The organism is Haoranjiania flava (assembly GCF_025631005.1).
Classification (GTDB): domain Bacteria; phylum Bacteroidota; class Bacteroidia; order Chitinophagales; family Chitinophagaceae; genus Haoranjiania; species Haoranjiania flava.
Genome location: NZ_JAOTPL010000012.1, coordinates 1 through 57,671 on the forward strand (window position 1 = coordinate 1; position 57,671 = coordinate 57,671).

General features: G+C 40.8%; 41 protein-coding genes and 1 pseudogene (1 of these 42 running past the window's edge). 29 read left to right on the plus strand and 13 right to left on the minus strand.

The genetic code is table 11. The annotated features are described in order from the left end of the window. Positions 1-57: 57 nt before the first annotated feature. Positions 58-1,332, minus strand: a complete 1,275-nt coding sequence (locus OD355_RS09095) for a hypothetical protein (protein WP_263038155.1) — start codon at positions 1,330-1,332, stop codon at positions 58-60. Positions 1,333-1,674: 342 nt separating this feature from the next. On the opposite strand from OD355_RS09095, the gene gyrA reads away from it, so the two are divergent. The 5 genes from gyrA (at position 1,675) to OD355_RS09120 (ending at position 8,018) form a co-directional block, all read left to right on the plus strand. After that, complete coding sequence (gene gyrA / locus OD355_RS09100) at positions 1,675-4,395, plus strand: DNA gyrase subunit A (protein WP_263038156.1); 2,721 nt, start codon at positions 1,675-1,677, stop codon at positions 4,393-4,395. A 268-nt stretch (positions 4,396-4,663) separates the two neighbouring features. Beyond that, positions 4,664-6,016, plus strand: a complete 1,353-nt coding sequence (locus OD355_RS09105) for a hypothetical protein (protein WP_263038157.1) — start codon at positions 4,664-4,666, stop codon at positions 6,014-6,016. A 137-nt stretch (positions 6,017-6,153) separates the two neighbouring features. Beyond that, on the plus strand, positions 6,154-6,750 hold the full coding sequence (gene coaE / locus OD355_RS09110; RefSeq protein WP_263038158.1) for a dephospho-CoA kinase: 597 nt from the start codon (positions 6,154-6,156) through the stop codon (positions 6,748-6,750). Positions 6,751-6,841: 91 nt separating this feature from the next. Further along, the gene (locus OD355_RS09115) at positions 6,842-7,462 is read left to right on the plus strand and encodes a DUF4136 domain-containing protein (RefSeq protein WP_263038159.1); all 621 of its coding nucleotides are present in this window, start codon (positions 6,842-6,844) and stop codon (positions 7,460-7,462) included. Between the two features lie 280 nt (positions 7,463-7,742). Continuing rightward, positions 7,743-8,018, plus strand: coding sequence for a hypothetical protein (locus OD355_RS09120; RefSeq protein WP_263038160.1), 276 nt, complete (start codon positions 7,743-7,745; stop codon positions 8,016-8,018). A 441-nt stretch (positions 8,019-8,459) separates the two neighbouring features. On the opposite strand, the gene OD355_RS09125 is transcribed toward OD355_RS09120, so the two are convergent. From OD355_RS09125 to OD355_RS09145, 5 genes and pseudogenes are all read right to left on the minus strand, one after another. Continuing rightward, complete coding sequence (locus OD355_RS09125; protein WP_263038161.1) at positions 8,460-11,549, minus strand: efflux RND transporter permease subunit; 3,090 nt, start codon at positions 11,547-11,549, stop codon at positions 8,460-8,462. Positions 11,550-11,744: 195 nt separating this feature from the next. Beyond that, positions 11,745-12,827, minus strand: a complete 1,083-nt coding sequence (locus OD355_RS09130; protein WP_263038162.1) for an efflux RND transporter periplasmic adaptor subunit — start codon at positions 12,825-12,827, stop codon at positions 11,745-11,747. 113 nt (positions 12,828-12,940) lie between these two features. Continuing rightward, the gene (locus OD355_RS09135; protein ID WP_263038163.1) at positions 12,941-14,140 is read right to left on the minus strand and encodes a TolC family protein; all 1,200 of its coding nucleotides are present in this window, start codon (positions 14,138-14,140) and stop codon (positions 12,941-12,943) included. A 365-nt stretch (positions 14,141-14,505) separates the two neighbouring features. Next, positions 14,506-15,531 (minus strand): annotated as a pseudogene (locus OD355_RS09140) (IS481 family transposase); the annotation flags it as partial. 184 nt (positions 15,532-15,715) lie between these two features. After that, complete coding sequence (locus OD355_RS09145) at positions 15,716-16,801, minus strand: Fic family protein (protein WP_263038164.1); 1,086 nt, start codon at positions 16,799-16,801, stop codon at positions 15,716-15,718. Positions 16,802-17,302: 501 nt separating this feature from the next. Between OD355_RS09145 and OD355_RS09150 the strand changes: the two genes are divergently transcribed. Both OD355_RS09150 and OD355_RS09155 read left to right on the plus strand, forming a co-directional pair. Beyond that, positions 17,303-17,680, plus strand: coding sequence for a hypothetical protein (locus tag OD355_RS09150; protein ID WP_263038165.1), 378 nt, complete (start codon positions 17,303-17,305; stop codon positions 17,678-17,680). Positions 17,681-17,734: 54 nt separating this feature from the next. Beyond that, a complete protein-coding gene (locus OD355_RS09155; RefSeq protein WP_263038166.1) occupies positions 17,735-18,745 on the plus strand; it encodes a TQO small subunit DoxD in 1,011 nt (336 codons plus the stop codon). Positions 18,746-19,287: 542 nt separating this feature from the next. Here the strand turns inward: OD355_RS09155 and OD355_RS09160 are convergent. The 3 genes from OD355_RS09160 to OD355_RS09165 form a co-directional block, all read right to left on the minus strand. Continuing rightward, complete coding sequence (locus OD355_RS09160; protein WP_263038167.1) at positions 19,288-20,679, minus strand: sensor histidine kinase; 1,392 nt, start codon at positions 20,677-20,679, stop codon at positions 19,288-19,290. Between the two features lie 456 nt (positions 20,680-21,135). Beyond that, positions 21,136-21,306: a four helix bundle protein gene (locus OD355_RS13950; protein ID WP_382303535.1), complete on the minus strand. Its 171-nt coding sequence runs from the start codon at positions 21,304-21,306 to the stop codon at positions 21,136-21,138. A gap of 122 nt (positions 21,307-21,428) precedes the next feature. Next, positions 21,429-22,106 (minus strand): response regulator transcription factor, encoded by a 678-nt coding sequence (locus OD355_RS09165; protein WP_263038168.1) that lies wholly within the window; start codon positions 22,104-22,106, stop codon positions 21,429-21,431. Between the two features lie 173 nt (positions 22,107-22,279). On the opposite strand from OD355_RS09165, the gene OD355_RS09170 reads away from it, so the two are divergent. The 13 genes from OD355_RS09170 (at position 22,280) to OD355_RS09230 (ending at position 43,103) form a co-directional block, all read left to right on the plus strand. Continuing rightward, positions 22,280-23,944, plus strand: coding sequence for a DNA polymerase/3'-5' exonuclease PolX (locus OD355_RS09170; protein ID WP_263038169.1), 1,665 nt, complete (start codon positions 22,280-22,282; stop codon positions 23,942-23,944). 50 nt (positions 23,945-23,994) lie between these two features. After that, complete coding sequence (locus OD355_RS09175) at positions 23,995-25,011, plus strand: TerC/Alx family metal homeostasis membrane protein (RefSeq protein WP_263038170.1); 1,017 nt, start codon at positions 23,995-23,997, stop codon at positions 25,009-25,011. 17 nt (positions 25,012-25,028) lie between these two features. After that, positions 25,029-26,648, plus strand: a complete 1,620-nt coding sequence (gene nadB / locus OD355_RS09180) for an L-aspartate oxidase (protein WP_263038171.1) — start codon at positions 25,029-25,031, stop codon at positions 26,646-26,648. A 33-nt stretch (positions 26,649-26,681) separates the two neighbouring features. After that, entirely contained in the window at positions 26,682-27,581 is a 900-nt protein-coding gene (locus OD355_RS09185) for a lysophospholipid acyltransferase family protein (RefSeq protein WP_263038172.1), read from the plus strand. Between the two features lie 71 nt (positions 27,582-27,652). Further along, a complete protein-coding gene (locus tag OD355_RS09190) occupies positions 27,653-28,663 on the plus strand; it encodes a D-alanine--D-alanine ligase (RefSeq protein ID WP_263038173.1) in 1,011 nt (336 codons plus the stop codon). Between the two features lie 4 nt (positions 28,664-28,667). Continuing rightward, the gene (locus tag OD355_RS09195) at positions 28,668-29,516 is read left to right on the plus strand and encodes a PASTA domain-containing protein (protein WP_263038174.1); all 849 of its coding nucleotides are present in this window, start codon (positions 28,668-28,670) and stop codon (positions 29,514-29,516) included. Positions 29,517-29,534: 18 nt separating this feature from the next. Next, positions 29,535-29,831: a rhodanese-like domain-containing protein gene (locus tag OD355_RS09200; protein WP_263038175.1), complete on the plus strand. Its 297-nt coding sequence runs from the start codon at positions 29,535-29,537 to the stop codon at positions 29,829-29,831. A 332-nt stretch (positions 29,832-30,163) separates the two neighbouring features. Continuing rightward, complete coding sequence (locus tag OD355_RS09205; RefSeq protein ID WP_263038176.1) at positions 30,164-33,583, plus strand: SusC/RagA family TonB-linked outer membrane protein; 3,420 nt, start codon at positions 30,164-30,166, stop codon at positions 33,581-33,583. 38 nt (positions 33,584-33,621) lie between these two features. Then, the gene (locus OD355_RS09210) at positions 33,622-35,514 is read left to right on the plus strand and encodes a RagB/SusD family nutrient uptake outer membrane protein (protein ID WP_263038177.1); all 1,893 of its coding nucleotides are present in this window, start codon (positions 33,622-33,624) and stop codon (positions 35,512-35,514) included. A 129-nt stretch (positions 35,515-35,643) separates the two neighbouring features. Beyond that, positions 35,644-37,062, plus strand: coding sequence for a glycoside hydrolase family 10 protein (locus OD355_RS09215; protein WP_263038178.1), 1,419 nt, complete (start codon positions 35,644-35,646; stop codon positions 37,060-37,062). A 293-nt stretch (positions 37,063-37,355) separates the two neighbouring features. Continuing rightward, a complete protein-coding gene (locus OD355_RS09220) occupies positions 37,356-40,463 on the plus strand; it encodes a SusC/RagA family TonB-linked outer membrane protein (protein WP_263038224.1) in 3,108 nt (1,035 codons plus the stop codon). Positions 40,464-40,668: 205 nt separating this feature from the next. Continuing rightward, on the plus strand, positions 40,669-42,297 hold the full coding sequence (locus tag OD355_RS09225; protein ID WP_263038179.1) for a SusD/RagB family nutrient-binding outer membrane lipoprotein: 1,629 nt from the start codon (positions 40,669-40,671) through the stop codon (positions 42,295-42,297). A 20-nt stretch (positions 42,298-42,317) separates the two neighbouring features. Beyond that, entirely contained in the window at positions 42,318-43,103 is a 786-nt protein-coding gene (locus OD355_RS09230; protein WP_263038180.1) for a DUF4397 domain-containing protein, read from the plus strand. 834 nt (positions 43,104-43,937) lie between these two features. On the opposite strand, the gene OD355_RS09235 is transcribed toward OD355_RS09230, so the two are convergent. After that, a complete protein-coding gene (locus OD355_RS09235; RefSeq protein ID WP_263038181.1) occupies positions 43,938-44,153 on the minus strand; it encodes a hypothetical protein in 216 nt (71 codons plus the stop codon). 132 nt (positions 44,154-44,285) lie between these two features. Then, on the minus strand, positions 44,286-45,056 hold the full coding sequence (locus OD355_RS09240) for an AMP nucleosidase (RefSeq protein ID WP_263038182.1): 771 nt from the start codon (positions 45,054-45,056) through the stop codon (positions 44,286-44,288). Between the two features lie 54 nt (positions 45,057-45,110). On the opposite strand from OD355_RS09240, the gene OD355_RS09245 reads away from it, so the two are divergent. The 7 genes from OD355_RS09245 (at position 45,111) to OD355_RS09270 (ending at position 49,249) form a co-directional block, all read left to right on the plus strand. Beyond that, positions 45,111-45,539, plus strand: a complete 429-nt coding sequence (locus tag OD355_RS09245; RefSeq protein WP_263038183.1) for a type I restriction enzyme HsdR N-terminal domain-containing protein — start codon at positions 45,111-45,113, stop codon at positions 45,537-45,539. A gap of 102 nt (positions 45,540-45,641) precedes the next feature. Continuing rightward, entirely contained in the window at positions 45,642-46,316 is a 675-nt protein-coding gene (locus OD355_RS09250; RefSeq protein WP_263038184.1) for a cytochrome c biogenesis protein, read from the plus strand. Position 46,317: 1 nt separating this feature from the next. Continuing rightward, positions 46,318-46,554 carry a CcmD family protein gene (locus OD355_RS09255; protein ID WP_263038185.1) on the plus strand — a complete coding sequence of 79 codons (237 nt, stop codon included), beginning with the start codon at positions 46,318-46,320 and terminating at the stop codon, positions 46,552-46,554. A gap of 25 nt (positions 46,555-46,579) precedes the next feature. Further along, the gene (locus tag OD355_RS09260) at positions 46,580-47,995 is read left to right on the plus strand and encodes a Glu/Leu/Phe/Val family dehydrogenase (protein ID WP_263038186.1); all 1,416 of its coding nucleotides are present in this window, start codon (positions 46,580-46,582) and stop codon (positions 47,993-47,995) included. A 351-nt stretch (positions 47,996-48,346) separates the two neighbouring features. Next, positions 48,347-48,508: a type II toxin-antitoxin system RelE/ParE family toxin gene (locus tag OD355_RS13955; protein WP_382303537.1), complete on the plus strand. Its 162-nt coding sequence runs from the start codon at positions 48,347-48,349 to the stop codon at positions 48,506-48,508. Between the two features lie 12 nt (positions 48,509-48,520). After that, entirely contained in the window at positions 48,521-48,823 is a 303-nt protein-coding gene (locus OD355_RS09265) for a helix-turn-helix domain-containing protein (RefSeq protein WP_263038187.1), read from the plus strand. Between the two features lie 162 nt (positions 48,824-48,985). Then, positions 48,986-49,249 (plus strand): helix-turn-helix domain-containing protein, encoded by a 264-nt coding sequence (locus tag OD355_RS09270; protein ID WP_263038188.1) that lies wholly within the window; start codon positions 48,986-48,988, stop codon positions 49,247-49,249. Positions 49,250-49,531: 282 nt separating this feature from the next. Here OD355_RS09270 and carB read toward each other — a convergent pair whose 3' ends face one another. Then, a complete protein-coding gene (gene carB / locus OD355_RS09275) occupies positions 49,532-51,178 on the minus strand; it encodes a carbamoyl-phosphate synthase large subunit (RefSeq protein ID WP_263038189.1) in 1,647 nt (548 codons plus the stop codon). Positions 51,179-51,539: 361 nt separating this feature from the next. Further along, complete coding sequence (locus OD355_RS09280) at positions 51,540-52,283, minus strand: NYN domain-containing protein (RefSeq protein WP_263038190.1); 744 nt, start codon at positions 52,281-52,283, stop codon at positions 51,540-51,542. A 1,101-nt stretch (positions 52,284-53,384) separates the two neighbouring features. Between OD355_RS09280 and smc the strand changes: the two genes are divergently transcribed. Beyond that, positions 53,385-56,906, plus strand: a complete 3,522-nt coding sequence (smc, locus tag OD355_RS09285) for a chromosome segregation protein SMC (RefSeq protein ID WP_263038191.1) — start codon at positions 53,385-53,387, stop codon at positions 56,904-56,906. 94 nt (positions 56,907-57,000) lie between these two features. Next, positions 57,001-57,671: the 5' portion of an SDR family oxidoreductase gene (locus OD355_RS09290; RefSeq protein WP_263038192.1), read on the plus strand. The gene runs 271 nt beyond the window's last position; 671 of the gene's 942 nt are visible here — the first part of the coding sequence; the start codon lies at positions 57,001-57,003; its stop codon lies off the right edge, out of view.

A 57,671-nucleotide genomic window follows, 5' to 3' on the forward strand; every position in this document is an offset into this window, starting at 1 on the left:
TGATTCCACTCTCCATTCTCAATTATCCATTCTCAATTTGTCCATTATCCAACTCTCTTATTTCCTCATGATATAAACGTCGTCGCCGCTGAGCATAGTAACGCCGTAGGAGATTTTGGCTGCGGATTTGTTGTCTGGTATGCCTACGATCACGCTTCTGCCTGCAGGGATGTTTTCTACCTGTAATGTTTCATTCTTTATTACATTGCTTTTCTCGTCAAGGTAGCGCACGCGTACTACCGCAACGTTCAGGTTTATTTTACTGATGTTGTTTACCCTGATCTTTGCATTCACAAAGCCTTCTGTAGACGGCTTATTCAGGTCCAGTCTTACGTAGTCTCGTACAGAGCCGCCTTTTTTGGCTGTTTCAGTAGCTTTAGGAGTTTCTTTGGCAGGTGTTGCAGCTTTCGGAGTATCTTCCTTTGTTACTGTTTTGGGAGCAGGTGCAGGCTTGGTGTCTTCCTTAGGCTTGGTTTCAGTTGCGGCGATCTTCTCTTCAGGTTTCGGTTGTTTTGCTTCAGCAGCTTTTCTGGCTGCCGTGGCAGAATCCCTGGCTGCCGCCAGTTTTTTTGCTAAAGCTATGGAGTCCGTATTTTTTTTGGGAGGAACTACAGCAACCTTTACGCTGTCAAAATTCGGTACTGCCACTTCTGTAACAGGTGTTGTTGCGGTTGCCAGATCGTTCGGATTTACTGATTTAATGCTGTCTTGTTTAAAATCAGAAACCATATCGTTAATCGTCTCTCTTGTTTCTTTGGTGCCGTTGCCGGTCCTTGAGTTGTAATAGCTCCATCCTGCAAACAGGCCGCCCAGGATAGCCAGCGGAATGATAAATTCTTTTAAAACGCTGCCGGACCTTTTAACCGGTTTCTCTTTTTTCTGTTTGGGTTTTATGGGTTCCGTTTTGCTTCCGGAGAAGGCAGTGTTGCTTGTCTTAGCATGGTTGCCTGTTGTATCCTTAGCCTGGTAGTCAAATGCCTTATCCTTGTTTTCTTCAGCTTCGCTCTTTTTTTTAGGAAGGGGTGAAGGCGTTCTTTTAAAAGGTGCATTATCTGTAGCAGGTTGTCCTGTGTTTTCTGATGCAGCTGCATTGTGCGGGTTAGTGGTATTGCTGATCTCTACCAGCTTACCGTCGGCTGTGATCTTGTATTTAGGTTTAGGTGCATTCTCTACAATCTTATCTTTAAGCTCAGCAAACTTATTGGCAAGTATCCAGTTGCTTCCCTCAACGTCAGGGCGAATAAAGTCTGAAGAATGCAGGTTCATGCCCATCAGCTCGCTTTTGGTATATGGACCGGTTTCTACATTATCTCTTAAAAGTTTATAAAGCACGCTTACTCAGGTTGTTTTCTGTGTTAGAATATATTGATTACAATATACAACAAATATGCCGAAGAATTTTGGAATTAAACTTTTAAAAATGGTTAAAATTCCAATTGTTCTGCTTGCCTGTAAACCGAATTTATAAAGATCGACCATTTATCCTGGCTGCAGCCTGAACTGTGCCCGGGTAAACAGTTTATATACAAATGAATAGGAAATTATACCATGTTTAAACACGTAATCTGCACGTTTTTGTACGCTGATTTTTGTTGAGTTTATCATCTTTTTTCTTTATTTTTGAGGATTAAAAAAAGCTTGGTAAGCTTATAGAAAGAACGATTAAAAATTAGTATGTCAGAAGAAAATAAATTACCGGACCAGACCGAGGATTTCGACAGGATAATTCCGGTAAATATTGAAGAAGAGATGAAAAGCGCATACATTGATTATTCAATGAGCGTAATTGTAGGGAGGGCATTACCGGATGTGAGAGATGGCTTTAAGCCGGTACACCGTCGTGTATTGTTCGGTATGCACGAACTGGGAAACAACAGCAATAAACCTTATAAGAAGTCTGCCCGTATTGTGGGCGAGGTTATGGGTAAATATCATCCCCATGGCGACTCTTCTATTTACGATACGCTGGTAAGAATGGCGCAGGAATTTACGATGCGCTATCCGCTGGCAGACGGACAGGGTAACTTTGGCACACAGGACGGAGATCCCCCGGCGGCAATGCGTTATACAGAGGTGCGCCTTCAGAAGTTATCTGAGTTTATCCTGAATGATATTGAGAAAGATACTGTAGATTTTCAGCTGAACTTTGACGATTCCCTGCAGGAGCCTACTGTGCTCCCTTCCAGGGTACCGCAATTATTGGTAAACGGTTCCAGCGGTATTGCTGTGGGTATGGCTACCAACATGATGCCGCACAACCTGTCAGAATCTATTGATGGATGTATTGCTTATATAGACGCTGTTTCAGAGGGTAACGATATTGAGGTAGATGAGCTGATGAAGCACGTAAAAGCCCCGGATTTTCCCACCGGCGGTATTATTTACGGCATGGAAGGCGTAGTGCAGGCGATGAAGACGGGCAGAGGCAGGGTAGTAGTACGCGGCAAATGCCATGTGGAAACCAAAGAAAGCGGCAGGGAGAAAATAGTGATTACAGAAGTGCCCTACCAGGTGAGCCTGGATGCACTTACCGATAAGATAGGCCAGCTGGCTACCAATAAAGTTATTGAAGGCATTGCGTATGTCAACAATGAAACAAGTAAGCGCGGCGGTATCCGTATTGTGGTGGAATTGAAGCGCGACGCGGTTGCCAACGTTATCATCAACCAGCTATACAAGTATTCCGAATTGCAGACAAGCTTTGGCATCAACAACGTAGCCATTGTACGCGGAAGGCCAAAGACGCTGAATCTCAAAGACCTGATCTCTGAGTTTATAGCATTCAGGATGGAGGTGATCATACGCCGTTCGCAATTCGAACTGAGAAAAGCCCGCGAAAGAGCACATTTGCTGAGAGGTTTTTTAATTGCGCTTGATAATCTGGACCAGGTAATTTCCATCATCAGGAATTCGCCTAACCCGGAAATTGCCAAAGAAAACCTCATCAATGCAAACCTTACCTTAAAAACAGATCATATTATCCAGCTGCTGGGACCGGAAGAAGCCGGGCATCCCATAGATGAAGTACAGGCAAAAGCTATACTGGAATTGCGCTTGCAGCGGCTGACCGGCCTGGAAAGAGATAAGATCAGGGATGAGTTTGCAGACATTATGAAAACCATTGCCTACCTGAACGACCTTCTCACCGATGAAAAGAAACGCTATGGTGTCATCAGGCATGAACTTCAGGAAGCGAAAGACCGGTTTGGCGATGAGCGCAAAAGCTCGATTGAATACCTTGCAGACGAGATCAGCATTGAAGATTTGATAGAAGATGAAGACGTGGTGATCACTATCTCCAACCTGGGTTATATAAAAAGAACATCAGCCACGGAATACCGTCAGCAGAAACGCGGCGGCAGAGGGGGCAAGGGCGCAGCTACACGCCAGGAAGACTATGTGGATAAGCTGTTTGTGGCTTCCAACCATGACATGATGTTGTTCTTTACCGAGAAAGGACGTTGCTACTGGCTGAAAGTGTACGAAATACCGCAGGGTGAAAAGAATACTAAAGGCCGTGCCATTCAGAACCTGATACAAATACCGGGCGATGATAAAATCAGGGCTATTGTAAACATTAAGAAAGTAAACAGGCAGGAATATCTTCAGAATCATTTTATACTGCTTTGCACTAAGAAAGGCATTATTAAAAAGACCAGGCTGGAAGACTTCAGCCGCCCGAGGGCAAACGGCGTAAATGCCATAACCATCAATGATGGCGATGAATTGCTCGATGCAAAAATCACGGATGGCAACAACGAGATAATGCTTGCAGTAAGATCCGGAAGGGCTATCCGGTTCCATGAATCCAAAGTACGTCCGACAGGAAGGGGAGCCATCGGTGTTGCCGGTATTGAGGTAGACGATAAGGACGATGCAGTGGTAGGGATGATATGTGTACCTTTTGAAAATAAAGAGATTACGGTGCTGGTGGTAAGTGAGAGAGGATATGGCAAGCGCACCAAGATCACAGACGAAGAAGGCAACGATATTTACAGGGTTACCAACCGGGGCGGCAAGGGTGTAAAAACAATTAACGTGACCGATAAAGTAGGTAAACTTGTAGGAATTTTAGATGTCAAACAAACCGAAGATTTGATCATCACCTGCAAATCGGGTATAACTATAAGAACAGCAGTTTCCAGCATTAAAGAATCAGGTAGGAATACGCAGGGCGTAATATTGATTAAGCTGAATGAAAACGATGAAATAGCAGCCATCTCCAAAATTGATGAGCAGGAAGAAGCAATGAACGAAGATGAGATCAATATAGAGCCAACAGAGGAGATATCTGTTGAAACAGTTGAAGGCTTGGCTGATGTAAGCTCCGAAGATGCACCAGACGAGGATATGGATGAAGACACGGGCGGAGAGGAAGAAATGCAGGAGGATTAAAAGAGCATTTTCTCAGAGATCAATCTTACAAATAATTAACTGGGTTCCCGATAGCTTGGGAACCATTAAGAAAAATAAAAAATACACACATGAAATAGCTATAAGCAAGGTTGCATACCAACCGCGAATGAATAAAGGGCTATTCCATGTGACCATTAAGAAAAATAAAAAATATACACATGAAATAGCTATAAGCAAGGTTGCATACCAACCGTGAATGAATAAAGGCTATTCCATGTGACCATTAAGAAAAATAAAATAAATACACATGAAAAAAGTACTATTTACCATCACCTTGTTAGCAAGTGGTATAGGTGTTTTTGCACAAAAATTCAACGACAACGAAATGAATAAGTTGCAATTGCTTGTACTCTCGCAAAATAAACTCGAAGATGGAAAAACTGCAGTAGACAAATTTGCCGCAGATCCTGCCAATGCCAGCAACCAGGCACTGGATATGGCCAGGTTATTGACTTACGGAAGATTGTATCTCGACTCCGCTCTACATGCCAAATATCCCAACGCGGGAGATGTAGCTTATGGGATTTTCAAAAATTACCAGAACCAGTTCGGTGCAGATACAGCTAAATTCAACAAACTATTAAACGACCACAACAGGATCGGCCTGGATGGTGTCAGCAATATTTACGTGCGTTCTTTCAACCTGGCATTAAGGGAATTCAACAGCCAGAACTATACAGGCGCATTAAAACATTTCAGAACAGCTGAAGAGATTTCTGAGTTCCTGCTTCGCAACGGTTTCTCTCAAAACCCGGACAGGAATGCGGTAGATACTGCAACGGTTTTGTATGCAGGTTTTGCAGCGCAGAATGCTTCCGTGAACAATCCTGCATTGGCAGATTCTGCAGCTTACTATTATACAAAATTATTAAATCGCAATATTATAACTCCTGAAATGGCTCCAGCCTACCAGTTCATGCTGGAAAGAGCTATCAAAAACAAGGATAAAGCATCTGTTGAAAAATGGCTTCCTTTAGCTAAAAAAACATTCCCGGATTATGCCGCATTGTGGTCAAAACTGGAAATGGATAATATGTCTGCCGGCGCTGCCCTAACAGACCTGCTCGCCAAATTCAATGAAGCAGACGCTGCCGGTACACTGGATGAAAATGGCTATCTTAACTTCGCTGAAACCCTTTCAGGCAAAGGTTCTGACAGCGCAGCCATTGATCAGATGATAGCATTAAAATCCGCAGGCGCAAAAGCTTACGGCAAGCTGTTTGAAAAAACAAAAGACCCGTTATACGGGCTGAATGCAGCTATCGTAAACTACCAGATATACCAGCACCTGGAAGATGAGTTCCGCGCTAATGCAGGCCAGGGAGCTGCCTTAAAAGCAAAACGTGATGAAATCCTTAAGCAGCAACATGCGATTGTAGAAAAAAGCATAGAGTGGTACCAGAAAGCTATTCCCGTACTGGAAGGCAAGACTGACAGAGACAGGAGGGAAACAAGCTACCTGAGAAATGCTTACCGCAACATGACAAACCTGTTTGAGTGGAAAGCTTCCAAAGCAAGGGGCGTGCAGCCACAACTGGTTGACAAGTACGAAGCTGAATTCAACAAGTACAATAAACTGTTCGACAGCCTTTCTAAATAATTTTTTATACAAGTAAGAAAAGTGTGGTATATTGTATCACACTTTTTTTATGTAATGACTTTGTTGAGCCTGTTGTCAAAGAAAAGCGACAGGTGGTATTTGTATTTAAAATTTACTGATTAACTTGGAATTAATTTATGATAAAAGCAGGCATAACAGGTGGTATAGGCAGCGGCAAGTCACTGGTTTCAAAGATCTTTGAAACCCTTGGTATTCCTGTTTTTGATGCCGACAGCCGTTCTAAAGATCTATTGAATGAAGATGACGTTTTGAAGCGGCAGGTAATAAAAAATTTCGGCAACGTGTACGGCAATAACGGCATGCTGCAGAGAAAAATGCTTGCAGAAAAAGTTTTTAGCGACAATGAGCAATTAACACTGCTCAACAGTATTGTGCACCCTGCTGCTATGCGTGCATTTGACACGTGGGTAAGCCGGCAAAAGGCGCCTTATATTATCAAGGAAGCAGCCATACTTTTTGAAGCAGGTACCGCCGGCGGCCTTGACATTGTGATAGGTGTATATGCCCCCAAGGCATTAAGGATTCAGCGGGCAATGAACCGCAGCAACAGCAGCAGGCAGGAGGTGCTTAGCCGTATGGAAAGGCAAATAGATGAAGAAATAAAAATGCGGCTTTGCGACTACGTGATTTTTAACGATGAAAGCAGGCTCCTGATACCTCAGGTTCTAGAAATTCACCATGCAATAATAAGTTCAAAAAGTTTAAACTTTTAAGATAATTATTGTCTAATTTGTAGTAATTTTAAATCACAACACTATATATAAATTTAAACCATGCCGCAAGCGGCGATAAAAAAATATGCAAATGAAAAAAATATTATTACTTGCCATACCTGCATTGTTGTTACTTGCAGGTTGCTCCACTTCCCGCGTTACAACCAGTTGGGTTTCTAAAGATGCCAATCTGAGCAGGACGAGCCTCAACAAGATTCTCGTGATGGGTTTATTGAGCAACAAAAACCGTTCTTCCAATGTCAGCATGGAGAACCACCTGGTACAGGAATTAAGAAACAGGGGTTTCAATGCCGTAACATCTACAGACACTTACGGCCCGCGCGCATTTGATAAAATGAATGAAGAGCAGGCACTGAGCCAGATGAATCAAAACGGTATTGACGGCGTTATCACAATCACCATGATTGACAAGAATAAAAAGCAACAGTATGTAAACAACTACTGGGGCGGCCCGTATTCCTGGTGGGGATATTATTCTTACTGGTATCCTTTTGCATGGGGCCCTACAGGATATGTGAGAAATTATTCTTCTTATACTTTTGAGACCAACCTGTACGATCTTAAGAGAAGTAAACAAATGATTTACTCTGCGCATTCAGAAACCAGTGATCCTTCTTCTGCTGCTTCATTGGGTAAGGACTATGCAAAATCAATTGTAGATGACCTGATGAAGAAAGGATTGTTTCATTAAAAATCTCAATAAAATATTTTAAGAATGGAAATCAGCTCAATGGTTTCCATTTTTTTTATGTGTATGTCAGGCTTTATTATGGTGTAGCCGTTATTGCTGTATAGCTGATGAATAAATAGTTTCAGGGCTTGTGAAGATATTATGAAATATTTCGGCATTTAATTTGTTTATGATTAATCATGTAAAAATTAAAAAAACAATGCTATTTTTTTATTTGTTATTTTATTTGTTTATAATTTTACAATATTATTTACTAACCATTAAATTTTAAACTATGGCTATGGCTACAAAAAAGGCCGCTCCTAAAAAAGCTGCTGCAAAGAAAGCTGCTGCCCCAAAGAAGGCTGCTGCAAAACAAGCTGCTCCTAAAAAAGCTGCTGTAAAAAAAGCTGCTGCTGCTCCTAAGAAAGCCGCTGCAAAAAAAGCTGCTGTTGCTCCTAAGAAAGCTGCTGCAAAACAAGCTGCTCCTAAAAAGGCAGCTGTAAAAAAAGCTGCTGCTCCTAAAAAGGCTGCTGCTAAAAAAGCTTCACCAAAGAAAGCTGCTGCAAAAAAATAATTCAATATATTTTTTTGATCAGGCCCCAACAAATTGATGGGGCTTTTTAATTTCTGTTATTGCATTAAAGCTCTTTTTTGTTGCAGGGATTATATTTTAGATTTTCTTACAGGACACTTTTAAGCGCGCTTTCGATCTTGTTATGGTTGCGGACTCAACTATACTATTGCTTTATCACACACACGCATAGGTACAGCAATCTTTAGCCTCGCTTAATATCTTTTCAAACTCATTTCTGCTCTTATGTTGTAGGTAATTGGAAGATTCCTTAAAACAGACAGGTGATCTTGTTTATACTCCGCTTCAGACTTTTCACATCCTACAGCATGTTTCTTTTTTTATCAGTTTATAATCACCAAAACAAATATTAAAGGTATTTCTGTATTGCCGTTATAAAAATATGGAGGTCAAAAGAGCGCTTTTTAAATTTCCGGAACAACATCAGGACTCTTCTCTTTGCTGATAAGCGCGGTGAAAAACCTGGGGAAGAACTGTAAGTGAAAGTATCATACAAATTAGTAATCCGCCTACGATCATAATGGCAAGCGGTTTTTGAATTTCGGAGCCCATTCCGGTTGAAAGTGATGCAGGAAGCAGTCCTGAAGAGCCCATAAGAGCAATCATTACAATCGGACGGATCCGATCATAGACGCCTGTTGAAATCGCATCTTTAAGGTTCATTGTACGTAAATTGTCTTTCATTACCGCAATGAGAATAATACTGTTTATGGTATTTACTCCGAAGAGAATGATAAACCCGATTCCTGCAGAAATTCCGAAAACTGTTCCCGTAAGCCAAAGCGAGATAAATCCTCCTATAAAAGCAAACGGAATGGTACTTGCAGCGATAAGTGTATCTTTAATTGTCCTAAAATTGAAATACAACAGGAATAAAATAAGCAACAGTACCGCCGGAACGATCACAGCCAACTGTGCCGTTGCTCTTTCCTTACTTTCAAATTCTCCTGCCCAAACCATTTTGTTTTCTTTCGGGATTTGAACTTTTTGGGCTACTTTGGTTTTTGCTTCTGCAATAGTACTTCCCAAATCCCTTCCTTCTATGCTAAATCCGACAGCAATATACCGGCTGCTTCCTTCCCGGTATATAAATGTTGGCCCTGTGATATGGCTGATAGTTGAAATCTCACGTAATGGTATTTTGGCGCCGGATTCAGTAGGGATTAAAATATCACCTATCTTTTCATCGTCATCGCGGTATTCTTTGGCAAAACGAATACGCACGTCAAACATTCTGTCTTCTTCATAGAAGGTTGTGGCTGCGCTTCCGCCGATGGCCATTTCAACCACAGCTTGTGCGTTAGCCATATCTACTCCATAGCGAGCCATTTTGTGATCGTGAAGCTGAATACGGAGTTCGGGGAGCCCAATATTCCGGTAAACATTTAAATCTTCGATCCCTGCTACGCCTCGGATAGCTTCAGCTACCTGATGAGCATATTCTTCGAGCTTGAACAAATCATTTCCGAAAATTTTCACCACCAATGAGCTCTTTACCCCTGCTACATATTCTTCCACATTATCCTGGATGGGTTGACTGAACCCGAATACAATGCCGGGATAGGTCTGTAATTCTTTTCGCATTTCTTCAATAAGCTCGTCTTTGGACAATTTGTTTTTCCACTGTTTTTCAGGGTGTAGCTGGATGTGAAATTCAATATTGAAAAATCCTGTCGGGTCTGTACCATCATTGGGCCTGCCTACTTGGTTTAAAACGAATTTTACTTCTTCAAACCCTCTGATTCTGTCTTTCATTTCTTTAGCCAAGCGGGTAGCTTCCTGGAGATTTACACTGTTCGGTAATGTGGCTCTTACATACAAAGCTCCCTCGTTCAACTTCGGAATAAACTCCGTACCGTAATTCAGGAAACGAACGCTGCAAACAGACAATAAAACGATAAACGCGCAAATAGTTGCTTTTTTATGTTTTGCACTCCACTGGAATAATTTGTACATCAAATTTTTTAAAAACTTCGAGATGAAATTCTCTTTTTCAATTATATTCTTACGCAGTAATACCTTGCACATTACGGGGATATAGGTAATGCTTAAAATAAGTGAACCTAAAAGTGCGTATCCCAACGTAAAGGCCAAAGGCGAAAACATTTTTCCTTCCACTTTCTGGAATGAGAAAATCGGGATAAGAGCCACAATCAGTATAATTTGAGCAAAAACAATATATCCAGCCACTTTCCCTGCACTTTTTTTTATCAACCCCGATTTCGACATTTTGTTGAAAACAGGCATTCCAACTTTACGGGCTGTTTTTTCCATTGCAACAAAAACGGTTTCAACGATCACAAGCGTTCCTTCCAACAGCAATCCGAAGTCGATCGCTCCCATTGAAATCAGATTGGCGGGAAGGCCCTGAATCCGCAACATGATAATAGCAAATAGGAAAGAAAGTGGAATAACGGAAGCTACAATTACCGTTGTCCGCCAATTATACAGAAAGATAAATACGATAACCGATACGAGGAAAATTCCCTCAACAATATTTTTGGCAACCGTGCTCACGGTTGCATTTACCAATTCTGTCCGGTCTATAAAAGATTCTATTTTTACATCTTTCGGGAGAATGATATTGTTCAGTTCTTCAATTTTATTCTTTAATGCCGGTATCACTTCGTCGGGGTTTTCGCCACGAAGCATAATCACAACACCCTGCACCAAATCATCTTCGTCCTGAAGCCCGACCTGTCCTAATCTTGGTTTGGCTGAAATTTCAACCTGCGCCACGTGCTTTACCAAAATCGGGGTGCTCCCCCGGACTTCAATCAATATGTTTTCTATGTCCTCTGTACTTTCCAAGAGGCCGACACCACGAACCACATACGCCTGCGCACCTCTTTCTATTACATCGCCACCTACATTAAGGTTACTTTTTGCAACGGCTTCATACACATCTAAAGGAGATAAATCGTAGTTGGCGAGCTCTGTCGGATTGATCTTGATTTCGTAAATCTTTTCTTCCCCGCCAAAGCTCACGATATCGGCTACTCCCGGAACTGCAACCAATTCCCTTTCAATTACCCAATCCTGGATGGCAGTAATCTCTTTGACGGGCCTGGTGCTCCGGATTACATAACGGAAAATCTCCCCTGTGGCCCCGTAAGGCGGTTCAATTTTAGCTTCTGCACCATCGGGAAGGTCTATTCCCTGAAGGCGGTTTGAGGCATATTGCTGGGCGTAAAAATCATCCGCATCATCATCAAAAATCACCGTAACCACAGACAATCCGAATAAGGAAATGGAACGCACATCTGTCTTTTTGGGAATGGTGTTCATTTGCTTCATTATCGGAAGCGTTACGAATTTCTCAATTTCTTCCGCACTTCTTCCCGACCATTGCGTGATAATTCTTGCTCTTGTATTGGTAACATCGGGAAAGGCTTCAATAGGCGTATGCTTCAGGCTGATGACTCCAATTATCACCAATAATCCGGTAAGAAAAAAAATGATAACCGGGTTTTTCAATGAAAAGGCAACTATATTTTTAATGAATTTTTGCATCTATATTATTGTTTTTACCGTTGATTTCATGAAGCGCTTAATGGTAAGTGTGACATAATCTCCAACCTCACTCCGGGTAATTTACGCAGAGAAACGAAAAGAAATTTTTCTGATAATTATTCTTGGTACCTCTTGTTGTATGCATTTCACCAACACTGCTATAACCGATGTGTAGAGAGAGACCTATGAAAGTTATTAGTTAGTAATTATTTCCTCAAAAATCAAAAGCTGGTTTTGGGTAATGATCTTTTCGTTTTCGTGCAATCCGCTTTCAATATAGGTTATACCATTGTTTTTGGCGAGCAGCGTAACTTCCCTTGCTTCAATATCACAATCATTTTTGTAAACCAAAATGTAATTTTTCCCGTTGAAAAACACCAGAGATGAAGTTGGGACTGCCAGTTTTTGCTTGTCTGTTTTTTTGAGAGCTATAATGTCGGCAATCATTCCGGGCTTTAACTTAAAGCTCTCATTATTCAATATGATCCGTGCTTTCAGAACTTTTGCATTTTCGTCTAAAACCTGTGAAATCACATCAATTTTTCCTTTAAATATTTCGTCAGGATATGAAAGTGTTTTGATTTCAACTTCCATTCCTTTGCTTATATGAGCGATATCCGTAGAATAGATGTTGGCCATAGCCCAGACATTATTCAGATTCGAAATGGAAAACAGCGGTTCACCGTCATTGGTTACGGTTGACCCGGAATTAATATTTTTAGCTGTAATGATTCCCGAAGCCGGGGCTTTGAGCTGAAATACGTTTTTGGTACTGCTTGCACTGTACAAGTTCAGATTGCTTTCTATTTTTTGTTTTTCGGATTCTAAAACATGAAGATTATTGCGCGCCTCAATCAAATCCCTGTTTGAGGAAATCCCGTCTTTAAACATTTGTTCTTTGGCATTCAAATCCACTTTTGCAATTTCAATCTGAGCTTTCAGGGACCGTAATTCTGCCTTAAGTGAACTCAATTCCGTACTCTGCATTTCTGCCAAAACCTGCCCTTTAACTACGGCAGTTCCTAATGAAAAATAAGTATTGGAGATAATCCCGTCAACAAGGCTCACAAAATGAACAACCTTGTCGGCATTGGGCTCTATACTACCTGTTAAATGGATTCTTTCTGTAACGGCTTGTTTTTCGACAGTTTTGATTTCGGTAATGCTTTTGTTCTTGTCGTTCAGACAGAATTTTTCTTTTTGAGCTTTAAATCCTTCTCCATTCCCACAGCCGGTAAGAAGTAGAAGAAATGATGCGGGTATAATGTATTTTTTCACGTAGGTAATTTTAGTGCGCTGCTTCGCAGCTGTTTTCAATAGCCATATGCAATAGCCTTCACTCATCAACAGTTGGTATGCAACTTTGCTTATGGCTATTTCATTATTGTTCGTTAAAAGTCTTTTCCTAAAGAATAATTGAGTTCTTCTACTTTCTGATTCACTTCTTTTCGAGCTTCGAGTATGATCTTTTTGTTGTTCAGATAAGCGTCCATAAAATCGAAATACTCCAGCATACGCACATTTCGGGAAGTGAAGTTTCTGGTATAGTTTTCCAGAAGCAAATCCAAATCTGCTTCATAACCAATTTCGATTTTATTCAGAAACTCAATAGCCTGTTGCAGGGACTTATAGGATAGCAAGATTTCGTTTTCGATGGCAAGCGTGATTTGCTCTTTTTGCACTTTGGCATTTTCAATGCTGATTTGAGCCTTCTTTATACCTGCTTTGTTACGGTTGAAAAACGGCAAATCAAAGGAAACCCCGATACCAACAAAATCGAGCATTACGCTTCCGTTCCGGTCATAATTCACGCTGAATTTTAAATCTGGTACACGCTGTGCTTTTTGGTAAGACAATAATTTATTGGAATAGTCTTCTTCCAACATAGCCAATTTGTAATCCGGGCGGTTTTCTTTAGCATTTTCTGCAACGAGCTCAATAAAAGCAGCCTGATAATGCGTAGGATTTTTAGCAAAACCGTCATCGGTGATTTCGATAGCAACAGCAGGGTCAATGCGAAGTAACAACTTAAGTTTTTTCTGGACTTCGTTGGATTGCCGGATAAGCTCTAAAATCTGTTTATTGATTTCGAGTTCCTGTGCTTTTAATCTAATATACTCTGCTTTTGAAATATTGCCTTGGCCCAGTTGATTATTGTAGGCATTGATAAGTATGGAAATGTTTTCAATCAGTTTCTGATGAACTTTTACAGACTGCTGAACATATTGTAATTCGGTAAGCTGATTCCTGAGTTCGAGTTTTAAGCCCCTTAATAAATCTTCAAGATACTGCTCTGCTTTTGAAACATTCACTTCCTCCAAAGCAATAAGTTTTTTGCGTTTGCCCGCTGTCTGAATCAATTGGTTTAGCTCAAAAGCAATTTGCTGGTTTCGTCCGAAATGTCCAAAAAATGGCGGCGACGTTTCTACTCCGCTGGCTTTCCGGAGATTCACCTCACTGATTGAAAATTCAGGATTATGCCACGTTTTAGCCTGAATAACCTCCGCTTGCTGAATTTCGATATTGAGTTTCCCGGAAATTAAAAGAAGATTGTTCTGCAAAAAGGTTGCTTCTGCCTGTTCACGCGACAATTTAAGTGTTTTCTGTGCGCTTAGCTGCAAGCAGAAGTTTATAAAAACACAGCATAAAATGATTGGTTTCATTTGCAACATTTAGTGTCGCAAAAGTGATAGTATCGAACTTAAAAAGAGCTTAAAGGATATAAAATTTAGCTTAAAGGCGTGGAATTAGTGGAATGGTTTAATGTGTAATCGTTATTACTTAATCTGACAGGTTAGGCATTGCTCGGAAAATAATTTGTAGAAAGCGGTTGGATATTTTCAACCGCTTTATTATTCTCGTCGGTCAGACTATCCCTGACAGGTTGCTCCTCAGCAGAGCCTGCTTCCGTTTTGTCTGACAGTTTAAAGATAGCGTTTTGTCTGAAAAAATCATTAATGTCTTTGCCTCGGGCTAAATCTTTACTATCAGCAAATGTTTTCATGGGCGTTTTACCAAAACAATAACGGCCACTATGGGGGCGCTCACTATTGTAGAAATCTATCCATTGATCAATATCTGATTGAAGTGCTTCCAGTGTGTTGTAGAGTTTTTTTCTAAAAGCAATTGCGTAAAATTCTTCCTGCATGGTGCGATGGAATCGCTCACAAATACCGTTTGTTTGTGGGCTCTTTGCCTTGGTTTTAGTATGGTCAATATCCTCAATATTAAGGTAAAGCTGGTACTCGTGATGCTCTCTTGCGCCGCAATATTCAGTTCCTCTGTCGGTTAAAATACGCAACAGATCTACCTGCTGTTCCTGATAAAATGGCAGCACTTTATCATTGAGCATCTCGGCTGCAACCAAAGCATTTTTGCGATCATAAACTTTAGCGAAAGCCACGCGGGTATAGGTGTCTATGAACGTTTGCTGGTATATTTTACCAACGCCTTTAATATATCCAACATAGTAGGTGTCTTGTGCTCCAAGGTAACCGGGGTGGTGCGTTTCAATTTCACCTCTACTTTGCTGCTCTTCTTTTTTCTTTTCCAATGCCGCTACCTGTGCGTCAGTAAGAACCAGCCTATCTTGTTGCACTTTGGCTTCCAGGGCTTTTAAACGCTTTTGGAAAGTCTCCAGGTCATGACGTAACCAAACACTCCTGACTGTCGAAGGAGCCACTATATGCCCCCTTTTAACTAACTCGTTACTCACACGTTGCTGGCCATGAGCCGGTTGCTCTGTGGCATAAGCCACAACTATGTCTTCCAACTCCTTGTCGATACGGTTCTTTAACAAGGGCTTACTACGGCTTATCTCCTTTAAAGCCATCTCGCCTCCTTCTTCGTACAGCTTTTGGAAACGATAAAAACTATCTCTGGAATACCCCATTACTTTACAGGCTTCAGATACATTACCAAGCTTCTCGGCCAGTTTTAATAACCCTAACTTGGGTTGAATTAACTTCTTTTGTGTTGTCATCTTAATCTGAGTTTTTAATTAACAAATTTATCAATTGTCAGATTAAGTTTTGTCTATTACAGTTTATGGGTAAAAGAAAGCTCCGATGTTTCGGGCTGCGTGTTTTTGTAAATGCTTATCATCGGTTACTTATATTGGTTTGCCTAAATAGTCAAAGTATTATGTAAAATTTCTATTTGCATAGTTATTTGTCTTCTAAAATTTTCAATAACAGCTCATTCAGGTACAACTTTTCTTTTCCAACTTTTACCGATTTTAAAAAGCCGTGTTCTTCTAAAGTAATCAAATAATTTCCGGCCGTTTTCGGATTACCTATGTTTTCATCAACCAAATGTTGGCGTTTGGTATAAGGCAAACGAAATAAAATTTCTACCAAATCTTTGGAATAAACTTTTGATAGTTTGGTTTTAATCTCGTTCGCAGTTTCTGCCATTGTAGCTGTAATTTTATTCAAGCGTTCCAGGCCTTTGTTTGAAGTTTCTTCAATCATATCCAACATATACAAAATGTAATTTTCCCAATCGTTACTTTCTGTTACACCCCGTAAACTTTTATAATAATCTGCTTTGTTCTTGATTATGTATTCGCTCAGATAAATTGCAGGCGTGTCAAGCAATCCCGAAAGTTTGAGATACAGCAACAATAAAATTCGTCCTGTTCTTCCGTTACCGTCTGCAAACGGGTGGATTGCTTCAAACTGATAGTGCATTAACGCCATCTTTATTAATGGGTCAATAGTGTCATTTTCGTTGATGAACTTTTCTAAATTAGCCAATTTTTCACGAATAACAGGCTCTCCACTTGGTGGTGTGTAAATTACTTCGCCTTTTTTGTTGCTTAATGTTGTTCCTGGTGTAACCCGAATTGAAGCAGTGTTTTGTTTGATACATTGAACAATGCTAATGCAAAAATTTGTTGTGATGAAAGGTTTTTTCTTTAACTGTTCCAACCCCAGCCAAAGTGCTTCTTTGTAACTCAAAACTTCTTTTGTTGCCGAGTTTTCAATTTTTTTATTAGCAACCATCGATTTGTAAAGTTCATCATTTGTCGTGATGATGTTTTCTACTTCCGAACTAGCTTTTGCTTCCTGCAAATAAATCGTATCCAAAAACAAAGTTGGGTTTGGTAAATTGAGTAAAGTCCCGTTCAATTGAGCCAGTGCTCTACCTGCCGAAATGGTTTTACGGAGTATTTCCTTTGTTTCAATATCTGCTTTTGGCGGTAGCAACGGTAAGTCATTATACGGTATTTCCTTGTTGAATTTGGCCATTTTGTTCAGATGTAAGTTTTATGCTTGTTTTTAATACAAGGGTAAAAATATAAAAAATTTACTCTCGTTCAAACAATAGAAGTAAATTTTACCCTTGTTTGTCTATTTACTGCAGTTGTCTGCGGAATTTTACCCTGAATAACCGCCGCTCTTCGACTTTCAGTATGGAACTTTGCGGAAATTAAGGGGAGATTGTTTGCAAAAAATGTTTCTGATTCTTTCTGGCGATTTGCATGTTTCCTTTGCATATAAATGTAGCCAGAAAGTTTACAAATACAGAATAAAAGAATTTCTTCTCATTTTTTTCAACATTTGCTCCTGTTGAAAGTGATAGTCTCGAGCTTAAAGGATATAAAATTTGGCTTAAGCCGGTTGGTTTTTTTAATGGGCTACGAATTCCAAGTACTGCCACATCGGGTTAAGGCAGTATTATGCTTAGTTAAAAATCGTTTTTCTTATTTTATGGTATGGGTGATTCCCGTAAATAGCTGTACTTTTATCATGATGTTTAAGGCCGAAAACCATATCAGGAATATCAGGCACATCGTATTGATGTGGTTTATTTTATTTGCATTAAGCCCTTGTGTGGTTAAAGGAGTATTGTTGAGTGCAGCAAATGCAGGATATTCCAAACCGCTCAAAAAATCCAAAACCACCGCACCCACAAGCTCCTGTCAATATTCTCAAAACGACAATCAACAGATTCCGGTTGTAAAACAGCCGGACACCCATAAGGAAATTGAGCCGTTTAATGTATCGGAAAACCTATTTATTGTAGTTCGCTTCACCAAAATAAACGGCAAATATTCCAAAACGCCTTCGGGTAACAGCCTGCCTAAATATATTTTATATAAATGCTTGAAACTTGATGTAGCGTGATTTTCACTCACGGTTTACTCATTATTTCACGTTTAATTAAAATATACAATTCAAATGAAGCATTATATAGATAGCACAGCCAATAGTATGGCTGGACTTTTTACATTGTCCCTCCGTTGGGTTATCGGTTGGACATATTTTTCCGCTTTTTGGCGAAGACTGATTTTAGAAAACAAATTGATACCCGAAGAAGCTGGCTACATTGGCGAAAAATTCAATCACTTTCTACCCAATGCTTTGGGTATAAAACCGATTATCGAATACCTCGTTTCCAATCCAGAAGCCTTACAGATTTCAATGGTTGTCTTTACGATTGTAGAAGCCATTGTTGGGTTGTTCATCATTCTCGGGCTATTTACAAGACTGATGAGCATAGGCGTATTTTTATTGGCAATGGGTATTCTTTTAGGTTCAGGTTGGATCGGTACCACTTGTCTGGACGAATGGCAAATCGGCGTATTGGGTATTGCAGGTGGTTTTACGTTGTTTTTGACAGGCAGCGGTTCGTATTCTTTGGATAATTATCTAATGAACAAAGACCTTGCGTTTACCCGCGAAAAATGGTTCGGATTTTTAGGGTCGGGCGTGCTTCCTGTCAATAATCTAAAACCGAAAGTTTTGGCAATATCCCTATTCATTTTCGGATTGACATTGTTTACCAACCAATATTTTCACGGTGGTGTATTCGGGAAGTTGCACAACAAATCCGTAAAACCAAAAGTAGAAATTTCCAATGTTCAGTACAATGGCTCACAATTGACTTTTCAGATTTTTAGGGTCGAGGGAGCGGACGTTTATGGTTCGTTTTTGATTGGTATACAGGTTTTAAATGAGGATAATGAAGTTGTGAAATCTATTGACCAAAGCGAATTAGCTCAATTCCCGAAAGATAAAATCTACAATTATTATGTGGCAAAAATTAAATCGGGAATACATAGTTTAATTATTCCACTCGGTGCAAAAGCTGATATAACGATTGATTTGGAAAACACGGAAGTAAAAAAGAATTATTTCCTAAAACTAATAGACATCAGTGGTGCGGAATGGACTGCTAAAATAAAATAGCGGTTTATTGATATTAAAAAGCTGTCGCAATTGTGCGATAGCTTTTTTAATTTTCTTAAGTTGATAAAAGCGTTGTTTTTTGCATTTCGTTTTGCTTGAGGCAATTTACCAATATTGCTTACAATGTTTTCAACAGATTTTTATCTATTATTATCTCCTGATCATTTTCTTCCTAATAATAAGAACAATCAATGCCTTTCATAAACATTTCACGGTCGTTGATTTTGTTGGTTAAAGCATCTTTTAAAAGAGTTTTTAGTTTGGAAAATGTTTGGCTAATCTATAATGCCGTTGCTGTCTAATGTGTCTGTTAAACGCTTTTTCCCTTCAGGTGCCGGTAATTTCAACTGGATAGTGGCACTAACCACCTGGCTGTTTCTTTTTTGAGCTTTGATTTGATGTATTTCCAATAATTTCCTACTTTGGAATAACCGTTTTCTTCGTCCCCAAACTGCACGGACTTCTTGGTCGTTAAAAAATCGGATGGATATTTTCGTGTTGCTCATTTGCTCTCTGTTCGCTTTTATGCGGGAATAACAAAATTATACAAACATTTCAATCTGTTGATAATCATGTGGAAATTCCACGCTGAAAATATTTTTGATATTTTCTTGTGAGTGATATTGTAGTATAGCATTGTGAATGGCAAAAATCTTCTGGGAAAGTACTAACCCAAGTCCGAAACCCACTACGTTTTGGGCGTTTTTTCCTCTGAAAAAGTGAGAGAAAATAAATTTTTGTTCGTCTTCGGAAAGTGTTTTCCCGCAATTTGAAATCAGGATCTTAAGAAAATCAGTGGTGCAGTCAAATGTAATTTTGGCTTTTTGATTATTAGAATAATGAACGGAATTTATCAGTAAATTTAAAAAAGCCTGTTTGATAAGCGGTTCGTTTGCCTGAATATTTAAGCTGTTTTCGTTAAAGTTATCCGGGGTAAAATTTACTTCGAAATGAAAATCCGGGTAAAGGCTGTTAACTTCCGAAATACAATCAAAAATAATTTCATCAATCCGGATATTGTTTTTGGTAATTTCTTGCCCTGACTCAATTTTTGAAATTTGAAGCAACACATTAATAATGGTTCCAAGAGATTTTGCTTTTTGTGTCTGTTCGTGCAGCTCTGATTTTATCTGTTCGATATTATGCTGCTTTGCAATTTTTTCGAGCTCAGACACCAAAACAGCGATCGGTGTTTTCAGTTCATGTGAAATGTGTTGGATGCTGTGTTTCTGAAACAGGAAAGCTTCATTGGTTCTTTTTAGCAGCTCATTGAATTTATCCGACAAATCCCGTAATTCGGAAGTCGTGGTATTAATTTTCAGGGGCTTATTTTCCTGATTGTGGAAATCGTAATCTTCGATTTTGTTTGTCAGCTCCGAAATCGGTTTGGCAATAATATTGGACAGGTAAAGCGAAATTAAAAGTACGATCACTACAATAGCTGCAAATATGCCAATAAGTACTTTTTGAAGAAAATCCTTTTTAGAAAAACCGAAATAGTCGTATGCTTTACTGATGGCATAATAGCCTTTGGAGTGATTTTCCACATAAACTCCAATGAGGTCATAGCCGTCTTCTTTGGTTTCAATCCAGCGGTTTGAAACCGAAAGTCCGTGGAGAATGTCGTTGGATTTTAAAATATCCAGGCTGTCAATACTCGAAAAAATGAGTTTTTTATCAGCATCATAGATCAGCATTTTCTCGTTGTAAAAATCATGAATATCCTGCTTATCAAGCAATGATGAAACCTCCTCGCTTATTTTTCCGAACTCTTCTATCAGCTCAATTGTATGTTTAATTTTTGAGAATTGCTGTTGTTGAAATTCCTCTTCACGATGCGCTGAAAACAAAACAAAAACAACCACAAGCCACAGTGCAGAAAGCGCTATAACGGTACTGGAAAAGTAGATAAGTATTTTGTTCCTGATTTTCATGTGTGTAATTTTTAGTTCCCCGCTTTGCGGCTGTTTTTAATCGTGACATGGAATAGCTTTTATTCATTCGCGGTTGGTATGCAACTTGCTTATGGCTATTTCATGTGTTAATATTTAATTTTTTCTGTTTGCCACATGGAATAACCAAAACCTTAATCTTTATTATCATCCTCGGTTGGTAAAGATTCCTAATCTTTATGGTTATTTCATGTGTATATAATTTATTTGTTTTTCAGTTGTCACATGGAATAGCCTTTATTCATTCGCGGTTGGTATGCAACCTTGCTTATGGCTATTTCATGTGCGTATATTTATTTGTTTTTCAGTTGCCACATGGAATAACCAGCTTTTTAGTTTCAATACTCATTCCCGTTAGATAAATACAAGTTATAAGAGATGAGTTATGAGTTATTTTTCTTTGATGTGATTATGGAGCTACGAATCATTTTTAATAATTCAGTACAATCGAAGCTTAAACTTCAAATTCCGGTTTGTTATAAATTCTGTTTTTTTCAACAGTTCAATCCAATACAATGTTTCGTCACATTCTTTTTGTGCAATGCCCGATGTATCAATAAAATCTGCTTTATTTTCGGCATTTTGAGCTTGCCATATCAATGCATCCACAGCAGTTCCGCTCCGTAATAATTGTTTGCTTAAAACCCATTCTTTTTTTAGTCCCCCACAGATACGTATATAATTTTACTGTTCTTACGGCAAATAAAAAACTTTTCTATTACCATAACTTATCACTCATCACTCAAATAATATCCGTAACCGATCTTGGTTTTGATAGAATTTTTCGAGAAGGGCTTATCAATTTTGTTCCGCAAAAAATTGACGTAGACCTCAACAGTATTCGTATCAACCATTGTTCCCCAAATTTCTTTAATCAAATCGTTTTTAGAGATTATTTCCCCCGGATTTTTACAAAGTTTCATCAAAATCTGGTATTCTCTCGGGGTAAGCTGAATTTCCAGATCCTGTCTTCTAACTTTTTTTTGCGCTGTATTGATAACAATATCTGAAGCAATAATTTTTTCATCAGACTTGTGCTCAGGTTTGCTCTGGCTTCTTTTCAGAAGTGAATGTACCCGCATAGTCAGCTCTTTCATAAAAAACGGCTTGGTCAGATAGTCATCTGCGCCACTATCAAAGCCTTTGATTTTGTCTTCAAGCTCGTCAAAAGCAGTAAGCATTAAAACAGGAGTATTGGTATTGTGCTCCCTGAATTCCTTACACAAGTCGTACCCGTTTTTCTTGGGTAAATTAATATCCATAACCACACAATCGAATGATTCTTTTCTCAAAAATCTTTCTGCCACGAATCCGTCAAACGCACGCTCTACTGCAAAATTTTCAGCCAAAAGCGCTCCACAAATGTTTTTATTCAATGTAGTTTCATCTTCTATTACCAGGATTCTCATATCGCAAAATTATAGGGAATAATATAGTTGCAAATATACTTAACCTGTCATAATATAACTATCTTACAACTACCTGGCATTTCCTTTACTTCACTTCTTTAATTTTTTCACTCATTAGATCTATTTAATTTTCAACCATCATACACTTCCCGCTTAGTATCTTTGCAGCAAAAATGACCAACGCTGATATTGCCTATAATTTTGAGTTCCTGTCCGCCCTGATGGAGCTGAACGATGAAGACAGCTTTAAAATAAAGGCCTATTTAAAAGCAGCCAGGCTTATCAAAAAACTTCCGGTAGAATTACAGCATATAAAAAGAGAAGAGATCTTTCAACTGCCGGGCGTAGGTAAGGCCATAGGCAATAAGATACTGGAGCAGCTGGCTACCGGTACCATGGAAAAGCTTGACGAACATGTAAGCAATGCCCCGCAGGGTATCCTGGAAATGATGTCTGTGAAAGGCCTGGGAACACAGAAAATTAAACTGATCTGGAAAGAATTAGGCATTACTGCCATCAATGATCTGCTGGAAGCCTGTAACAGCAACCGCTTAAGCCCGCTTAAAGGTTTTGGCCAGAAAACACAGCAGAATATAAAAGTTGCACTGGAGTTTTACCTCCAGAGCCGTGATGCTTTCCTGCTGGCAACCGTACTGGATTTTGTTATTGCTTTTGATAATACATTGCGCAGTACATTTTCTCCGGATAATTTTTTGCTCACCGGCGAAATATTACAGCAGAGCGATATCATTCACACTGTGCAATGGGTAACGGATGCCGGAGATGATGTGCTTGAGAAAATTGCTGGCTTGTATCACCTGAACCCTTCACATAAGGACGGGAAAAAAATATATACCGCACAGAACGGCATACGCATGGAGTTTCTGCAGTATCCTGCTGAAGTGCTCATTGCCAAACAGTTTGAGCTTTCCTGCACGCCCCATTTCTTTAAAACCTTTACAGAAAAATATAAAACAGGTAATGTAAGTTCAAGAGAACAAATTTTCCTACAGCATAACCTGCAACCCATTCCCCCGTTTCTCACCAACAACATTAAATGGATAGATGCCGCCGCACAGCAAGCTATTCCTGAAGTGATAACAACGCACGACATCAAAGGCATCATTCATTGCCACAGCAACTGGAGCGACGGGGCGGACAGGGTTGAAGACATTGCTGCCGAACTGATCAGAAATGGTTTAGAATACCTGGTACTTACAGATCATTCCAAATCTGCTTTTTATGCCGAAGGCCTAAGTGAACAGAAAGTGCTGGCGCAACAGCAGCAGATAGATGAGCTTAATAAAAAACTGTATCCATTCCGCATTTTCAAAGGCATTGAATGCGATATCCTCAACGACGGCAGCCTGGACTACGGCAATGAAATTTTAAAAACCTTTGAAGTTGTAATTGCTTCGGTACACTCCAACCTGCGCATGCAGCCGGATGCAGCAACACAAAGAATAATCAAAGCAGTAGAAAATCCCTATACCAGCATATTAGGCCACCTAACAGGCAGGTTATTGCTGCTGCGCAACGGCTATCCTGTAGATCACAAAAAAATAATTGATGCCTGTGCGGCAAACCATGTAGTAATAGAGTTGAACGCCAATCCGCGCAGGCTTGATATCGACTGGCGGTACATGGAGTATGCGCTCCAGAAAGAAGTGCTTATCTCCATCAATCCCGATGCGCACTTCATCAAAGGGCTGTACGATATACGTTTTGGTGTGCTGGCAGCGCAGAAAGCCGGCCTGACCAAAGCACAAAACCTTAGCAGTTACTCCACAGCGCAATTGCAAAGTTTTATTGACAGGCAGTCAGAAAAGAGAATTTAATGACTTTTATCAGTCTGAATTTAAGTAATTTTGCAAACTAAATTTCTTGTATGGATCATACGTTGTTTGAGTATATGGTGCTGGGTGCGGTGTTGTTGTTGGCCATCATCATTGACATGGGCGCTTTCAGCAGGAAAGGCCATGCAATGACCTTAAAATCTGCACTGTACCAATCGATCTTCTGGGTAGGGCTGGCATTAGCTTATTGGATTTTTGTATGGTATGAAGATGGTGTAAGATATGCTACCAAGTACATCAGCGCCTATCTCATGGAGAAATCATTGAGCATAGACAATATTTTTGTATTCATCATCATCTTTAATTATTTCAAGATCAAAAGCGTTGATAAGAACAGGGCGTTGTTGGTGGGCGTACTGATGGCCATTATTTTAAGGATCATTTTCATAGCGCTTGGCGTGGAGATCATCAACCGCTTTCATTGGATCATGTATATTTTCGGCGCATTCCTGCTATATACGGGGTTCAAATTGTTTGTACAGAAAGACGATCACCAGCTTGACCTGGATAAGAATAAATTATTCAAATGGGCCAACAGGGTATTGCCCATCACCTACAAAGATTCCAACGGGAAATATTTTACCAAAATAAAGGGAAAAACATACCTGACCACTTTATCCATCGTGGTGCTGGTAATTGCCGTTACAGACCTGGTGTTTGCGGTAGACAGCATTCCCACGGTAGTTTCATTGGTGCGAGACAGTGCAGGCGTGCCCTTTTCAGACACAGATATTATGATCATTTATTCCAGTAATATCTTTGCCATACTCGGGTTAAGAAGCTTATTCTTTCTGCTGCAGGGCGCTGCCGATAAATTTGATTTTTTACAACAGGGTATTGCAGTGGTGTTGATTTTTATCGGCTTCAAAATGTTGGTAGAGTATTTTGATATCCACATTCCTATCGGCATTTCACTGGCTGTGATTGTAGCAAGTGTAGGCTTGTCTATTGTAATGTCCTTATTTTACGATAAAAGAAAAGGCAGGATAGTGCCTGATGAACATTTGCTGAATGCAGATGAAGATGCCGGTACCGGCGCCGGAAATTAATGTAAAACTAACTGAAGATGCAAACGGATTTTTTGATAATCGGTTCGGGGCTGGCAGGGCTCACTTATGCATTAAAAATTGCAGAAGCATTTCCTGACAAAGAAGTTACGGTTATTACCAAGTCATTCCTGGAAGACACCAATACAGCCTATGCCCAGGGCGGCGTTGCCACTGTATGGGATTTTGAGAATGACAGCTTTGAGAAGCACATCAGCGATACGCTGGTAGCAGGTGATGGTTTGTGTGATGAGGAACTGGTGGCTTCTATTATTTACGAAGGCCCTGAGCGGTTGAAAGAACTGATCGCATACGGTACGCAATTCGATAAAGATCCAGATGGGGATTACAGCTTAGGCAGGGAAGGGGGCCACAGTGAAAACAGGGTACTGCACCATAAGGATATTACCGGCAGAGAGATTGAGCGGGCTATTGCAGCAAAAGCACGGAATACAAAAAATATGCGCATCCTGGAAAAACATTACGTGATTGATATCATTACCCAGCATCACTTCGGGTACCTGGTAACCAAATCTACTACCGATATTACCTGTTATGGGGTGTATATGCTGAATGAAAAAAACAATACTGTAGAAAAATGCCTCGCTCCCACAACGGTGCTGGCAACTGGTGGTTGCGGCCAGGCCTACAGAACCACCACCAATCCGCGCGTGGCCACCGGTGATGGTGTGGCAATGGTCTACCGCGCCAAAGGCAGGGTGGAAAATATGGAGTTCATACAGTTTCACCCGACAGCATTGTTCGAAGCCGGCGTTTCGCCATCCTTCCTGATCACGGAAGCAGTGCGCGGCGATGGCGGCATCCTGCGGAATCACAAGGGCGAAGCCTTCATGGAGAAATATGATGAACGCAAAGATCTTGCGCCCCGCGATATTGTGGCGCGTGCCATTGACAATGAAATGAAGCAGGAAGGTAAGGAATATGTTTACCTGGACTGCAGGCACATGGACTATGAAAAGTTCCTCCATCATTTCCCGAATATCAACGAAAAGTGCTTAAGCCTTAACATAGATATCCGCAAAGACATGATACCGGTGGCGCCTGCTGCACACTACAGTTGCGGCGGCATTAAGGTAGACGGGCACGGCCGCACAACCATCCTGAACCTCTACGCTTGCGGCGAATGCAGCAGCACCGGACTGCACGGCGCCAACCGCCTGGCAAGCAACAGCCTGCTGGAAGCAATGGTTTACGGCCATCGCGTATATGAGCACGTGCGCAGGTATATGCAAAACGGCGGTTATAAGTCTTTCAGGGAAAGCATGAGCCACAATGAGGTGCCCGACTGGATATCGAAAAGTACTACCGACCCTAAGGAGATGATCCTGATCACGCAGAGCCGTAAGGAACTGGAGCTTACCATGAGTGACTATGTGGGCATTGTAAGGAACAATGTGCGCCTGGAGCGCGCTATGAAACGGCTGGATCTTCTCTTTGAAGAAACCGAGCAGCTCTTCAGGACCACCAAAGTATCGCCACAACTTTGTGAACTGAGAAACCTTATCTCTGTGGCTTACCTGATCGTAAAAGGAGCACAGTTTCGCAAAGAAAGCAGGGGCCTGCATTTCAACACCGATTACCCGGAAAAGAGCAACATTGTTCAGGATATTATTTTATAACAATGACTGCCTCTCAACCGATAAAAACATAGGATGCAACATTTATTGTTTAAAATAATCTACGCTATATTTTATATTTTTTCACTGCTGCCGCTGCGTGTTCTGTATGTATTCAGCGACATTATTGCTTTTGTATTGCGCGATATCTTTCAATACAGGAAAAAAGTTGTACTGGACAACCTGCAGATCGCTTTTCCGGAAAAAACGCAGCAGGAAAGAGATAGAATAGCGCATGAATTTTACACCAGATTTTGCGACAGCTTTTTAGAAACCCTTAAACTTATTTCTATCAGTAAAGAAGCGCTAAGCAAAAGGTTTGTATGCGATTTGCAATTGCTGGAAGACTTGCATGCAAGTTCGGAAAGAAGTATCACGCTTGCGTTAGGACATTTTTTTAACTGGGAAATGGCCAACCTTGCCGTGAGCCTGCAAAACCCTTATAAGCAGTTGCTGGTATATAAAAAAGTGGAGAACTATGTTTTTGAAAACATGATGCTGCAGTTGCGCGGCAGGTTCCAGGCTGCTTTGCTGCCCACCGAAGATTTTCAGTCGCGCTTCAGGAGCCATGCCGGTGAAAAATATTGCCTCATACTGGTAGCAGACCAGAATCCTTATAAACACAGGCATAAAGCTTTCTGGACTACTTTTTTTGGCAGGCTGGTGCCGTTTGTGAAAGGCCCGGAAAAAGGCGCTGTGATCAACGGCAATGCAGTAGTTTTTGGTAAACTTACAAGAGTAAAAAGAGGTTATTATAAAAATGAGCTGGTGCTGATCACAGCCAATGCTTCGGAGACCAGGCGCGGGGAGATCACTAAAAAAATGGCAGGGCTCATAGAAGAAAACATAAAAGCAGACCCGGCAAATTACCTTTGGAGCCACCGCCGGTTTAAATTTGTATACAGTGAGGAAAATGCGCGCAACTTAATTCAATAACACCCGGTAATAATTTTTATATATTTGCATCATTATTATTGTACATGAACAATATTTCGAAAAAAATAAGTGTGGCCCTAATTACAGGCGGACTGAGCGGAGAAGCAGAGATCAGCTACAAAAGCGCGGCCAACGTTGCTGCCCAGCTTGACAGGGAAAAATTTGACTGCTACCTGGTAGACATCTGTAAGGAAGGCTGGCTCTATGTTTCTGAAGACGGGCATAGACAGCAGCTGGACAGAAGCGATTTTTCCATGGTACTGCACGATAAAAAAATAAAGTTTGATGTAGCCCTGATGTGCCTGCACGGTACGCCCGGTGAAGACGGCAAACTGCCCGGCTATTTCGATATGATCGGCCTGCCATATACCTGCTGCGATGCGGCTACATCTGCCATTACCTTCAATAAAAAGTTTACGGTGGCGCTGGCGGCATATTATGGTGTACATGTAGCGCAATCCAGGATGTTTTCAAGGAAAAAAGGCTTTGATATTACAGAGTTGAAGGCGCTTCAGTATCCGGTATTTATAAAGCCGAACAACGGCGGCTCCAGCCTCGCTACATTCAAAGTGCTGGCGTACGATGAAAGCCTTATCCATACACATCTTGAAAAGGCTTTTGCGGTAGATGATGAAGTAATGATAGAAGAATTTATCCGCGGACGCGAACTTACGGTGGGTGTATACATGTCTCAGGGAGAAATCATTGTATTGCCTATATCTGAAGTAGTGATGCCCGCAACAGTTGACGGCACCCAATACTTTGATTTTGAAGCCAAGTATAGCGGAAAAACCACCGAGATCACACCGGCAGATGTTACAGAAGATATCAAACAAAAGATCAACGATGCTGCTCTAAGATTGTATAAAGGTTTAAATTGCAGCGGCGTGGTAAGAATAGATTTTATTTACCAGGAAGAAGAAGGTAAGGCTTATATGCTGGAAATAAATACGGTACCCGGCCAAACCGATACCAGCTTTATTCCGCAACAGGTGCGTGCAAGCGGCAGGTCTGTTACCGGTTTTTATACCGCCTTGATTGAAGAAGCTTTACGTTTACATTCGGCAAACACAAAAAATTAGCAGCGTGTCAAATTTTTTTAAAAACAGGTCTTTTTTCTTTAACCTTATCATGGTATTGCTGGCAACATTTGCCATCGGCCTGGTATTTATCTTTTCGCTGGATATGCTTACCAAGCATGGCAATTCCGTAAAAGTACCCAATGTACTGGGCATGCGCTACGATAAGGCCATTGAAAAAATTGAATCGGCAGGCTTACAGGCTTTTGTACAGGACTCCTTGTTTTACGATAGTCTGCCGCGGCTTACCGTGGTTGCGCAAACGCCCAGCTCCGCCATTAAAGGCGTAAAATCAAACAGGATTGTTTACCTCACTATAAACAGGGCTACAGCTCCTTTAGTAGAAATGCCCGATCTGCGCGGCTTCTCCAATACCAGCGCTTATTTTCTTTTAAAAAGTTTTGGTTTAAAGGTCGGCAGCACGCGCTACATTCCAGATCTTGGTAAGGATGTGGTAAAAGAGCAGCGGCTGGACAGCCTTACCGAAATAGCGCCGGGCACAAAAGTGCCTGTAGGTACGGTGATACATTTATCCCTCGGCGATGGTAAAGGCAGCCCCAGCATGCAAGTGCCCAACCTGGAGAATATGACTTTTGCTGAAGCCAGGCAATACCTGCTTTCCATGAATTTAAAGGTGGGCGATGTAGTCCTTGACCCCGGTGTTACCGACACACTCACGGCGATCGTTTACCGTCAGGATCCCGAACGTGAAATGAGAGATGAAGTAAAAAAAGGTACGCGATACACAAGAGTCAAATACGGGTATCCCATTAACCTCTGGCTGAAGGCCAATACCGGCCCGGAGAATGGGAATCCCAACCTTCCGCAGCAGGGCAAGGTAGAAACTGCAGAATAATTTTAAATTTATAAAACTATGCACACTACGACTGTTGAAGAAGTAAAAGCCAGGCTCAGCGCAGGCGAACCGCTCAATTTACTGGATGTACGCGAAGCCGGCGAGCGCGAAGAATACAACATTGGCGGCACACATCTGCCGATGAGCAATATCATGAATTTTGAAACAGAGGAGATCGATCATCTGAAAGATCAGGAGTTGATTGTATACTGCCGCAGCGGTAACCGCAGCCAGGAGGCGTGTATGTTTTTAGAGCAATGCGGCTTTACCAACACATACAATCTTGCCGGCGGCATGAATGAATGGAGAAAATAATACTGAGAATAAAAATTTTAAAGCACCTGGTAATGGTGCTTTTTTTATGTTTACAACCTTAAAAGTTCATTTAGTAGGTTGTGTTTCGACAATTCATCCAATCTTCTATTAAATCCCAGATTAAATATTTATTTTTAAATATATTTATAGATATTTTTAACGTTATATAATATATCGTCATATTCATTTTAAAAGGTAAATACTATATTAATATTAAATTCATTAAGTTAAAGAAAATAAAAAAATAAGTAGTTGAAAATTTTTTTTATAAAGTTATAAAGTTTAATTTGTGCTATCATTAACAATTTTATGCATAGCTAAATTGAATTTTTATGAAGCAATTTCTTTTCTTATTTATTCTTTTGTTTTGCTCCCTTCAATCTTTTTCTCAATCAAAAACAGTTACAGGAACAGTAACCAATGAAAAAGGCGAAGCAGTATCTGCGGCCAGCGTACAGGTAAAAGGCAGAACAACCGGCGTAATTACAGACCAGAACGGCCGGTATTCTATTTCAGCGGGCAGCAATGATGTTTTGCAGTTCAATGCTGTCAGCTACACCACGCAGGAAAGGCGGGTAGGCGACCAATCTGTGATAGATGTACAGCTATCCTCCACCGAATCTAATCTCGATGATGTAGTTGTGGTAGGGTATGGTACGCAGCGCAGAGGTAACTTAACAGGGGCAGTTAGCACAGTTGATATTAATAAAACACTCACAAATCGACCGATTGCAGATGTGGGCCGCGGTTTACAGGGTGTAACGCCGGGATTAAGCGTTACAATCCCCAGTGGCGAAGTTGGCTCTGATCCTTTGTTGAAAATAAGAGGTCAACTGACTTCTTTCCAGGGTACAACGAAACCTCTGATATTATTGGATAACGTGGAGATTCCAAGTATTCAGATTGTAAACCCTAATGATATTGCCTCAATAACAGTACTAAAAGATGCCGCTTCTTCCTCCATTTATGGAGCAAAAGCATCTAATGGCGTTATACTGATTACAACTAAAAAAGGTTCGGGTACTACAAAGCCGCAGATAAATTATACTAATAACTTTTCATGGCAAAACATTTGGAAAGACTTAAAAATGGCTGACGTAGACGCATTAAGATATAGCGTGGATGCTGCAGAAAGAATTGGATCTACTAGCCCAACAGGCGCTTTTTATTATGTTGACCGCGCCAGTTATTTAAAAGCAGTACAGTGGAAAGAATTGTACGGTAATAAAATAGGCCCCAACGACCCTACAGTATTTGGCAGAGACTGGTTTGTGCAGGGGGTACAAAACTCCAAAATGGGTATAAGAACTTACAATCCCTACGATTTAATGGTAAAAGAATGGGCGCCTACTCAGCAACACAATTTAACTGTTGGACAGACTATTGGCAAGACGTCATATAACATAAGCTTAGGCATGTTAGATCAAAGCGGTATGTTGAAACCTGCAAAGAAAGATGCATTTTCACGCTATAATGCTTCTGTAAGAGTATCAAGTGAAATTAATAAGTATATCACGCTGCGTGCGGGCTCTATTTTCTCAAGACGTAACAAAGAATATGCTTACATGACCAATCAACCTACTGCTGACCCATGGTTGTATTTGTATAGGTGGGGCCCGCTGTACCCGTTTGGTTATGATCAGAACGGCGATCCAATACGTAGCCCATGGAGCGAAGCAAAAGCTGCTAACACTGCTAATATATTACAGAACTATGTAAACGTATCTTTGGGTACCACTTTAAATTTTACACCTAACTGGAAGTTTGATTTTGACTACACCTTTTCTAACCAGGAAGAAATGTGGAAAAGACCGGGTACACGTTATACTGCAAGAAACTCCTGGACCGCGCCTGTTGCAAGGGTTGACGAAAATGGTAAAGCAGTGTATGTAGACAGTACCGGAAATGTAGTACCCAGCACTGCGCCAGGAGCAATGCGTGCTTATGACCTGTCATATGAAACCTATACAGGCACAGGTAGTAATCCTGATCATATTTTCAGGCAAGTAACCAATTTTTATAGTGGAACTATTAATGCCTTTACCACTTACAATCTTAATTTTAAAGAGGATCATAACTTGAAATTTATCTTAGGTTTAAATCAGGTTGCAAGCACTAATGAATGGCAGAGTCAGCAACAAAATCAATTAACAGATATTAATAACCCTCAGTTTAACTTTGCTGTTGGCGCGCCTCCAATTATTGAAGGCGATAAAACATGGGAATCTCAGCTAGGTTATTTTGGACGTATAAATTATTCTTTTAGAAATACTTATCTTCTTGAGGGTAACTTAAGATACGATGGTTCATCTAAATTCCCGTCAAGGCTTTGGTGGAAATGGTACCCTTCTTTCTCTGCAGGCTGGGTGTTGAGCAACGAGAAATTTATGGATTGGTCAAGGGAAGTAGTAGATCAATTAAAAGTGAGAGCTTCATGGGGTGTTATTGGCGATCAGACCGTTCCTAATAATTTATACCTTCCGTTAATGAAAAGTGGTCTTTCAAACTGGATTGGCGGCAGTGGACAAAGATTGCCATACGTAGGCTATCCTTCAGCTATAGTTAGCGATATAAGTTGGCAAGATATCGAAACAAAAAACCTAGGTGTGGATGTAAGCGTACTAAGAAACAAAGTAAACATGACATTCGATATTTACCAGAGAAACACCAAAAATATGATCGTTCCTTTAGAAGGTATCCCATTTACTTTTGGTTCGCCTGCACCGCAGGGTAACTTTGGCTCATTGCAGACAAATGGTTGGGAATTTTCTCTTGATTTCAATCATAGATTTGAAAATGGTTTGGGTATAAACTTTAAAGGTAATATAGCTGATTCCAGAACAAAAATTACAGAGTATGGATCTTCACTGCTGGTTACAAGCAATTATAATGGTAAAATATATGGTGATATCTGGGGATATCGTACAGACAGGTTGTACCAGATGGATGATTTTGAACTGGACGGCAATGGAAAATTACAGTTAATAACACTTACCGATAAAGAAGTTCCAGCAAAATATGCCGGTAAAAAAGCTTACAAACTAAAAGCAGGCCCTGATGGTCAAAAACCAGTCTACCAGGTATTCTTACAAAACTCATCTAATTTTTACTTTGGTCCCGGTGATGTGAAGTTTAAGGATATAAATGGTGACGGAGTAATAGACAATGGCGCTAATTCAATTAATGATTACGGAGATCTTCAAATTATAGGAAACTCCACCCCAAGATATGAATACGGTTTCAGAATAGGCGCAGATTATAAAGGCATCGATTTTAGCGTGTTTTTTCAAGGGGTAGGAAGCAGGAAAATTTGGGGAAGCGGGTTCCTGGCTATTCCTGGTTTCAATGCACCGGACGGCGCTATGCCTCAGACGTTTGCTGATTACTGGAGGCCTGATAATACAAATGCATTTTATCCTGCAGCTTATAGCAATGCTGGCAGTAATACCGCAAATAATATGCAGATACAAGACAGGTATTTATTAGACATGTCATATCTCAGGATGAAAAATCTTACTGTTGGCTATTCCTTGCCGGAGAATATTGTAAAAAAAATATGGGTTAATTCATTCAGAGTGTATATGGCATTGGAAAACTTTATTACCTGGGATAATTTACGTGGCCTCCCAATCGATCCTGAAGCAATCAACGGATATTCTATGTGGCACGAGACAAACTATAATTCAGGTAGAACAGGTGTAGGTACTCCTGCGTTTAAAACTATATCTGTAGGCTTACAATTAAATTTATAAAAACTTCAGACATGAAATACACAACACAATATTTGATAATGATTGTTTTTGCAATCACCTCATTGCTATCGTGCAATAAAAATATACTTGACCGCCCACCTCTTACGAGCTATACAGATGATCCAACTTTGTTTTGGCGTACTGAAGACGACATTCGTATGTATGTAAACGGTTTTTACTCGAATTATTTTAATGGGTATAATTCCAGCTGGGCAGTCGATTATACACCTGTAAGAGGTTATACATTCCAGGATGATATTACTACAACGAATGTGCAGTCAAATTTTGAAAGCACAGTTCCTTCATCCAGAGGAGATTACAGGGATTATCAAGGCGTAAGTATCACTCCGATTGAGTGGTTAGCCCAATATGCAGGGCCTACGTGGGATTTTGCATGGGTAAAGAAATCTAACCTGTTGCTAAGCCGGCTGGACAGTGTAGCAAAACCAAGAATTTCAGAAGAAGCTTATAAACACTGGCAGGCTGTAGGCAGATTCTTCAGAGGTTTTGAATATTCCAGGCTGGTAAGTGTTTTTGGCGACGTTCCATATTTTGGCAGGGTGTTTACTGAAAAGGAATTAGATAGCCTTTACAAAGACAGGGATTCCAGAGGCTATGTTATGGATAAGGTTTATGATGATTTTCAGTACGTGCTTGCTAATATGAAACTAAATGATGGAAATCAATTTCTCAATAGATACATAGCTGCAGGAATAATTTCAAGGTTAATGCTTTTTGAAGGAACCTACGAGCACTATCACAGTATAGATCAGGCACGTGCAAAGAAGTACCTGGAATTAGCTATTCAGGCGGCAGAGTTTGTCATGAACAGTAAAAAGTGGAGCTTTGAAAGCGATTTTAAAGCATTATTTGCTTCTGAGAATCTGGCAGGTAATAAAGAAGTATTGATGTATAGAGCTTATGATGCAGCACAACAGGTTACTCATGCTATAGGATCTTATTCTAATGGAATTGAAAACCAGACTGGTGCACATCTGGCGTTCATAAAATCCTTTATTTTAAAAGATGGAAATGTTTGGCAGAATTCTAATGTTCCAAATGCAGATTCATTCAATATAGCTAATTTAGTTCTTACGCGCGATCCGCGTTTCGAGGCCACTTTTGTAGACAGGCCCCTTGGACCGTCTACCACACTTTTGTATTCTTTTAAGCATGCTTCAAGAGAAGCCGTGACATATGTCGGCAAAACTCCTCCCATAATATGGTCAAATGTTAACAATACAAACGACGCTCCTGTAATTAGACTAGGGGAAGTAGTGCTAAACTGGATTGAAGCCAAAGCTGTATTAGCCCAATACATGGGTGGCACACCTGTTACGCAAACTGACCTTGATAATTCTATCAATGCGATACGCAACCGCCCTCTTGACGGAGCTGCTATAGCAAAAGGGTTACAAAAAACCGCATCCTTGCTATTGAGCTCATTACCTAGCGATCCTGTAAGAGACGCTGATGTTCCTGCTTTGATTTGGGAAATTAGAAGGGAGAGGAGAATGGAACTTTTTTACGAAAACTCCAGACTTTTAGATTTAAAACGCTGGAAAAAATTACACTATATGAATTATAGTACTAATCCCGATTATTTTTTAGGGCCTTGGATCAATTTTAATTCTAAAAATGTTTATGGTGTCTCTAATCCTACTCCTGATGAAATGAGGACTAAGTCTGACTCTGCGAGCTTTTTAACTAAGGATAATATCGGTAAGATTAGTGTTAAAAAATCTAATGGTACTGTCGTTACCTGGAATGGTACAAATGCCTCGCAAATGGAAGGCTTCTATGTAGTCTTTAATGCAAAAAACAGAAACGATTTTGACGAGAAAAATTACCTGGCACCCGTTGGTAAACAACAAATAAACGAATATAGTAACAGAGGATATAAATTAACTCAGACCAAAGGATGGCAATAGTGTCTGATATTGTAGAATAAGGCATTAATTTCTGAACAAATGCTTTCAGGTTAATTCCTGGGAGCATTTTTAATTTTTAAAGTCATCAACGCTTTAATTTTCTTCATAGCTTTATAGTAATCCAACTATATGAAAAAAATTATTCACTTCACTTTTATAGTTTTTGCAGGCATGGCTGTTTTCAGTGCCTGTACTAAAAGCGGTACAGATGGACCCGTTAATCCGCCTCAACCGCCTCCCGCTAATGCCGATACTGTTATTATCTCTAAGAAACAAATGCGTGCCGTGTGGATGGCCACCGTTTGGGGACTTGATTGGCCTGTCAATCAATATGACATGGCAGCACAAAAGAAATTGTATACAGATTACCTCGACAAGTTGAAAAACCTGAACATGAATGCAGTTTTTGTGCAGGTAAAAGGCATGGGCGATGCTTTTTACAATTCACCTTATGAGCCCTGGAGCACCAGCATTACCGGCACCCGGGGCAAAGACCCGGGCTATGATGTAATGAAATTTATGATTGATGAGGCACATACCAGGGGTATAGAATTTCATGCGTGGCTGAATCCCTTCAGGATAGCAACCAGGGCTGGCAGTTCTACGCCTTACCCTGCCTTGCATGCATCGGTAAAACCGGAGTGGGTAGTAAGCCATGAAAAATGGCAGATGTACAATCCTGGAGTACCCGAGGTAAGGCAGCGATTAGCAGACATCGTTAAAGACATTGTTTCCAAATACGCTGTAGACGGCATTCACATGGACGACTACTTTTATCCTGATCCCGCATCAGCAGGCACTATGGTATCCGACCAGCCGGATTTTGAAAAGTACGGCAGCGGCTTTACAGATATTAAGGCTTTCAGAAGAGCTAATGTAGACCAGGCAATAAAAGGTGTGTATGACGTAATAGTAAGTACAAAGCCTGAAGTGGTTTTTTCTATCTCCCCTACTTCCAACTTTGATTACAACCTGAATACATTGTATGCAGATATTGTAAAATGGGCAAAAGAAGGGTGGATGGATGTAGTAATACCGCAGATTTACCAGCATGCCAGCTTTAGTACCAGGCTGAATGATTGGGACCGGTTTAACAATAAGCCGCATCTCATGGTTGGCCATGCCATTTATTTTCCGGAATCGACACCTGCCCAACTATCTACAGAACTAGATCTTACGCAAAAGAAAAAATCAGTTGTAGGCAACTTGTTTTACAGCGCCAAATACTTAAATGAAAAGCCCGAGCTTGCCGCAAAGTTTGCTGAGATATTTACAAGGCCTGCGGTAATTCCATTCCTTGGAAGAGCTGTAGCGCCAGCTCCTGCCAGTCCGCAGAATGTAAGGTTAGAAGGCAATATGCTGAAATGGTCTACCTCGGGAAATGTAAGGTTGGTAGTTTACCATACTACTGATTTAAAAACTGAAAGTAAAGTTTTAGCAATTACCACCGCCAATGAGTTCGTCGTAAGCACAAATGGCTTCTATACAGTAACTACAATTAATGCAGATAATATGGAAAGTAAAGCAGCTAAGTATGTGGTGAAATAGTAGTAAGTTGGGAAATCAAATTAAAGCATCCTAGAGGGTGCTTTTTTATATATGTACCACGGTAAAATGTAATAAGTATTACAAACAAAAGGTATTTAATATTTCCAAAACGATAACGTTTGCAACATGAAATATTTCATCGATTTGGATATATTTTAAACAATTGTTTATAATTTCAAATACTTTTAAAAAATATTTTTTAAAATTTACCGAAAAGTTTTTTTATTTATCTCAATAAGCTATAGTATTGTAATAGCAAACCTTAATAATTGTTAATGTCAACTATCATTCATATGAAGAGAAATATTGTACTTCTTTTTTTGGCTTGTTTTTTTTCGCTAGAGGGATTTTCGCAATCCAACACAATTACAGGAACCGTTATGAACTCGGAAAATAATACGCCCTTAAGTTCGGTTACAGTGCGGGTCAAAGGAAAATCAACCGGCGTAATCACCAACACTAATGGCAGGTATTCTATCAATGCCTCTCCCACTGATGTGCTGGAGTTTATTTCTATCGGATATAACACGGTGGAAAGAAATGTAGGCTTTGATAAGGAAATTAATGTGGTCATGAGCGCCGCTGCTGACAACGATATGGGAGAAGTTGTGGTGGTAGCTATGGACCAGAAAAGAAACCCCAGGTCGCTAAGCTATTCCGTGCAAACGGTAGGTGGCGATGAAATTAAAGAGTCACAAAGAGAAAATTTTGTAAACAGTATGCAGGGCAGGGTGGCCGGCCTTACTGTAAACCCTACATCGGGCACAGCAGGCGCCAGCACACAACTTGTGCTAAGAGGTTTTAATTCTCTATCTTTAGACAATACACCGTTGTTCGTTGTAGATGGTGTGATTATGGACAATAGTTCACTATCGACCACCAGTGGCAGTACGGCGCTTACATCGGCGACTGAAAACAGATCGGAAGATTTTTCGAGCCGTATTTCAGATATCAATCCCAACGATATAGCAAGCGTTACCATCTTGAAAGGGCCGGAGGCAACCGCATTGTATGGCAGCCAGGCAAGTTCAGGCGCAATTGTAATCACCACGAAAAAATCAATGAGTGGTAAAGGTATCAGAATTAATTACGACAATAGTTTCAGGATATCCAGGCTGACTAGGTTTCCGCAAACCATAAGCCTGTACAGTACAGGATCAAATGGAATAAAACAAAATGTATTTACCAGCTTTGGGCCAAGATATGCAGATACGGTACAAATATTTGAAAACGATAAGAATTTTTTTAAAACAGGTTTTGCGCAGACACATAACCTGTCCCTGGGTTTTGGCAGCGATAAATCCAGTTTTCGCGTATCCGGCTCCACATTCAACAACGATGGTTTTATACCGGCAAACAACTACAACAGGTATAACCTCAGAATAAGCAATACCACTAAGCTTGCCAAATGGATTGACATTATGCCGGCCATCTCTTACGTAAACACGACCAACAAAAAAGTTTTGAGAGGCGCAAGCGGTTATTTGCTGAACCTGTTGGTATGGCCTGCAGACGATGACATCAGAGATTACCAGACTGCCGATGGTCTTAAGAAACCTTTGTTTAATGAAAACCCCAATGGCGAAATTGACAACCCCTTTTATAACGTTTACAAAAATCCCGGAGAAGATAAAACCAACAGGGTAACGGGCACATTGGGTGTAAATCTTAGGCCGTTTGATTGGCTGGAAGTGAGCGGCAGGTTTGGCTACGATTATTACAGAACAGAAGGCTATCTCAGGTACGACTCCATGTCATACTACACCACAAGAGCTCAAAAAGGCTTGCAAAGAAACTATTACCATAATTATTATGGCTACAATCACACAATAACAGCTACAGGTACAAAAGAATTTGGAAGGTTGAGCACCAGGCTAATGGTGGGTACCATGTGGCAGGATTATGAAACCCAGATCTGGTCGGTATCCGGTACGAATTTAAAAAGCCAATTTAATACTGACAGTTCTAATACTGATCCCTCTACCAGGACTTATTCTTTCAATATGCAATTTAGGGATGGCAAACCCAATTACACCATCAGGAGGCAGCTTGCTTATTTTGGTGAAGCAGTGATTGGGTGGAATAATGCCATATTTTTAACTTACTCGCACAGGTTTGAAACCAACTCTATATTCCCTGCACATTCCAGGAATTACAATTACCCTGCAGGTGGTGTAAGTATTATTTTATCTGATCTGGTGCCGGGCTTTAAAAACCAGAAAGCAGTGGAATATTGGAAAATACGCACATCTGTAGCAAATACTGCACGATCTGCGTCTCCGTATGCTAACCAGTCGTTGTTTAATGCAAACCTCGGAAGCGGCGGAGGATTTTACTATGACTTCACTAATGCCAATCCGGACTTATCACCTGAACGCCAGAGTACTTATGAATTGGGAACAGAAGTCCGTGCATTTAAGAACAGGATAAACTTTGATTTTACTTATTACAATACAACAAATAAAAACCTGATTGTTGAGAAATTTCGTGCAAGCTACGGTACCGGCTTTGTGCTCAATACACTTAATGTAGGGAGTACCAATAACCAAGGCGTGGAGATTGTATTAGCTACAGATGTAATCAAAAATAAAGACTTACTGTGGAATACTAAATTTAACTTCAACAAAATGTGGAACAAAATCCTAGCGCTTCCAAGCAATGTGCCTGAGTTTTACATTTCTGATACATGGTTGTATGGCAATGCCAGAGGCGGCGGTTCAGTGGGGTTGCCGACAACCACGCTTACTTCTTATGGTTATTTAAGAAATAATAACGGCGACATTCTCATAGATCCTTCAACAGGTATACCAGTAATTGATGCCACATTTAAAGTAAGAGGAGATAGGAATGCTGACTTTACTTTAGGATGGGTAAATTATGTTTCCTATAAAAATTTCGCATTCAGCATGCTTTGGGACTTAAAGATCGGCGGTGATATATTTAATGCTACAGAAATGTACCTGACCCGTATGGGAAGAAGCCTTAGAACTGCAGACAGGGGGAAGCCACTCATTGTGGATGGTGTACTGAGGGATGGCCTGGAAAATACTGCCACGCCAACTAAAAATATTATCGTGGTAAATCCCTACCATCAAAACACTTATTATACAACCATGCCTGAGGAAGAATTTATTCAAAAAGATGTAAACTGGTTCAGGCTGCGGGAAATTACTCTGGCATACAACTTCACTAAACAACAGTTGCAGTTTTGGAATGCCATTAAAAGCCTTAGCGCATTTGTAACAGTTACTGATCCCCTGATTTTTACCAACTATCGCGGCGCTGACCCGCAGGTGAACGGTACATCAACAGGTTCTGCAGGTGTGGGCGCATTCGGCTTTGACTATGGCAACGTGGGCATGCCTGTTGGTATCAATATCGGTTTGAGAACAAGTTTTTAAACAACACAAAAACGGAATGATACTTTGGCTGAAAGCGATGATAATAGACCTGGTGCGAAATTAACTCCACGATCGTTATCAGAACCTTCTTAGCCATAAAATATGCTGATGAAATGTCGCATGATATTTTTCTCCTCGCATTGGATTTTAGAGGATCTACATGCCAAATTCATCTGACCATTAACAATATAAAAAATATATACGGATGAAAAAGATATTTATTGTTTTGCTATCAACAATTGTTTTTCAGACGAGCTGCAAACAAACAATTGACGATGCTTATTTAAGTCCTAACTCCTATTCGAAGGTGCCGCCTGAACAACTATTACCCCAGATCATAAGCGCTATGGCGGGTAATTATGCGGGGCACGGCCCTCTCAACGATATGCGGTATATAGGCGCGTACATACAGAACTTTTCTTTTTACCTGCCCAACAGCGTTTTTGATGCAATGGGCTACAACAATAGTATAGGTGACGTTGCGCAATCTACCTGGAGAATGCATTATTACGATATTGGTCAAAACAACCAAAGAATGATGCAATGGGCAGCCGAAGAAAACAGATGGCACCTGGTAGGTATAGGGAAAGCCATAGAAGCATGGAGCTGGCTTACCTTAGTAGATTATTATGGAGAAGTAATTGTAAAAGAAGCTTTTAACACCAGCCTTACAACTTTCCACTACGATTCAGAAGAAGAAGGATACAATAAAGTGCGCAGTACTGCCTTGGAAGCCTTGGAAAATTTAAATAAAGATGCAGGTACAGATGCAACGCTGGCTGAAGCCGATAAGTATTTTTACGGCGGCAATATTGAGAAATGGAAAAAATTTGCATATGGTGTATTGGCAAGGTATTACAATCATTTCAGCAATAAATCAACTTACAAACCTGATTCAGCCATTTATTATGCAGACAAAGCAATGGCTACCGTGGATGAGATTGCAAGCGTAAAGTTTTTAGCTGATAACCGTAGCGCTACCAACAATTTCTGGGGGCCTTTCAGAAGTAATTTCGGGGGCACAGCTACAACCAACCCAACAGCAATAAGGCAATCTGCTTATATTGCCAATATACTGAATGGCACTAACAGTGAGTTCACCGGTGTAGAGGACCCGCGTGCCTGGTATATGCTCAGAGGCAATACCAATGGTACAATAGTAGGTGTGGAAAGTGGTTTGGGCCAGGCGGTAATACCTGCTGCAGACAGGCCTGAAACGTTTTTCGGTGCCAGCCAAAACCCAACAGCTACAAACGCTTCGCCGCCCAACGATAACAATTGCAGATTCTTGTTTAGAAACAATTCTCCGATACCTGTAATGACACCTGCTGAAATGAAATTTATCAAATCCGAAGCAGCCTTCAGGAAAGGAGATAAAGGCACAGCCTTACAAGCTTTTAAAGAAGGCATCAATGCTCATTTTGATATGCTGACCACAGTGTACAACGTAAATATACCTGTCGGTAAAGAGATCACTACACAGGTAAAAGCTGATTATCTATCCAATACAACGGTAGTTCCGGTTGACGCCAATGCACTGACCATGTCTAAAATTATGATGCAGAAGTATATTGCTATGTTTGGGCATGGTATCTTGGAAACATGGTTAGACATGCGCAGGTTCCACTATACGGATCTGGACGCCCAAACCGGTAAACAGGTGTATGCCGATTTTACTTTAAACATTGTAATGGCTGATAACCAGGGGCAATACGTGTACAGGTATTATCCCAGGTACAATTCAGAATATGTATGGAATGTGAATGAACTGACAAAGATCGGGGCTACCAAAAACAATTATCATACAAAAAAGCTGTGGATCACTGAACCTTAATTTTTTAAATATTTTTACTTATGAATTATAGAATACTATTGTTGTTCCTGGTTATATCTTTCGTGGCTTGCAGTAAAGCAAATGATGAAGGTATTCTCGCTGCATTCGATAATAATCTGAACTATGACGCGAAACTTAAAGTAAATATTGCTTCCATTTATAAGAGCAATCCCCTGATGCGCATTAAAATAAACGATCAGATCGTGAGCAGTTCAATAACTGCCAGGACTCCGTATCCCGGAGGCGGATACAACACAAATGGTAACAGTCTCGGCAGCTACCTCTCTGTACCTCCAGGAAAAGTAAAAGTGAGTATCATGGTACCTTTTATAAGTGATTCTTTAAAGCGTAACCAGGACTCAATATTATTGTACAGCGCAGAAGTAAACCTGACACAAGGAAAATATTACTCACTGCACATTAGTGATACTGCTGCGCAAACCAAAAGTGTTTTATTTGAGGAATCGTTAGTAGTACCCAACGACACGCTGCCTTATTTTAAATTCGTAAACCTTATGCCCAACGTTCCTGCCATTGATTTATATTTTGGAACTACCGTGGTTGCGCAAAATATTAAATATTTAGAAAGCAGCAGCGAATTTACTGTAGACATCAATTCAACATCAACAGCGTGGAGTATTAGGCCGGCGGGATCATTGCCAACAGCTACTGCAATTGCTACTTATACCAGTGCGAGTACGCTCACAAGAAATAGAAAGTATACTGCTTTTGCCATGGGCTATAGCGGGCTTGCCGGCGCAACAGAGGTACGAAGGCCATTTGTTGCTTTTTACCTGGTCAAATAGAGTAAGTTATATACAAATTCAAATCTTGTAATATAAGTTAGAATAACAAGAATAATATAAATTTTTTATGTTCAGGCTATTCATAGCTGTTGCACATTGGTTATTACAAATCAATCATATAGAACCATGATAAGAGTCCTTACGGATGCTTTTTTTGAAATTTTGAAAAGAAATTTGGTATCGTTAATCACTATGATAAGTAAAACATCATTTATTATGTATAACGAAATATTTAAAAAGTAAAGAAATACTATTTTTTGTTAAATAATACTTACTATTGTATGGTAATTATTTTAACATTTATCATCACTAAATACATTTTTATGTAATTCGGGAACTTCACATTTTAGTATTAAAGAACTATAAAAATGGCATAGTGGTCAAAAATAGTGGTTTTTTGTTCTAAAATGATGTCATTTTTGTTCTGCCAAATGAAAGGTAGCAAGCTCTGCTGAGGAGAAACTTGCAAGCGATAATTTGGTGCATATACTAAGAATGTGAGGCTGATTTTTTCAGCCTCATTTTATATCATTCTTTGGCATCCTTCATGGAAAAAAAACCTACTTGCTGCTCTGATTTTTCAGATGCAAATACCATTTGATAAAGTTCTTTTTCTTTTCAAACCGTAGCCCTCTGTGAAGTGTAAGCTTCTCTTTAAGATGCGTAAAATAACCTTCAAGCTCATTAGTTGTCCTGGGTATCATACCTCAGGCCGAAATTGAACTGAGCGGTGGTACCCTCGCACAAAATCCATTATAATATACCATTAGAGTACAAATGTTTCCATAAAAAAAGCTGCAATTGAGCAGCTTTTTTTATCTGGCGTGAGAAGAATTAATAAGTTGTTTCTTCTCTTACATCGCCGGTAGTCTTATTAATGGTGCTTTTAGCAGAATTCATAGCTTCGTTTGCTTTTTCGGTAAATCTTTTTCCGGCACCTGCTACCTTGTCTTTTACGTTTTGTCTTTGTTCGGGTGTCATACCTTTAAACCAGTATGCTACAGCAGCCAAACCAGCTGCGATTAGTCCGTTTCTTGTGTTGCTATTCATTGTTCATTGTTTAGTTGTTAAGTAATTTGTTTAACTATGTACAATAAAAAACTGTGCCACAAATTTGGCTTGCAGGCTGAAAAAGGAAAATTAGCGATTCATTTAATACCTGGCATTTTGTGCAGCAAAGAATCAGTAGCGCAGATGCCTTACCGTAACGCCGTTGTTGATGAGCTGTTTCAGTGAATCTATGCCGATCTTTAAATGAGTTTCCACATATTTTTGAGTGATGCTTCTGTCGCTTTCTGCTGTTTTAACGCCTTCCGGTATCATAGGCTGGTCGCTTACCAGCAACAGTGCGCCTGTGGGAATTTTATTATAAAACCCAACGGTAAATATGGTGGCGGTCTCCATGTCTACCGCATATGCCCTTATTTTTACCAGGTACTTTTTAAAATCGGCATCGTGTTCCCACACCCTGCGGTTGGTGGTGTATACGGTGCCTGTCCAGTAGTCTACTTTATAGTCACGGATGGTGGTAGAAATAGCTTTCTGCAAGGCAAAGGCAGGCAGGGCAGGCACTTCGGGCGGAAAGTAATCGTTAGAGGTACCTTCACCGCGAATGGCTGCAATCGGGAGGATCAGGTCGCCGAGTTTATTTCTTTTTTTCAGCCCGCCGCATTTACCCAGGAACAAAGCTGCTTTTGGTTTTATGGCAGAGAGCAGGTCCATAATAGTAGCTGCGCCCGGGCTGCCCATACCAAAGTTAATGATGGTAATATTCTCGGCAGTGGCACATTGAAAAGGCTTGGTAAGGCCTTTTACCTTTACATCGTTCCACTTTGCAAACAGGTGTACATAGTTGCCGAAATTGGTAAGTAAAATGTATTCACCAAAATTTTTCAGGATTTCCCCGGTATATCTTTGCAGCCAGTTTGTAACAATTTCACTTCTGGTTTCCATACTAAAGCATTTGTTCATGCTAATATCGTACATTTATCGGTAAGAAACTATTTTATGTTGATCACGTATCCTCCGCCGGCATTCAGGATCAAAACGGAGAATGACAAGGAATTTATCTGGGATGCCATACGCAAACGCTGGATTTTACTTACGCCTGAAGAGTGGGTGCGGCAAAACTTTGTCCAATATCTCATACAGGTCAGGAAATATCCTGCCTCATTAATGGCCATTGAAAAGGAGATCAGGCTGGGTGAACTAAAGAAGAGGTTTGATATTGTAGTTTTCAAAAATATGCGCCCCTGGCTCATTGTAGAATGCAAGGAACCACATGTGGCAATAAATACTGCTGTGCTTGAACAGGTGGCACGGTACAACATGAAACTTTCGGGAAGCTACCTGGTTATAACCAACGGAAGGGAAACAATCGGGTGGTGTATAGATAAAGGCTTCTTTCACCGGCTGGATGCGCTGCCCGAATGGTAATATATTTTAAAAAATATTTCATGAACAATTGTTTGCTTATTAAACTTTGATTAAGTTTGTGTATTGATTTTTGAAAAATTAAAGTAACTTTTTATACATAGTATGATGCGTAAGTCCTGGTGGAAGATCTTAACTTTTGTGTTGTTGATGTGGGTGTGCACAATGGGTTTTATAGTAGACGTGCCTAATCTGGATGGCCGTTTGCAGGAGTCTATCCGGAATCTGTTTTTTCATGTGCCGATGTGGATAGGCATGATGGTATTTCTTTCTATATCCGTGTTTTTTGCCATAAAATATTTGCGTTCACAAAAGCAAATAGATGATATTATTTCCCTGGAATTTGCCCGAATAGGCCTGTACTACAGTTTTTTAGGGCTTTTTACCGGCATGATCTGGGCTAACTACCAGTGGGGTGCTCCCTGGAGCGGAGACCCTAAGCAGATAGGTACTGCCATTGCCATACTTATTTACTGCGCTTACTTTGTAGTGCGCGGTTCTATGACGGATATGGATAAAAGCGCTAAAGTGAGCGCAGTGTACAACATATTTGCTTATTGTATGCTTTTCCCAACTATATGGATATTGCCGCGTTTCGCCGAAAGCCTGCACCCGGGCGGGCAGGGCAGTGAAGGCAACCCCGCACTGAACCCCAATGATACTACAGATTACATGAAACTGGTAATGATCCCTGCTTTCATCGGCTGGTCTATGTTGGGCGTATGGATAGCCACCTTAAGAATTAGAGTTAAGTTATTAATAGAAAATAAATTCAAATAGTATGCAACGCTTGAAATATATATGCTTCACTTCAGTTTTATTTCTTTTTTCATTCTGCACATTTGCGCAGGCAGCCGATCGGCAGCAAACAGGCTTTATGAACAGCAACGGCAAGATATACGTGGTTATGGCCGTAGTGGTGCTCATTGTGCTCGGCTTGTTTTTATATCTGTATCTGTTGGATAAAAAAATAAGCAAGATAGAGAAAGAGGCAAATGCTCACTCCTCTCGCAGTTAAGTTTCACAATAAACAAATTTCAAATATGTCAAACCGACCAAACTTTTTCGAAAATGTCATAAAAAGTTTTGACAAAGCCGCTGCCCTTACCGATTTCGACAAGGGCCTGCTGGAACAGATTAAAGCGTGTAACGCCGTATTGCGCATACGCTTTCCCTTAAAGCGCGACGATGGCAGCATCGAAGTAATTGAAGCTTACAGGGTACAGCACTCTCACCACCGTACTCCGTGTAAAGGCGGTATACGTTTCAGTACGGATGTAAACCAGGATGAAGTAATGGCGCTTGCTGCGCTGATGACCTACAAATGTGCTATTGTCAGCGTGCCTTTCGGTGGAGGTAAGGGAGGCATCAGGATAGATCCGCAAAACTACAGTGAATTTGAATTGCAGAAGATCACCCGCCGCTATACATCAGAGCTGGTAAAGAAAAACTTTATCGGCCCGGGTATAGATGTGCCGGCTCCTGACTACGGTACCAGCGGGCGTGAAATGGCGTGGATTGCAGATACCTACACTTCTATGAACCCGGACGATATCAATGCGCTGGCATGTGTAACGGGGAAACCTATTTCGCAGGGCGGTGTAAACGGCAGGAAAGAAGCTACCGGACTCGGTGTTTTTTACGGCGTACGTGAAGTGTGCAACATACCCGGAGTAATGGAAAAAGTAGGCCTTACAACAGGTATTGAAAATAAAAGAGTGGTTGTGCAGGGTTTGGGTAATGTAGGCTTTTATGCCACTAAATTCTTCAGGCAGGGAGGTGCAAAGATTATCTGCATCGCAGAAAAAGAAGGAGCTATCTACAATGAAGAAGGGCTCAATGAGGAAGATGTATTCTTCCACAGGAAAAATACAGGCTCGGTGAAAGATTTCCCGGGTTCTATATTCATTGAAAATTCTGCTGAAGCACTGGAGCTGGATTGTGATATCCTTATCCCCGCAGCGCTGGAAAGCGTAATCCATGAAGGGAATGCAGAAAGAATTAAAGCTAAAATAATCGGCGAGGCAGCCAATGGCCCCCTCACGCCGGAAGCAGACGAAATATTTATCCGCAAAGGTGTGGTGGTGATCCCGGATATGTATCTCAACGCCGGAGGCGTTACCGTTTCTTACTTTGAATGGTTAAAAAACCTCAGCCACGTTCGTTACGGCAGGATGGAAAAAAGATTCACTGAAAATGTAAACAAACGCATCATCAACCAGCTTGAATTATTAACCGGCAGGCAGGTGCCGGAAAGAGACAAGAAAATCATTGCACACGGAGCAGATGAAATAGACCTGGTGCACAGCGGCCTGGAAGAAACCATGATTTCTGCTACGCAGGAAATTATGGATGTATGGCATTCGCATCCAGAAGTGCACGATATGCGCACAGCCGCTTACCTGGTAGCGATACAAAAAGTAGCCAGGGCTTACGAAGAGCTGGGTATTTTCCCGTAACTTTCAGGAAGAATCAGAAAAAATGCCGGGAATTTTACCGGCATTTTTTGATTTAGACTTACTACATTTAGCTAATTTCAGGCCTCCGCCAAGACCTCAATATTTATTTACAGCAATATTAAAATATATGATACTTCCTTTTTTGTTGATTATGTTCCATTATTCGTTAACTTTGATAAATGGAAATTATCAGATAAATTGTTTTTATAAAGACCATTTCGAAAACTTTTTTGAAACCTAAAGCGATAAAGTTAAGGCCAAAATTGACGAAGTGCTTTTTATGATAACGATTATCGAACGTGTTCCGACAAAATTTTTGAAAAGTATTGAAGGCGCTAAGGGCTTTTTGAAATCCGGGTTGAATATGAAAGTAATATCTACCGGATATTTTGCTGTTTCGACAAAGGAAATTTGGTTGTCTTATTTAATGGATTTCATAAGAAAACTCAGAAAACACCGCTTAAAGAATTGAAAAAAGCAGAAAAATTAATGGTGGAATATTTTAAAGAATAAAAGAAAGTAAAGATGGACACAAAAAATAAAAATATCAAAACTTTTGCCCAACATCTTGACAAGAGATACGGCATAAAGGGAACTAAAGAAAGAACCGAATTTGAAATAAAAGCTAAGTCGTTTGCTATTGGAGAACTGATTAAGGAAGAAAGAAAATTAGCCCAAATGACACAGGAGCAACTTGCCCAAAAAATTGGCGCAAGAAAAAGCTTCATATCAAGAATTGAAAATGGTCACAGCGACATTCAACTTTCAACCCTTTATAAACTTATCGAATTTGGGCTTGGCCGAAAAATAAATTTGACAATCCAATAATAACTCCGATGAAAATCTTTTGCTGAGAACATGTTTGAATGACTTAGATTGAAATATGCTGCAGTTTGAATGTTCATTTTTGAACTTTTGTACAAAATATCCACGCGGAACAAGCTATAATACATATCGGTAATTTTTCAGAAATGATATTGACCCTATTTTATGTACAAGAAATATGGTAAACGAGGGGTCAAAAAAAGGGAGCAGTGGGAGCAGGAATTTGAAACGTTTCAACTTGGCGTTTTGCTTGAAGAAGCAAGACTTAAACTTGGTTTGACACAACAACAGCTTGCTGAAAAATGTGGGACAAACAAATCTTATATTTCAAGAATAGAAAATAACGCAAGCGATATACGGCTTTCAACCTTAATGAAGATAATCCGGACAGGTTTGGGAGGGCAATTAAGGCTAACATTACAACTCTAATTAATAGAAAGCAAGCGTTTAAATAGTATTGAAAAAACATTTTCGGAGAAAACCTTCGATGAAGAAATCCATTGCAAATTGAGCATTTTGGAGCCCGGCTGTTAAAAAATCTTCCGTAAGCCAATTATTAATATCCTGATTAAATTCCAATTCTGGCAAAAAAAAGAATGATTGGTATTGGCGTGTAATTTTATTTGCAGACGGATGTTAATCATAAACTACTCAAAAAAATTGCCCGCGGCTAAGCGGGCATGTATAAGAATAATTTAGTAAAGAGCAACGTTACCCTTCAAAAGTACTGTAAAAATAAGGCGTCTTGGCTTCAAACTCTGCCGCGCAGGTATCTACCATTTTGTATACGCGGTTAATGCCCAGCGATTTTCTTTTCTCGTATACCTCATCTTCCGAGCAGTCTTTCAGCAGTACATAAGCAATCTGTGCATCGCTGAAGCCGTGGCGCTTAGCGTCTTTCAGCAATTCGGCCGGAACGGTATCGAGTGAATATTCGCCCAGTTTTTTTTCGATGTCGCAGATAATCGCGATCTGGTTAATGAACCACCTGTCGATGCGCGTAGCTTCCACGATTGTTTTTTTACGTACGCCTTTCATCAACGCTTCTTTAATACGGAATATCCTGTCCCACTTGGGTATTTTTATGTATTCAATTATTTCATCCACGTTCATCACGTTCTTGCCGTAAGTGCCCAGTCCCAAAGCGTCATTCTCCAGGCTCTGACAGGCTTTTTGAATGGCTTCAGTAAAGCTTCTGCCGATAGACATTACCTCGCCTACAGATTTCATCTGCAAGCCCAGTGTATCGTCTGCACCTTTGAATTTGTCAAAGTTCCAGCGTGGTATTTTCACGATCACGTAGTCAAGTGCAGGCTCGAAATAAGCCGAAGTATTTTGCGTGATCTGGTTTTTCAGTTCATCCAGCCTGTAGCCGATTGCCAGCTTGGCGGCTATTTTAGCAATAGGGTACCCGGTAGCTTTAGATGCCAGCGCAGAGCTGCGGCTTACACGGGGGTTTATTTCAATGGCAATGATTTCTTCGGTGGCAGGGTTCAGTGCAAACTGCACGTTACAACCGCCGGCGAAGTTGCCCAGTTCACGCATCATGCGGATAGCCGTATCGCGCATCAGTTGAAATGCCGTATCGCTCAGCGTCATGGCAGGTGCCACGGTGATGCTGTCGCCGGTATGCACGCCCATCGGGTCGAAGTTTTCTACTGTACAAATAATTACCACATTATCGGCAGAGTCGCGGAGCAGTTCCAGTTCAAACTCTTTCCAGCCAAGCACTGCTTTTTCTACCAGCACTTCGTGTATGGGCGAAGCGTTCAGGCCGCGGTTAAGCGCATTGTCCAGGTCATCTTTAGAGTGAACAAAGCCTCCGCCTGTACCGCCTAAGGTAAAGGAAGGGCGGATAACCAGCGGGAAACCTATTTCCTGTGCAAATTCTTTACCTTCCAGGTAGCTGTTTGCTGTTTTTGCAGGTGCAACAGGCACACCCATTTCAATCATCCACTGGCGGAATTTTTCCCTGTCTTCCGCTTTATCAATGGCTTTAATATCCACGCCTATCAGCCTTACGCCATATCTCTCCCATACGCCCAGTTCCTCTGCTTCTTTACACAGGTTCAGGGCTGTCTGCCCGCCCATGGTAGGCAGTACGGCATCGATCTTATGTTCGTCAAGGATTTTTTCTATACTTTCCACGGTCAGTGGCAACAGGTACACATGATCGGCCATCATCGGGTCGGTCATTATGGTGGCAGGGTTGCTGTTGATCAGCGTTACTTCAATGCCTTCTTCTCGCAGGCTGCGTGCGGCTTGGGAGCCTGAATAGTCAAATTCGCAGGCCTGGCCGATTACGATTGGGCCTGAACCTATGATCAATACAGATTTTATGGAGTTGTCTCTTGGCATAGTGGTAAAATAAATCGTGCAAATATAGTTTTTTTGGCTATTGCATTCAGCGATTTTCAGCAAAAGTTTTCCAGGCGTACCGGATAGAATTGTTGGCGGGCTGCTTCGCACCGGGCTTTTCGCTGTATCTCTGTTACGCTGCGCTTCACAGAGGATGCCGCTTCAATCCCTGCCCGGGCCCCTCATCCTAACCTTCTCTCCAAGGAGAAGGAGCCGGGAGACTTCCGTGGTTACAACTTGTGACTTCGGGCCTTCATGGCATAAACAGGTATAAAAATTGTGCACCTTGTGTCTTCCTTGGTGAGCTTTGTGTTTAAGACTTATTCCCTTCGGCCTTCATGGCAAGAAAAAAGATCTTTAATTACTTCCGTTTCACGATCGGGTGGCTGATACCATTGGTTGTATTACGCACAATCTTATATTTCGGGATGCTTTCAAAAAGTTTGGTCAGGCTGTTGAAGCCATAAGCTCTTGGGTCAAAACTGGGATCAATTTTCCTGAGGTTATTGCCTATTTGAGAAACATACACCTCATCTTCCTCATTGGCAGAGATATTAAAAGCCTTATCAATCAGCGTAGTGTTTAGCTTCTCTTTTTTATGGGCGTTTGTTGGTTTAACCGATGCGCTCTTCTTTGTTTTATCAGGTTGCACAGCGGGTGCTACTTCCTCTACAATATTTTCTGTAAACGTAAATATTTCACAGGATTGTATAAAAGCCATCGGTGTTTTCTTCTCACCGATACCCATTACAAATACACCATCTTCCCTGATGCGCTTGGCCAGGCCGGTATAATCGCTGTCGCTGGAAACAATGCAAAAGCCGTCAACATTCTTACTGTGCAGGATGTCCATGGCATCTATGATCAGTGAGCTGTCCGTGGAATTCTTGCCGGTAGTGTAGGCAAATTTCTGTACCGGGTTAAAGGAATGCTGGTTCAGCAGCTCTTTCCACCCATTCATTTTATTGTTTGTCCAGTCGCCGTAAATTCTTCGTATGGTGGCTTTGCCGTATTTAGATACTTCTTCCAGTATCGCCTGCAGGAGTTTAGGTTGTGCATTGTCGCCATCAATCAATACGGCTATATTGAAATTGGTTTTATCCATAATTTTTCTTTTACCGAAGTTCGTAAAAATTTAGAAACGTATGGCAAAAACCTCCTTTTGAAAATAGGATGGCGTAAAATTAGAAAATACGTTATTTTAACATAACGGATTGCCGGAAAAGCGGACCCGTTATGTAAATTACAATTGACATTTTCATGTGTATTTATTTTATTTTTTCTTTATGGTCACATGGAATAGCCTTTATTCATTCGCGGTTGGTATTCAACCTTGCTTATGGCTATTTCATGTGTATTTATTTTATTTTTTCTTTATGGTCACATGGAATAGCCTTTATTCATCAACGGTTGGTATGCAACTTTGCTTATGGCTATTTCATGTGTTAATATTTAATTTTTTCTGTTTGTCACATGGAATAACCAAAACCTTAATTCTCTATTATCATTCCCGGTTGGTGTAGATTCCTAATCTTTATGGTTATTTCAAATGAAAAATATTGAGAGCTTGATGAAGCACATTACATTATAAACTCCTATGTTCTAAAGTATCAATTTTTTGGCCAATAATAGTTCTGCCTTTCCATTTACCTTCTATACTCTTCGATTTTCCTGTGTTTTCTTCTTCGAAAACTGCCTGATACGAAGCGTTTATTTAGCTGCTGCGCGTGGCTCACCTTCAGGCAGACTAGACTTTTTGGTTCTTTTTGCGGCAATGGCAAAAAGAACATTTCTTATTTCACGCAAAGCGCACGGGCCTTTAAGCTAAGAAAGAGACTGCTTTACTCCGTCTGAAGCAGTCCGGACTCTTCGGAGTACCTCGCTCGCAGTAGCGGCAACTTGAGCCTGCTGTCGTTGCGCGGGGAAGAATAGTGCAAAAGGGGTTGGTTTTTGAAAATGCATGGTAAATAAAATCTATAATATAAACCAGCGCTTTGAATGTAACATCTGACAAAGTTGATCTTACTTTTAGATTTTGGTGAAACTTACTGTCCTTGTATCCAAAACAACCTTTGATGTGATACATAAACGGTGATAAATCCACACCCGTCAGCTTGTCCACAAATTATACAATATTAACATATCCGGATTTGCAACTCGCAAATAAATCTTATTTTCGCCTTCCTGATTTAAATTAAGGATACAAGTGCGCTTAAAACAATTAGAAATTAAAGGCTTTAAAAGCTTTGCGGATAAAACCATTGTCAATTTTGATGAGGGCATCACCGGCATTATAGGCCCCAACGGTTGTGGAAAAAGTAATATTATTGACAGCATCCGCTGGGTGATAGGCGAGCAGAAGATATCTGCACTGCGCAGCGAAAACCTCGATGCGCTTGTTTTCAACGGTAGTAAAAACCGCAGTCCCAGCGGCATGGCAGAAGTAAGCCTTACATTTGAAAATACAAGAAACCTTTTACCTACCGAATTTTCTACTGTCACCGTCACCAGGAGGTTTTACAAAAACGGCGATTCTGAATACAGGCTCAACGATGTTAGCTGCCGCCTGAAAGACATACACAACCTATTTTTAGATACAGGTATTTCCACAGACAGTTATGCCATTATTGAGTTAGGCATGGTGGACGACATTATCAAAGATAAGGAAAACAGCCGCCGCCGCATGCTGGAGCAGGCTGCCGGCATCACCATTTACAAAACAAGAAAAAAAGAAGCCAAACTAAAGCTGGACGCGACCGAGCAAGACCTGGCACGCATTGAAGATCTCCTGTTCGAAATCAATAACCAGCTTAAAACCCTGGAAAGCCAGGCTCGCAAGGCAGAACGTTTTTATGAAATAAAGAAAGAATATAAGGAAATATCCATCGAGCTGGCAAAGGCAGCACTGGAAGGTTTTAATTTTACTTACAAAGACCTGACAGAAAAAACGCAGCTTGAAGCCGAAAAACGTGCACAGCTCGATAAAGATATACTGGAAGAAGAAGCTAAACTCGAAGGCGATAAAACCCGCTACTACGAGCAGGAACGGGCATTGCAGGAAATGCAGCACAGCTACAACGAGCTATTGCAAAACCTGCGCACCCAGGAAAATGAACGCAACCTGGCCATACAACGTTTTGAACATTTAAAAGAAAAAGAAACCGGTTATAAGATATTTTTAGAAAGAGCAGAAGGTCGGGTAAGCGATCTAAGCCAGGGTATTGAAGCAGCTTCATTGCAGTTTACGGAAGCACAGGAAATACTGGATGAATTGCAGGATAAAATAGCTGTAGCCAGGGAAAATATTGAAGATAAGAAACAGGTGTATGAAGAGAAACGCCGGCTGGCAGAAAACCTGCGTTCGGGACATTTGCAAACCCAGCGTTCACAGTTTGATGCAGAAAAAAAAGTAGCTGTAGCCGACAGCTATATCCAGAACCTGGTACGCACACAGGTGCAGCTCACAGAGGAAAATAATGCACGCGAAGCAGAACTGGCAAGACTGCACAATGCACTAACGGAAAAAGAAGAGATTGCGGCAGACAAACGTGCGCAACTGGAAAATACACGCGAACAGCACGAAAGCGCCAAACAGAAAATATTCTCCACCCAGTCGGAACTGGAAAAACTTCGTAACGAGTTAGCAGGGGAAAACCGTACGCTTGACTCCAAACGCAATGAACACGCGCTTTTGAAGAGCCTGATAGATTCAATGGAAGGCTACCCGGAGAGTGTAAAATTTCTTCATAAAAACACCGAGTGGAACCATCGCTCACCCATACTTTCAGACATTATTTACGTAGAAGAGGAATACCGCGCAGCGGTGGAAAATGTGCTGGAGCCTTACCTGAACTATTATGTGGTTAACAATTTGCAGGAAGGTTTGCAGGCTGTACACTTGCTGGATGATCATAAAAAAGGTAAGGCTAATTTTTTCCTGCTGGATAAGGTAAGCGAACATTACTTCAGCTCCAAAGATGTGCCGGACGCTATTCCAGCACTGGAGGTGATAGAAGTAGACGAGCAGTATCAAAAGCTGGCTCAATACCTGCTGGGCAACGTATTCATTGCAAAAGATGAGAACGCCATTAGCCAAAACACCGATGGCATTATACTCCTGGAAAAAGAGGGCAGGTATGTAAAGGGAAATTACACGCTCACCGGCGGCAGTGTAGGCTTGTTTGAAGGAAAGAAAATAGGCCGTGCAAAGAATTTAGAAAAACTCAATGATGAAATTATCCTGCAGGAAGCAGTGGTAAATTCGCTGAAAACAGAAATACAAAAAAAGCAGGCGCAGGTATTGGAGTTTAACCAGCTGCTGAAAGAAAATGACATTAAACTGCTCGAGATCGATGTAAACCAGCTCTCCAATGAAATATTTGCACTAAAGAACAAGATTGAAAACCTTTCTCTCGCAAAGAATAATGCCATTGAAAAACTGCAAGATACAGAAGGTAAGCTTGCAGAAGAACGCGAAAACATCGCCAACACAAGAGAAGAGCTGGAGAAGCTTAATGAGCAGATCCAAAGCATGTCTAAGGAAGTGCAGATCATTGAACGCGATTATATACAGGCAGAGCAGGAATACAATTTTGCATCTGCTTCTTTCAATGAGGCTAACCTGGAACTCACCAGGCAGCAAAGCAAGCTGGTTGCCGCGCAGCAGGAACTGAATTTTAAAAAGAACCAGCTACAACAACTCAATGATGAGATAGCTGCCAACACAGAGCAGCTAAAAGATTCTTCGGCAATGATCGCTGAAGCACATGCAGCCATCGCTGAAAAAGAGACCTCCCTGCAAACGCTGGCTTCGCAAAAGGCAGAGCAGGAAACAGTTCTGGCGGATACAGATAAGGCCTACTACGCCTTGCGCAGTGAATTGAATGAAAAAGAAGCAACCTTGCGGCAAAAGACCAAAGAGCGCGAAACTACCGATCTGTTGCTGAATGAAATGAAAGATAAGCTCAATGAGCTGAAATTGCAGTTAGCAGGCATGAAGGAACGCCTGAGCGTAGAGTTTAAAGTAGAGCTGGATGATATTTTAGGAGAAGCGCGCGCTACAGATACGCCGCTGGAAGAATTACAGGCTACTACCGACCGGCTGAAAAAGCGCTTGGAAAATATTGGTGAAGTAAACCCTACTGCTATTGAAGCGTTCACCGAAATGAAGAAGCGTTTTGAATTTATCCGCGAGCAAAAAGACGACCTGGTTAGCGCCAAAGAAAGCCTGATACAAACCATACAGGAAGTGGAAGCCACTGCCAACCAGCAGTTCCTTACTACCTTCAATGAAGTACGCGACAATTTCCAGAAAGTTTTTAAAACCTTGTTCACCGAAGATGATACCGCAGATATGATATTGGTTGATCCGGGCAATCTTGCAGAGACGGGTATTGACATTGTTGCCAAGCCGAAAGGCAAGCGCCCATCGTCCATCACCCAACTAAGCGGTGGTGAAAAAACACTGACGGCCACGGCATTACTGTTTGCCATTTATCTCATCAAGCCCGCGCCATTCTGTATTCTGGATGAAGTAGATGCTCCGCTGGATGATGCCAATGTGGGTAAATTTACCAACATGATCAAAGAGTTTAGTGAAAACTCGCAATTCATCATTGTTACCCACAATAAACAAACGATGAGCGCGGTGGATGTGATCTATGGCGTTACCATGCAGGAGCCGGGTATCAGCAAGCTGGTGCCCGTTGATTTCAGGAATTTAAATTAACAGGTTGATATTTTTCCTGGGATATTGACCGAAATGAAGTGTGATATATGCTTACCGCCCCAACTACCGGACTTATAAAAAGCCCAATATACGGATGAAAACAAACCATACAGCAGAAACAGCATCCGGCAGAAATTCAGACCGACCAAGGAAAATTTTACTCACAGGCGCTACCGGTTTTGTAGGCAGGCACCTGATGGAAAGCTGGAAACAACGCAACGATAAAATATTTGCCATTGCTACCAATACAGCGCCTGTAAAATCTGTAGCGCCTGCGTACATCACCTTGCTGGATATGGACATTGTAGACGAGATGAGCGTGGCTATTCTGTTTGAAAAAATTCAGCCCGACATAGTAGTGCATACCGCAGCAATGACCAAGCCGAACGATTGCGAGCAGGACAAGGAGTCTGCTTTTGAGACCAATACACTGGCAACAAAGAATATAGCCGAATGCTGTAAAAAGTTCAACAGCCAGCTGGTATTCTTATCTACCGACATGATCTTTGACCATCCCTTTGCGAGTTCCGAATCTGACGATAAAAAGCCTGTCAATTATTACGGTGAAACCAAAGCGCTGGCCGAGGAAGAGATTGCCAGGTCAGGTTGCAGGGCAGCCATATTGCGCATTATACTGGTTTACGGAAAATTGCTGAAGGCATCCAGGGGTACGTTTTTACATTGGGTAAAGGACAGCCTTGAGCAAGATAAAGAGATTTTTGTTTATACCGATCAGCACAGGAATACCTTGTATGTAAATGACCT

What these genes read in the sequence shown, in the direction of transcription:
- OD355_RS09205 (WP_263038176.1), top strand. Translation starts at nt 30,164, where the DNA reads ATGAAGCAATTTCTTTTCTTATTTATTCTTTTGTTTTGCTCCCTTCAA.
- OD355_RS09145 (WP_263038164.1), bottom strand. Translation starts at nt 16,801, where the DNA reads ATGGCCAAATTCAACAAGGAAATACCGTATAATGACTTACCGTTGCTA.
- OD355_RS09150 (WP_263038165.1), top strand. Translation starts at nt 17,303, where the DNA reads ATGATGTTTAAGGCCGAAAACCATATCAGGAATATCAGGCACATCGTA.
- nadB (WP_263038171.1), top strand. Translation starts at nt 25,029, where the DNA reads ATGCAAACGGATTTTTTGATAATCGGTTCGGGGCTGGCAGGGCTCACT.
- OD355_RS09220 (WP_263038224.1), top strand. Translation starts at nt 37,356, where the DNA reads ATGAAGAGAAATATTGTACTTCTTTTTTTGGCTTGTTTTTTTTCGCTA.
- OD355_RS09155 (WP_263038166.1), top strand. Translation starts at nt 17,735, where the DNA reads ATGAAGCATTATATAGATAGCACAGCCAATAGTATGGCTGGACTTTTT.
- OD355_RS09260 (WP_263038186.1), top strand. Translation starts at nt 46,580, where the DNA reads ATGTCAAACCGACCAAACTTTTTCGAAAATGTCATAAAAAGTTTTGAC.
- OD355_RS09265 (WP_263038187.1), top strand. Translation starts at nt 48,521, where the DNA reads ATGGACACAAAAAATAAAAATATCAAAACTTTTGCCCAACATCTTGAC.
- OD355_RS09125 (WP_263038161.1), bottom strand. Translation starts at nt 11,549, where the DNA reads ATGCAAAAATTCATTAAAAATATAGTTGCCTTTTCATTGAAAAACCCG.
- OD355_RS09240 (WP_263038182.1), bottom strand. Translation starts at nt 45,056, where the DNA reads ATGGAAACCAGAAGTGAAATTGTTACAAACTGGCTGCAAAGATATACC.
- OD355_RS09120 (WP_263038160.1), top strand. Translation starts at nt 7,743, where the DNA reads ATGGCTACAAAAAAGGCCGCTCCTAAAAAAGCTGCTGCAAAGAAAGCT.
- coaE (WP_263038158.1), top strand. Translation starts at nt 6,154, where the DNA reads ATGATAAAAGCAGGCATAACAGGTGGTATAGGCAGCGGCAAGTCACTG.
- OD355_RS09215 (WP_263038178.1), top strand. Translation starts at nt 35,644, where the DNA reads ATGAAAAAAATTATTCACTTCACTTTTATAGTTTTTGCAGGCATGGCT.
- OD355_RS09250 (WP_263038184.1), top strand. Translation starts at nt 45,642, where the DNA reads ATGATGCGTAAGTCCTGGTGGAAGATCTTAACTTTTGTGTTGTTGATG.
- OD355_RS09170 (WP_263038169.1), top strand. Translation starts at nt 22,280, where the DNA reads ATGACCAACGCTGATATTGCCTATAATTTTGAGTTCCTGTCCGCCCTG.
- OD355_RS09105 (WP_263038157.1), top strand. Translation starts at nt 4,664, where the DNA reads ATGAAAAAAGTACTATTTACCATCACCTTGTTAGCAAGTGGTATAGGT.
- gyrA (WP_263038156.1), top strand. Translation starts at nt 1,675, where the DNA reads ATGTCAGAAGAAAATAAATTACCGGACCAGACCGAGGATTTCGACAGG.
- OD355_RS09225 (WP_263038179.1), top strand. Translation starts at nt 40,669, where the DNA reads ATGAAAAAGATATTTATTGTTTTGCTATCAACAATTGTTTTTCAGACG.
- OD355_RS09165 (WP_263038168.1), bottom strand. Translation starts at nt 22,106, where the DNA reads ATGAGAATCCTGGTAATAGAAGATGAAACTACATTGAATAAAAACATT.
- OD355_RS09115 (WP_263038159.1), top strand. Translation starts at nt 6,842, where the DNA reads ATGAAAAAAATATTATTACTTGCCATACCTGCATTGTTGTTACTTGCA.
- OD355_RS09175 (WP_263038170.1), top strand. Translation starts at nt 23,995, where the DNA reads ATGGATCATACGTTGTTTGAGTATATGGTGCTGGGTGCGGTGTTGTTG.
- OD355_RS09245 (WP_263038183.1), top strand. Translation starts at nt 45,111, where the DNA reads ATGTTGATCACGTATCCTCCGCCGGCATTCAGGATCAAAACGGAGAAT.
- OD355_RS09160 (WP_263038167.1), bottom strand. Translation starts at nt 20,679, where the DNA reads ATGAAAATCAGGAACAAAATACTTATCTACTTTTCCAGTACCGTTATA.
- carB (WP_263038189.1), bottom strand. Translation starts at nt 51,178, where the DNA reads ATGCCAAGAGACAACTCCATAAAATCTGTATTGATCATAGGTTCAGGC.
- OD355_RS09280 (WP_263038190.1), bottom strand. Translation starts at nt 52,283, where the DNA reads ATGGATAAAACCAATTTCAATATAGCCGTATTGATTGATGGCGACAAT.
- OD355_RS09235 (WP_263038181.1), bottom strand. Translation starts at nt 44,153, where the DNA reads ATGAATAGCAACACAAGAAACGGACTAATCGCAGCTGGTTTGGCTGCT.
- OD355_RS09255 (WP_263038185.1), top strand. Translation starts at nt 46,318, where the DNA reads ATGCAACGCTTGAAATATATATGCTTCACTTCAGTTTTATTTCTTTTT.
- OD355_RS09210 (WP_263038177.1), top strand. Translation starts at nt 33,622, where the DNA reads ATGATTGTTTTTGCAATCACCTCATTGCTATCGTGCAATAAAAATATA.
- OD355_RS09185 (WP_263038172.1), top strand. Translation starts at nt 26,682, where the DNA reads ATGCAACATTTATTGTTTAAAATAATCTACGCTATATTTTATATTTTT.
- OD355_RS09270 (WP_263038188.1), top strand. Translation starts at nt 48,986, where the DNA reads ATGTACAAGAAATATGGTAAACGAGGGGTCAAAAAAAGGGAGCAGTGG.
- OD355_RS09200 (WP_263038175.1), top strand. Translation starts at nt 29,535, where the DNA reads ATGCACACTACGACTGTTGAAGAAGTAAAAGCCAGGCTCAGCGCAGGC.
- OD355_RS09230 (WP_263038180.1), top strand. Translation starts at nt 42,318, where the DNA reads ATGAATTATAGAATACTATTGTTGTTCCTGGTTATATCTTTCGTGGCT.